The following is a 57671-nucleotide window of genomic DNA, read 5'->3' as shown; positions in this document are numbered from 1 at the left end:
GATATCAAACGTGTCTATCATATCCACAACAGGCCCATTGGGCTACATATGACAATGCATAACCGCTGCACGAGGCCGAGCTGCGGTACCAACATGCTGGTTGAAAATAGTTGGAAAATAGAGGTCTCGCGACTGTTCACAGCTGGCGTTTGGCGCGCGTTTGGGCGGCAAGCGCCCATGCCTCCTTATCCAGAATTCCGGCCTTGGGTTGCTGGGCGATGCCCTTTTCGGGCTTCAGCATCTCTACCGGCAAGGGCTTGTGATGGTCGTAACCGCGCGTGGCGAATTGCCATGGGAGGAGCCCCAGCATCACCACTGGGGGCAGAAGTCATTGACCGTTCTAGACGCCTTTGACGTCACTGTATTTGATTTTCAGGTTTTGGGCTGTGACTCTTTTTCCCTTGCGGCCCAGGTAGCGTTTTCGCAGGAAAAAGTAACCGCCGTTCTCATGCACAGGGGGAATGTCAGTGAATAGAGTTGAAGCGATCCAGTCCATTCAGGACAAACACCCCACTGCGGCCATCATATACAGTAATGGCCTGACCTCGCGCGAGGCCGCCCATTTCTGCCACCGCCCAGGAAATTATTATTTGCTGCATGGTATGGGCGAAGCCCTGAGCGTGGGAGTTGGCCTGAAACAGGCGCGCCCGGATATTGACGTTGTGGTAGTGGATGGAGACGGAAATGCCGCGATGGGCCTGGCCAGCAGTTGTATGCTGCCTTTGGAAGGCCTGACCTATTACGTCCTGGATAATCAGAGCTATGAAACGACAGGCGGACAACCCACTTTTTTCCTGGATGACAAAGTGCCCCAGGCAACCGTGATCAAAATCGCTACCGGCAAAGAAGACACTCCCAACCCACCCGCTCCAGAGCAAATTCAAGCAGAATTCAGCGCCTGGCTGGCCCGGAAATAGGCATGCCAGCTGCGCAACACCATTTGGAAAGAGCAAATCATGACCAATAAGATCTTTTCTATCGGCAACATTGACATGGGCGAAGGCCTGCCTTGCCATTTGATTGCGGAAATCGGGTTGAACCACAATGGCAGCGTTGATCTGGCCAAAAAGATGATTGACGCAGCCGTCTTGAGCGGCAGCTCGGTTGTAAAATTCCAGAAGCGCGAACCATCCGCGCTTGCCACCGCAGCCTTTCTTGATGCCCCTTTCCCCAAATGTCCTGCCTTTGGCAGAACGCAGCGGGATGTAAGGGAAAAACTGGAACTTGGGCTGGATGAATATATTGAGCTCAAGCGGTATGCCGAAAGTCTGGGCCAGATTTTCTGTTCCTCAGTATTTGACCTTGTCAGCCTGGAGTTCCTGCAAAAAGTCGACATCGACCTCATCAAGATTGCGTCTCACAGCCTGACGAATGCCCCACTTCTGGAAGCCATTGCCGATACCGGCAAACCGGTCATGCTTAGTCTTGGCGGCACTACCTGGCAGGAACGCGACAAGGCTGTTGAAATCCTGAAAGACAACCAACTGATGCTTTTCCACTGCGTCAGCGCCTACCCCACACCGGACAGCCAGGTAAAACTGGACACAATCCAAACCATCAAGGACCGCTATGGGCTGCCTGTCGGCTTTAGCGGCCACGAGGCTGGCACTGCCCTTTCCTTCGCGGCTGCAGCGCTTGGTGCTTGCGCAATCGAGCGCCATTTCACCCTGAACCGTGCCATGGTGGGGCTTGACCACACCATCAGCCTGCTACCGGATGAGTTTGCATCACTTGCCATGGACCTGAAGCGGTTGCATCAGGCGCGGGGAGTGGCTGAGCCGCTGCAAGCGGGCGAATTTGCTGCGCGGAACAACTATCATGTTTCCATCTGTTCCAGCCGGGCGCTAAAAAAAGGCCAGACAATCAGCGATGGCGACATTGTTTGCAAGCAACCCCTGACAGATGCAGCCGACTTTTTCACCGGCATGGAAGTTGACGCGATTCTGGGTCGTACGATGGTTGAAGACCTGCCGGCCGACACTCCGATCCCTCGCGCGCAGGTTAAATAAAAAGAAAGGTCGCGGAAACACCGCGACCTGTTGCATCAGCCTCTATATAGATAGGGGCGTGGCCTAATAAGTTGTTACGCGGTCATAGAGCTTCATTATGGAAGATGCTGGGATGCCGCGCGCAATGGCCAGCTCATAAATCTTTTCCTGCCCGCCATAACTGGATATCAACAGCCCCGTTTCAGCCCAGTCAAATTCTTCCAGACAATCAGGTGACCTTATTTCGATACCACGCCAAGTCCGTCCTTGTTTCATCTGATCTGAATCAACCGCTAGAAATTCAGCATCCCGAAAGCGTTCAAAGAAAGTAGTTCTTTGCAAAATATACTCGAGATGCATTCCCGCTCCCCAGATCGCGATCTGCGACATGGCCGGGAATTGCGAAATGCTTTTTTCCGCATCGATTAAAGCCTGGCTAAGGCTGGCCCTTACTGCATGAAGCCTGGAATAGTCTTCAAAATCCGCCGTAATCTCACCAACATGATCGTCCGGATAGGCAATGACACGATGCCCATTATAGTCCGCTGCATCCTGGCTTTCCGCGATACGCCAACCTGCCTGCATAAAGGTTTGACGAAGCGTATGCTTGCTGAAATGGGTCAGGTGCTGAGGCGAAAAGAACCCATGTATGTCGTTCGTAAATCCAAGTTCAAGCACAGGAACCTCGACAACAAGCGCAGTCTTTTCGTGGGAAAAATCCCTCAACACACGTAGAACGCCAACCGGATCTGGTAGATGCTCCAGAACATGGAACATTGTGAAAACATCCACCTGTTCATCCAAGCTGATCTCTTCAAAACGCCCCTGCAAAAACAGATATTCATCGCCAGGGTAATTCTTCTTCGCCCGTTCGATGGCCGGTCCGTCGAAATCAACCCCAATGAAGCGCCTGCCTACAGGAAGTTGTGCTAGGAACTGGCCTTCGTAACAACCGATATCCATATAGCTGAACGTCTCATTTTTCAGACCATTTTTGTCGAGCCACGCGATCTGTTCGTCATGACGGCCGCCACCGTCCCCGTACGATCTGCCGGCTTCTGAGAAAAGGACTTCAAACCCACGATCTGAATAGGCCGGGTTCATGAAAAGCGTAAGGCAATTGCGGCACTGAACCTGACAAACGTCAGCCTGCTTGGATACATCAGGATGATCTGTGAAAAACTGCAACCCAGGCAACGCTTCCACAGCGCGTGTCTGATCAGTGCTGCATACCGGGCAAGCACGTTCTGAAACATAGGTGCTGTCTTCCTTGCCCCAGCTGGCATGACTAAGTGCTGAAAACGACGCTTTCATGTCACGTCTCCCTTTTCTTTAAATATGCCTTCATGATGGACGTCACGGCTTCCCGGCCGCCATCATTCGTTAGCTTCCCGGTCGCGGTTTTGATCAGATGCTGACGCAAAGCGCTGTCGGAAATCAATTTCGATAGAACGGGGCCTATTTCTTCCAGGTCATCGACAGGCATTGCCACACCTGCCTCTTCCAAGGCCCGCCATTCGCCGTCGGACACCGTCCCCAAAGCATCATACACCACAGTCGGCAACCCGGCGTTTAGGCACTCGAAGAAACTGACACCATACGCCGCGACTGCCGCATCATAGGACGCGAGCTCACCGGCCAGATTTGGGGAGGCCTCCACAGGCTTCCAGTTTTGGTGGCCAAGCCCTTCAAGGGGATCAGCCGTACCGGGCCATATCACCCAGGAAACGGTGACGCTTCTGGGTAGTCCCGACATCAGTCCGGAAGCGAGCTGCTTCGCTCGTTCTCCGGCCAAGCCTGCGCCAGAAAGTACAATAACCCGCTTCACTTCACTCACCGTGTCTGGCCTCCGTACCACCCGCCTGAGCAGAAAATGATTCCACCCAAAGCTTGAAGGTTGAAAATCGGGTCGGCCGTTTACAAAGCTGGGCATCATGAGGAAATCTGGTTCAAGCCCAATGTCCGGATTGTCAATCGAGACAATGAAACAATCGCTATCGGCGTCTTTTTCTCTGTCTGCAAAATCGAAGTTGGCTCCCTTAAGGTCCTGAACCAAGATATCGGCGCCCTGAAGCTTGGAAAGCAATAGGCCCCTTACATCTGTGCCATCGGATATTCGAGCAACAGGAACACCCTGAAAATCCAGTTCCGGGAGTGCATCACATTTGACAAGGAATTCAAGCGATGCCGAATAGCAGTCCTGAAAAGCCCTTGCCAGAACAATCATGCGTGCCAGGTGACCAAGCCCTATGCCCTGCCCGGCTTCAACAACAAAGCAAACGGATGGCGGCTCTTCACCAACATGTTTTTGGTGCACATGGGCATTAATATCATGCCACCGCCCCTTCTGGAGCATGGAGATCACCCAAGATAAAGAGACAATCGTATCGCTGCTATGGCTTTCATACCAAGCATCATAAACAGCCTGCATAAACTGTAAATCTGAGTAGGTATCAATCGAAATGCGGTGCGTTACCGTCGCATATAAGGGATCTTCGGCAAAATAACAGATTCCGGTTGGGTCTACTTTGCCAGAATGATGGTAGGCGGACGCCAAATGTTCCTTTTCGTATGCTTCTGTCGAGGCCTGAGCAATCTTGTCCCAGAAACTCCGCCGATATACATCGAAGCCCTCATGAATATATCGGCCACCGTCGGGGGCGGGCGTCAATGTGACAAACTCGGCCCCAGGGTGCGCTAATAGTTCCTTGATCATACCGTCCAATGTCACAGGCTCAATCAGAGGGCAGTCTCCGCAGATATATACCAATAGATCCGGGTCATAGTCCCGCACAACGGCGTCTACCCGCCCCACGACATCATCAATGTCACCGCTATAAGAAAAGCAGTCGACACCCGCGCTTTCAGCCCACTCACGCAACTCGTCATTGAAAGTCTCGTCTGTGGTCGCAATCACAATTCCGGTGATATGGGGAACCGCTTGCAGCCGGCGGACGATATGACTGATCACCGGCTCTCCAAAGAGAGGACGAAGTTGCTTTTTCGGGAGCCTGCTGGAATTAAGCCTTGCACCGATAACAGCTAGGACTTGCTGGCCCATTGCGCCCTCACGCTCTTATTTGGCCTCAGGCCATCATCAGGGGACGCGCGCCAAGGTCGATCCTCGATCTCCGCAGCTGTAGGGGCCTTTTCCCCGCTGCCATCAATAAGTGTCCCCTGCCGATGGAACGCAATAACCGGGGCAATCTCCTCAGGCAGCCAGCAATGCCCTGTTTCATATTCTGCCCCTGCACCGTCGATATCCAAATGGAATTCAATGACACTGGCGCCCCATTTTTCAATCGCTCGAGATACAACAAGTGGATTGCGGCTGTGGTCTGACCACCCCACCTTACATCCAAATGCATCCCGCAGCGTGGCAATTGCAGACAGATTGCATTGTTCAAGGGGTGTTGGATAACCCGAAATGCAGTGTAACAGCGTCAGGTCACGGCCACCCGCTTGCTCAAAAACCTCAACTGCGTGTGCCACTTCCGCTAAATAAGCCATGCCGGTAGACATCACGAGAGGCTTGCCCGTTTGGGCACAGGCCCGGATCAGATCATCCCACGGCATTTCATAGGAAGCGATCTTGTAAAAGTCTACATAAGGCAACATTTCCTCGACCGCTTCCAAGTAGAAAGGCGTGCACGAAAACTGCATTCCCTTCTTGTGACTGCGCTCTGCCAACGGCTTTAGGAATTCAACAGGGAGTTCCCAATGTTTCCGGCGACGATGCTCTTCGCTGCATTTGAGGATTTCCGGAGCAAAAAGCTCATCGATCCGAAACAATTGGAATTTTACGGCATCGCAACCGATGTCAGCTGACACGTCGATAAAATCCATGCAGCGCTCAAGGCTCTGCGCATGGTTGCTGGACACCTCAGAGATAAATAATTCCTGGCTCAAAACGGCTATCCCAGGTTTCGACGAATGGTATCCGCCGCGAACTCTGCAACCTCCGCCCAAGAAACCCCACCTTGAGCGTCGATAAAGGTCGTGCCCGGCGCAAACGGAATCTTTTCCCGGTCACCAAAACACCACCATGGAGCAATCTGGGTCAACAAGACTGTTCTGGTTCCAATGGCTTGAGAAAAGATTGCCGGTGCACTTACCGCTGCAACAACAAAATCGCAATTGTTCATAATAGCCAGGTTAGCCTCAATATCCTTTTTCAAGTCCACGTCATCGAATTGAATAATGTCAACGCCGAACAACTCTTTTGCGCGCACCAATTCGTCAGCGCACTCCCCATACTGGAGATTTACGAAATCCACCTCATCTTTCAAAGCAAAGAGAGGACCCAACTCCTCAATACTGGCGTAGATTCCTGAGCGAAGGCCGGTCAGGTTACCACTTCGCCAGGCAATCCCAATCTTCGGTTTGCTGCCTGCTGCTGCCAATTTATCCTTGAATTTTTCATCCAGTTCAGGATCTGGTACCAGATACCCAGCCGGATGAGGTTTGATATTTGCAGTTTTAGTCCATTCAAAACGCGGGCAACTGGCGACCTCAATCGCATAGTCGATGGAAATTTCGCCTTTAGCCATATCCGATTCAATTTTTGGGAAAGACCGATAACGATAGTTGTGCGCAAAGGCATCCCGGTAGGCCTCGACAGTCGCGTTTGGAAAACGCCGCTGATAAATGGATACGAGCCTGTAGTCGCAACCAATATAAAGTTTTTCTACCTGCTCATAGAGGAAGGTCATATAGGTCCCGAACATAACTTCATCGCCAATACCCTGTTCCCCCAATATAAAGAGAGATTTTCCGGCCAGGTCCTGGCCTTTCCACTTCGGCACTTTATGCGTAAAGATTTGCGTTTGGTTCAGGCGGCGAGTGTGATCGAGCCTTCTGGTGTAATTATCCCAGGCTTTGTCAAGTTTACCAAAGTAAAACTGTAACTGTGCTGCACCAAGAAACGGTTCGGGATTTGAAGGATTAGCCCTCATGGCCCGTGCGTCCATTTTCAGCGCCTCCTCCAAACGCAGGTCAAAGGTCAATGACTGCGCGTAGTTGCTGAGGGCTTTATAATTGGTTGGGTCAACCCGCAGCGCCTCATCCAGAAACACGTAACTTGGCCCAATCCCGTCGCGAAAACGCACCATCGTAGCCAGGACATTCCATAAGTCGCCATGCTTTGGAAACCGCGGCAAAACAGCCTGCAACAGTTCTATACCCTCGTCATACCGTTCTGCGCCCGAATAGGCCGATGCGAGGTTGACGAAATGGGATGGGGTATCAGCATCCATCGCAATCAACTGGTGCCCGACTTTGATGGCAATGTCGTAAAATTCCATTTTTACCGCCAGCTCAAGCATGATGGCACAGATGTCAGGCGTAGGCTCATGATATTTGAGCGCCCGCTCTAACACTGCAATCGCCTTCTCGCGCACGCCCAGCTGTACCAGTGAGTGAGCCAGCAAAGTCAGGAGTCCCAAGTCGTTCGGTACCGCATCCCAGGCAATCAACAAATGCTTGGCTACGTTTCCCCAGTCCATCTTTTTAGCCGCCTTCTCGGCGGCCTTAAACGCCTTGATCGCCTCCGGCTTGGAAACAGTCTGAGGAGATTTCTGAATATTGAAATCCATCCCGAGTTGCTGCAGGTCTTCGTCATCCAGTTCAAGCCCGATATCGCTTGTATCAATTACAGGTAGCCCCTCCAATAGAGCGTCCTCTTCGGATTTCGTATTAGCTGGCACCGGCAAACTCCTTCTGTCTTTCCAATAGTCTGGCGATTGGCGTATTGATTATGCACCATCAAGTGGCGGATGCAAGCCAGGTGCCAATCAATTATTTTATGGCGTATTAAGATTAATGCCTTATGATATAGGCAGAAACTGTCCCTCTGGGTGACAAATAGAATACGACCATTGGGGAGGAATGAATGGCGTTAAAGCTTTCTTTAAAGCCTGATGAGAAACTGGTGATTAATGGCGCGGTAATTGCAAATGCCGACAGGAGGACGACGTTGATCGTCCACAACAAGGCCTCGATCTTACGAGAAAAGGATATTTTGCAGGAAGAAGACATTACGACACCAGCTCGGCGCATCTATTTCCCAATCATGCTGATGTATATGGATCAGGGACAAGTCGACAAATACTATGAAGAGTTTGTCGTACGCATGACGGAATTCATGAATGCTATCAGCACACCTGACGCTGTAGAACTTTGCGTTTCAATCAGCCGGGACGTAATGGAAAAGAACTATTATCGAGCACTAATGAACTGCAAAAAGCTGATCACTTTCGAGAAGACGAGACTTGGGGGAACGTGAGACAAGGTAGTAGAAGGTAGTAACGGAAAAGTAGATGTCATACCAAGCTTACCAGAAAGCTCAGCATTCGGCCGAAAACCCCAGCCAGGTGGAATATAGGCTTTTCGCTGAGGTCACCAACGCCCTTATCAAGGCTAAAGACCGAAACATCCGCGACAAGGAAATGGTAGAGGCGCTGGATTGGAACAGACGGATGTGGTCCGTACTATCGTCAGACTGCGGCACCGAAGGCAATGGCCTCCCCCCGCAGCTCCGCGCCGGTATCATCTCGCTGTCTATTTGGGTATCCAAGCATTCCTCCGCTGTTGTGCGCGGTGAAGAATCCATAGACGACCTGATCAACATCAATCGCACGATTATGGAAGGTCTTGCAGACCAGGCCAGGCTGCAACAACGCGCTCAAGAAGAAAACAATGATGCGCAACAGCAACCACAAGACCAAAAGCCAATCAACTCCCTCCTCTAGGCAACTTCTGCCCCATTCGGCAATTTTTGCCGAATTTTCATGACACTTTTTTCCTAGCCGGCATTTTTTGCCGCCCCACCCCAACAAGCCAGCCCGATACTTATCCGCACCGAGAAAGCTAAAAAGATAAGTATTTTCAATACTGTGGGCATTATTTTCCGAGCAATGGGAAAAATTGGCACACCCCATGCAATGTTGAATTTCGAAAGCAAAAGGCTTTCATGAGCAAAAGGCTCAAACGACATCTCAGAATGGAGAAACAACATGTCTTTTTCTGTTAACACCAATGCTGGTGCATTTGCAGCTCTGCAAAACCTCAACTCCACCACTAACATGCTCAACAAAACTCAGACCCAGATTAACACGGGCCTGAAGGTAGCGTCTGCCAAGGACAATGCGGCCGTATTCTCGATCGCGCAAAAACTGCGTGGCGACGTTTCCGGTTTGAATGCTGTGAAGTCCTCCCTGGACCGCGCGCTTTCTACCATTGACGTGGCCGTGGCGGCAGGTGAAGCAGTTTCCGACCTTCTCATTGAAATGAAAGAGAAGGCTGTGGCTGCAAAAGACGCTGGCCTTGACACTGCTAGCCGTACTGCCCTGAACGACGAGTTCACTGAGCTTCGCAGCCAGATCACATCGATCGTATCGAACGCTGAATTCAACGGCACCAACGCGGTTGACGGATCCAACGCAATTGTTGCGATCACTAACGACGATGGCTCCAACACGATCTCCATCCCTGCACAGGATCTGGCCCTCAGCGGCACCACTGTGACAGTATCTTCTGCAACGGCAATCGACACGTCCGCTAATGCATCCGCTGCAGTTGACCTCATCGAGGCCTCCATCTCCAACGTGAACACTTCGCTGTCCGCTCTTGGTGCTGGCGCAAAACGCCTGGAACTGCAGAAAGAGTTCGTAGGCAAGCTGTCTGACACCATCGAAGTTGGTATCGGTAACCTCGTTGACGCCGACCTGGCCAAGACAAGTGCGCAGCTGCAATCGCTGCAGGTTAAACAGCAGCTTGGTCTGCAAGCATTGTCGATCGCCAACCAGGCACCATCGACGGTACTCGGACTGTTCCGTTAAGCAGTTCCTCGAAATCACATTCTTTAAGGGGCCTCAGGGCCCCTTTTTTTATGCACACTTTTTGCCCTGAAACGGCAATCTTTGCCTGCAACTTCTGCCGCACCCCCTCCATCCGCGACTGAGAAATGCAAATTCTCCATAACTTTCAATGCATTAAAACTGGCACGCCCCTTGCGCTATCCAGAGCCAAGAGCAAAAGGCTCAGTTATTACTCTCAGAAAGGAGACCAGAGATGGCTTTTTCAGTTAACACCAATGCATCCGCCCTGTCCGCACTTCAAAACTTGAACAGCACAGATCGGATGCTCGGAAAAGTACAAACGCAGATTAACACGGGGCTTAAAGTGGCTTCATCGAAAGACAACGCAGCAGTATTCTCTATTGCACAGAGCCTTCGGGCAGATGTGTCAGGCTTGAATGCTGTGAAATCCTCTTTGGACCGCGCGATGTCGACAATCGATGTTGCTGTTGCCGCCGGCGAAGCCGTTTCCGACCTTCTCATCGAAATGAAAGAAAAGGCAGTGGCCGCAAAAGACGCAGGTCTTGACACTGCCAGCCGCACCGCACTGAATGACGAGTTCACAGAACTACGCAACCAAATCACATCCATTGTCGACAATGCGGAATTCAACGGAACAAATGCCGTTAATGGTAGCGCCGCTATCGTGGCCATTACCAACGACGACGGTTCCAATACAATTTCCATTCCTGCGCAGGACCTGGCCCTCAGCGGTACCACCGTGACGGTTTCCAGCGCCACTGCGATTGACACTGCAGCCAACGCGTCTGCAGCCGTGGATCTGATTGAAGCGTCGATCACAAATGTGAACCAGTCACTCTCTGAATTGGGCGCTGGCGCAAAACGTCTCGAACTGCAGCAGTCGTTTGCCAACAAGCTTTCAGATACGATCGAGGTCGGTATCGGCAACCTCGTTGACGCAGACATGGCAAAAGCATCTGCACAGCTGCAAGCGATGCAAGTGAAGCAGCAGCTGGGCCTGCAGGCGCTTTCAATTGCCAACCAAGCACCTCAAGCTGCCGTAAGTCTTTTCCAATAAAGCCATATCAGACATCCGGGCCGGCCTTTGGGCCGACCCGGCATTTTTTTCCCCTCCACTAGGCAAAAAGTCACCCCACTTCTCAAATGTGGAAAATTTTGCCTACCTATAAATTATACCTAAAATTGACCAAATCCAATATTTTCCATTGTTTACAAATAGTTAAATAAGTTTCCATTTTCCACCTAAGTGGCACTAATATTGCAAGTTAAGCGCTAGGACAAAAGGTCCTTAGGGCAAAATGCCCGTTAAATAACTCCAAAAAGGAGAAGCAAAATGGCTTTTTCGGTAAACACTAATGCGGGCGCGTTTGCTGCCCTGCAAAACCTTAATTCTACGAGTAGTAACCTCAATACGGTGCAAAGCCGTATTAATACGGGTTTGAAAGTAGCTTCTGCAAAAGACAATGCTGCCGTATTCTCGATCGCGCAAAAACTGCGTGGCGACGTTTCCGGTTTGAACGCTGTGAAGTCCTCCCTGGACCGCGCGCTTTCTACCATTGACGTGGCTGTGGCTGCAGGTGAAGCAGTTTCCGACCTTCTCATTGAAATGAAAGAGAAGGCTGTGGCTGCAAAAGACGCAGGCCTTGATACTGCCAGCCGTACCGCCCTGAATGACGAGTTCACTCAGCTTCGTGCCCAGATCACATCGATCGTATCGAACGCCGAATTCAACGGTACCAACGCGGTTGACGGCTCGAGCTCAATCGTTGCAATCACTAACGACGACGGCTCCAACACGATCTCCATTCCTGCACAGGACCTGGCCCTCAGCGGCACCACTGTGACCGTTTCCTCTGCTACGGCAATCGACACGGCTGCTAACGCATCCGCTGCGGTTGACCTCATTGAGGCATCCATTGGTAACGTGAACACGTCACTGTCTTCACTTGGCGCTGGTGCGAAACGTCTTGAGCTGCAGAAAGACTTCGTTGGCAAACTGTCTGATACCATCGAAGTTGGTATCGGTAACCTCGTTGACGCGGATCTGGCCAAAGAATCTGCAAGCTTGCAAGCACTGCAAGTGAAGCAGCAGCTTGGCCTGCAGGCACTGTCGATCGCCAACCAGGCGCCTTCGACCGTACTTGGGCTCTTCCGTTAATTTGAGCTGATCGGTGGGCCGCCATCCGGCACCCAAGGCGGCCCACCCTTCGCCCAGGCAAGAGCATGAACGTTAACGAAACAATGAAAACATCCATTGTTTCAGGAGTGGACCGATGACTGAGATTGGAAAAGTAGGCGGCAGCGCTCAGGTCCTAGACCTGCAAGGCGCAAAATCTGCCAAGCCAGCCTCGAATGACGTCGACCGCTATACAGGCATCAAGCCCCAAAGCGGGCCAACGTCAGGAGTTGAACCTCTTTCCGCTGTTGAGAAAAAGGTTCAGAATGCCAATGCTACACCGCTGGAGCGGGCGGCTGAGGCACTGCAAGGCTTCCTTCCGGAAGAGGAGCAGGCTCCGAATACGCGGCTGCGTATCGATAAAGACGACGAAACAGGACGGTTTGTTTACAAGAATATCGACACCGAAACCGGTGACGTAATCAAACAGTTCCCACCAGAATCGATCCTGGAGTTTCTGTCTTACTATCGGCATGTCGCTGGACTGGCAGTAGACGATAAAGCCTAGGCTTGAGTTAACCCATTTTAAACGGTTGATGCGCTAGCATTACTCAAGCCTAAGCTGAAGATGAATAGTTCTCCTGTATCTGCCCCAATGGGTGCGGAACAGGCTTTTTGCGTTTTCTCAAAGCTTGTCGTCCCCTCCCCCTTCTTCAAAAGCTTGGGCTGGACATCGAGAGCATATGCGCTACGTAAGTAGCAATTCGATTTGTCTGTTTCAGGAGTAGAAAAAATGAAATTTGCTGGCACCGAAAATTACGTCGCCACCGATGACCTCAAGGTTGCCGTGAATGCGGCTGCGACGCTAAGGCGCCCTCTCCTTATCAAAGGTGAACCAGGAACCGGAAAAACCGTTTTGGCTAACGAAGTGGCGGAAGCCTTTGGCTGTCGGCTTATTGAATGGCACATCAAATCCACCACAAAGGCGCAGCAGGGCCTTTATGAATATGATGCCGTTTCCCGCTTGCGAGACAGCCAGCTCGGCGACGAAAAAGTCAAGGATATCAATAACTACATCAAGAAGGGAAAGCTCTGGGAAGCCTTTACCTGCGATGAGACACCTGTCCTTCTCATTGATGAGATTGACAAAGCGGATATCGAATTTCCAAATGACCTCCTTCTGGAACTCGACCGAATGGAGTTTCATGTCTATGAAACCGGCGAGACTGTGAAGGCGAAAAATCGCCCCATCGTGATCATCACGTCCAACAACGAGAAAGAGCTACCAGATGCCTTCCTGCGTCGCTGCTTCTTCCATTTCATCAAATTTCCTGATGCGGAAACCATGAAAGATATCATCGCGGTTCACTATCCGGACATCCAGCAAAGTCTGGTCAAGGAAGCCCTGAATGTCTTCTTCGAGCTCCGGGAAGTCCCGGGCCTGAAGAAAAAACCATCAACCAGTGAGCTCCTGGACTGGCTCAAGCTCCTGATGGCCGAAGACCTGCCGCTGGATGTGCTAAAATCGAAAGACCCGAAAACCATTATCCCGCCGCTTCATGGTGCACTTCTCAAGAACGAGCAGGACGTGCATCTGTTTGAGCGACTTGCCTTCATGAACAGGCGCCAAGGGGCTTGACGGCCATGTTCAACAGCTTCTTTTACGATCTGAAAAACGGCGGTGTCCCGGTCAGCATCAAGGAGTATCTGACGCTTCTTGAAGCCATGAAGGCCGGCTGTGCAAACTACAGCGTGGAGGATTTCTACTATCTCGCCCGTTCAGCCTTCGTGAAGGATGAAAAGAACCTGGACAAGTTCGACCGTATCTTCGGCAAGACATTCGAAGGGATCGAGTTTATCGGCGATGAAGCTATGGAAATCCCTGAAGAATGGCTGGAAAAACTTGCTGAGCTCTATCTTTCGAAAGAAGAAATGGAGGAGATCAAGTCCCTCGGCAGCTGGGACGAGATCATGGAAACGCTGAAAAAGCGCCTTGAAGAGCAACAGGAGCGCCACCAAGGCGGCAACAAATGGATTGGTACTGCCGGCAGAAGCCCTTTCGGCGCCTATGGTTACAATCCCGAAGGCGTTCGGATCGGCCAGGACAAAGGCCGCCACGGTCGTGCTATCAAGGTCTGGGACAAGCGCGAATACAAGAACCTTGACGACAGCGTCGAACTTGGCACCCGCAATATCAAAGTAGCTCTCAGGAAACTTCGGCAGTTTGCCCGCGAAGGCGAAGCAAGCGAGCTGGACCTGGACGGCACCATCCGTGCGACAGCGCACCAGGGCTACCTGGACATCAAGATGGTTCCTGAACGGCACAACTCGGTAAAAGTGCTGCTGTTCTTTGACGTTGGCGGATCAATGGATCCGCATATCAAAGTGTGTGAGGAACTGTTTTCTGCCGCCAAGGCCGAATTCAAGCATATGGAATTCTTCTACTTCCACAATTGTCTTTACGAAAAGGTTTGGAAGGAAAACAGCCGCCGCTTCAACGACTTCATCTCCACTTTGGATGTCCTGCACACTTATCCGCACGACTATAAGGTCATTTTCGTTGGTGACGCTTCCATGAGCCCCTATGAGATCACCTATCCAGGGGGCTCGGTTGAGCATTGGAACGAAGAGTCCGGCGAGGTCTGGATGAACCGCCTTACACAGGTTTATCAACGGGCCGTATGGCTGAATCCCATCCCGGAAACGCACTGGGATTATTCACAATCTATCCAGATCATGAAAACGCTGATGGAAGACCGAATGTTCCCTCTGACCGTAAGCGGTATCGACCGCGCAATGCGCGAATTGCGCCGCTAACGCCCCTATCCCTCAAAAATAGCTTTAAACTTTAGATTGCGCTTATTAAATCTAAAGTATTATTTTGCAGATAACATATACTTTAGTGTATATGTGACGCAATTGGTATTTGATTTGCTTTGATTTCAACTAGAAGAAATCAAAGGAGCTACCAAATGCAATCTACGCAAACGCTGTTGAACAAGCTTCAACAGATGGAAAGTGCGGCGAATGGCGACATCGCATATATCCACGACCTGGAAAACCTCTATGAGCAACTGGCTGGCCAAGGCCTTGAACTAAGTCAGGATTTTCTCAGGGCCCGAAATATTTTCCGGGTAAAAAATGCACACTTGATGCAGCAACCCCGCCCTAAAATACTTCTGGGCTTGATCAATTCAGAACATTTTCCAAACTTTCACACTGTGCCATTGATGCGCGTCGCTGACGTTGTGTCCATCACTACAACAGTGCCAAAGAGCAATGAAGTCGACCGCCTCCACCTCACAATAGGAAACACGTCACTAAGTGACGCTATTGATCGGCTTCCCAGCGGATTTGGCCCGGACCTCTATTGGGACCCCCAGATATGTGGCGCGAGTGTGCTTCCAATTGGCCTCGAAAAGCTGCCTTTTCCAACTGTCGGCGGGCTGTGCCATCAACACCTGACGCTATCAATTGAAAACTTTTCCCACTTCTATGATTTTCTTTGCCCGCTTTCCGCGCGTTATGTTGAGCTCGTCGGAAACGCCTTTCCAGATAAGATAATCTTGGACCTGCCTTTCGGTGGCAATTGGGGGTCATTTAAAGACATTATCCCCCCACTCGACGACACAGAACGAGACATCGATCTTTTGCTTAGCTTCAGCAACAGTTCTGAAGGGGCGTATGGGGCCTTTCGCAAAAAGACCCATACATTGTTCGAGGCGTTCAAGAAAAAATATGGGAGCCGCTATAACCTCGTGGCGATTTCCGGACTGACGAGGACAGAATATATTCAACACCTGAGACGCAGTAAAATTGCTCTCAACTCTGTTGGACAGCATGGCCCCTATAATTACCGCACCTGTGAGATCATGAACGCGGGTGCCGCCATGATGCAATATGATGCAGTGTTTCCAATCGGTGACTTGAAGCTGGACCAATATTTTAGAGACGGTACTGAGGCCGTCTTGTTTGATGAAGGAAACTTTGAACACAAGCTGCTGGATTTGTTGGAAAATCCTGAGAAAGCCAAAGCTATTGCGCAGGCCGGACAGCACAGAATGAACACTGAATACAGCTACGAGAGCATCTATCGCATGCTCATTCAACAGGTTCAGGACAAGGCAGCGTCCACAAAGCCCAGGACCTTGACACGCGAGCAAGCAGTAAATCACAGGATTGCGGGCCTGTTCCACGCTCCGCAATCACACAAAAAGCCATATGCGCTATATCATGCAATGCTTCACTCGCTGCAGACACAAACTTCGATGGAGCATGCGCTCCTGGCTCAGTTTGACCTTTTGCGGGCAGACATTTTCACACCTCTGCTAATGAAAATCGTCAGGGATGACGCTCTGACCACAATGATCCAGCAACAAACGCTTTCCGGCTTGGACGGCCTCTATCAACGCATAGCCGAACCCACTATAGTCGACCGATGGAACGTAGTAATGCATCGTTTGCGACTGGGTGTATGTGATAATGACATGCTGGCACAAATCAGGGATGACCTGAAAGGCAGCGACCAGGCAGAACATCTGCTGAATGCCACCTCGCTGATATACATTCCCAAGGTTCCACAACTCGACACAGAAGCAGCAGCAAAAGCCGAACTAAACCATCTTTCGACCCAGTATTTGCTTGCAGGAAACGATGCCTCGCAGAAAGACAAAATCCTAAAGGCTTACATGTGTGAGATTGCCGACCTCGCACTTGCATACACGGGCCAGCGGCCCAAACCTATCGAGGGGCTTCGCCTGGCCTAAACAAAAAAAGGGGCTGACCAGCCCCTTTTTCTTGCCTTTTAGATCACCTGAGTCTCGCCCAACCCATCAATCCGCACTTGCCGTTCTTTCGAACGATATGCTGGCGGTCAGAGGACCGCGATTGCCAGCAATCTCGCGACCGGTAACGCGGCCTTCTCGCATCAGATTGCGCTGTTCCATCGCAGACCCGGCCAGGGCGTAATTCAGCTGAAGTGAGAATGTCAGCTCCTTGCCATCAAAGTCTGCCGGTAGCGCCGGAAAGTCGGCACGTTCCACAACGCGCCTGGCCGCGGAATTCAAAAGTGGACTGTCTGTGCGCTGCAGCAGGTCGGACGCCACCACATCCCCTGCCCGGTTGACTGTAACACGGAAGCTGGCGTACCCCTGATCACCTTTGCGGGCTGCAAAAACCGGATATGTCATCACCTTGTCAACGCTGCTTCCTGCGCTTTCAGCCCAGGCGTTAAGCCCACTGTCATGGCCTGCCTGCGCCGCCCCGCTAAACATGGTCGCGGCGGAAACTGCAGCAGCGATAGCGGTCTTTTTCATGAAACGGATAGTCATTGTATTCTCCTCGCTTTGGATTGTGTGTCGCTTGTGTTTCAAGTCCGGCTTTCTCTCACGCTGTTTTTGCTTTGCGCCGGTAAGGAGAGATTGGCAGATCAGAGGCGGAACGCGATGCCTACACGACGAGCGGAGGAGAAAATGCGATCTTCCGATAAACTCTGAGACAGAAGTTTATATCCATTTCACCTGGCCGTGACAGATCACAGTCTTACTGTCACAATAAGTCTAAATTTGCCTTTTATAGCTGTCGTCGAGTTTGCTAAAAGAAGGGCGATGTGCGCCCACATATCATTTCGAGTTCCGGGAAGGACTTTATGAAAAACATTGGATTGAAATCTGTGGCAATCGCGACAACCGCCTTGGCCACCACATTGTTCACTGCAAGCGCGCAGGCTGAAGACACCGGCACAGCTGAAACGTGGCTCGAAGAAGGCGCACGGGTCGTCGCGGAAAAGGCCGCCGAGCCGGTAAACACAAAACGGGCCAAGAATGTCATCCTCTTTGTTGGTGACGGAATGGGTATTTCAACGCTGACGGCTGGGCGCATTCTGGAAGGCCAGATGCAAGGCAAGTCTGGCGAGGAAAACTATCTCAGCTTCGAACGCTTCCCATATACGGCCCTTGTCAAAACCTACAATGTCGACGCACAGGTGCCAGACTCTGCCGGCACAGCATCTGCACTCAATACCGGCTCGAAAACGCGTATTGGCGTTATCAACACAGCACCAACCCAGCCAAACGGCCAGTGTGCCGGGGCAATGGAAACTGCGCTGACGCCGCTCGCCCACTATGCTGAGAAAATCGGCATGGCGACCGGAATTGTCAGCACCGCGCGCCTGACACACGCGACACCTGCCGCGGTCTATGCTCACAGCCCAAGTCGTGGCTGGGAAAATGATGGCGAACTTCCGGAAGAAGCTGTGGCAAACGGCTGTAGGGACATCGCACAACAAATACTAAACCCGATCGGCGGGAACGGCCTAGAAGTGGCGTTGGGCGGCGGGCGTCGCAACTTCCAACCCTTGGGCACAGGGGAAGGTCGCCGCAAGGACGGACGCGACCTGACCCAGGAATGGATGGCAAGCGATAGCAGTGCCGCCTATGTGGAAAACGAGCAAAGTCTGGCGCAGGTCGATATAGCCAACACATCGCGCCTCTTGGGCCTGTTCGACAACTCCCACATGCAGTTCGAAGCCCAGCGCGGTGACGAGCAACCAGACCTCGCCGAAATGACCGAAGTCGCCATCAAGATGCTGCAGAAAAATGACGGCGGCTATTATCTCATGGTTGAGGCCGGGCGGATTGATCACGGCCATCACGGGGGCAGCGCCAAAGCCGCGCTCTATGACACGGTTGCTCTGTCCAAGGCTGTACGCAAAGCCATGGAAATGGTGGATCTGGACGAGACGATGATCCTTGTAACCGCTGACCACAGCCATGTTTTCACCATGGCTGGCTACCCCAAGCGTGGTAACCCGATTTTCGGCCTTGTAACCGGGCCTGGTGAAACGGAGCCGACGTTGGCAAAAGATGGCAAGCCATACACCACACTGGCCTACCAGAACGGTCCTGGCGCCGTGCAGGGTGAGCGTAAGCATCTGACGGAAGAAGACATCGCGGCTCCAGACTTCCGCCCGCAAGCCCTGGTACCAACCCGCAGCGAAACCCACGGCGGCGAAGACGTTGGGCTGTTCGCCATCGGCCCGAGGGCCCATATCGTGCGCGGCACCATCGAGCAGAATGTTATCTTCCACATTATGGATTACGCCCTGGATCTCAGGAAGCGAGCTTCGGAATAGTCCCAGTCATAGGAAAACAAAAAAAGGGACCGACTACCGGTCCCTTTTTTAATGCCTGGCCGAAAGGCCTATTTGTCATATTTGGCGATTGCCTGGTTAAGGCCATCAATCAGCTTCTCGCCGATCTCACCACCGCTTCCGCTGACGCGCCCACGGATCACAGCCCGCATGGCGTCCAGGTGCGCCTTGATCAACTCCACCTGGTTATCCGTAATCTCATCCCTGGAATAGGAAAACCCATACAGGGAATCTGCGATGGTCGTAATCAGTGGATAGCCAAAGGTGCCGCCCTGCCCCTTCATATCGTGTGCGATATGGTTGATGGCTTCCAGGCTTTCCCGGCGTTTTTCCGGGCTGTCCACACAGCGTCCGTGCTGTTCCTGCAGCTTCACAATCAGGCCGGACACCCAGTCGGGATAATCCTCTGCCATCTTCTCAAGCGCGGCCTCAGCAGCTTCAAGCGCTTCGGCGGAAATAGAAACCTTGCCCGGCGCGAGGCCCGCTGTCTTTTCCTTCAGCCGGTTCTTGAACCGGTAAAAGCGTACGATGACCTTCTTTTTATCCACGGATAATCTCCACGCCTTCGCTCTTGTCGGTCAGGACACGGCGTTCAGGGCCCTCAAATTCCAGCTTCTGGCGGCGCCGATCCGGGCCAAAGAAGTCTTTTGTGTGCACGAACTGGCGTGGCCGTTCGATAATCGAAATCAGCTTGTCGCCAATGTTCTTGATGGTGAAGGGTTTGGCCAGCATGTCCGTAACGCCCATTTCCCGCGCCTGCAGGACGCGTTCAGGCTCGGAATAGCTGGTGATCATCACGAAAGGCACGAAACGGTCCGGGCTATCCTTATGGCGTCGCACCCAGCGCAGGAACATCATGCCGTCAATCGGGTGCATGTCCCAGTTGGAAATAACAATATCAATCTGCTGTACCCCTACCTTCATGGGCTCGTTCTTTACACGCTGAAGGAAATGGATCGCGTCACCGCCGTGCTCTACGGCGAACACATTGCCGACGCCAAGAACTTTCAGGGAATTTACCAGCAAGGAGCGGATGAACGGGCTATCTTCCGCCAACAATACATTTACCCGGTCAAAATCATAATCGCTCATACATGTGCCTTATTTGTCCTGCCTATTACAGGTTGCTAAACTTTTTTACCGCTAGTTTTGGCGCCCGGTCAATCTTTCGGTCAATCTTTTCGCTTACAGATCACAAGTTTATCCGGAATTGATAGCTGCTGCCAATTCCCCCAATCGTTCTCTCAGAACTCCCAGAATCTTTGGCCGCCGAGGGTCATCCGCGGCTGGTTCTCCCATCATCTCCGCGCGCTCTGCGGCTCGCGCCATACGCCAGGCGCCGATACCCCGCGCAGCTCCCTTAAGCTTATGGGCTGACGAACGCCAGCCCTCCCCTTCCGCAGCTTCCAGCGTGTCCAGATATAGCGGTGCATTTTCCAGAAATATTTTCAAAACGTCGCGGGCGAGATATTCGTCGCCACCAGTGTACCCAACCAAGTGCTTTCGGTCGAGCACGACAGATTCGTCCCAGTCTGACTCGGCCATCTAGCGCTTTTCCTTGCCAAGAACAGCGCGCCCGGCGCTCGTCAGCTTGCACACAAGCCAGTCTGGCTTGATCGGGTTGCGGTACCACGGCTCGCACCAGCCCTTTGAGAGGCAAGACCTAATGGTCTTGTCCTTGATCCGTTGGCCGTCCTGATCGAAAAGGGGCAGCTTGCCGCCCGGCTCGGAAAGTCCGCGTTCAAGGTATCTGCGCTGAGCGCTGCTTGGCTTCGCCTTGGTAGCAGACTGATGTTCCATTAGATCGCTCATAAATCCCCTTCCCCGTCATGAAAACGATCACGAACCGTCATATTGCCATAATCTTCGTTAAAATTCTGCTTTTCCGTCAAGGAACAAGCTGGCACGTGTTGACGTTCTGGTGTTATTCATGAACTGTAACAATAGAGTAAGTTATTTCAATGGGTGGCGGTAACGCCGGGGGCGGCATGTCGAAAGCGGAAATGGATTTCCCTGAAACAACGGATCAGGAACCTGAGGGTGGCACTGGTGAAACGCCTGTCGCCGACAGCGAAAAAGCAAAGAAAGCCATTCGGTCGCGCAACACCCGCCGTCTGATGCCTTTCATGCTGGCCAGCGTTTCCTCGCTGGGCTGGCTCGGGGCCGGGGCTTATTATCTTTCCAATGCGGGTACAAACCTTGCCGCGATGGCGCCCGAAGGTGCGGCGGCCATTATTGGTGGCCTCACGACCCCTGTGGCCATTTTCTGGCTGATTGCGCTTGCCTTCCAGCGCACAGACCCGCTTCTAGAGCGCCGTCTGGCCATGGCGCAAAGCCTTCACAAGGCCGTGGCGCCTGTCGAGCTGGCAGAACAGCGCCTGGGACAGCTGAACAAAGCGCTCAAGAAAGAACTGACCAACATTGAGGCCGTGGCCGATCTGGCCTCCGACCGCATCGACAACCTGGAAAAACGCTTCCAGGAACAGATCAGCAATCTCTTTTCCGCAACAGCTGACACAGAAGCCCGCACCAGCAGTATTCGGGAGATTCTGGAACGCGAACGCAGCAGCATGTCTGAGCTAACAACGGAAATTGAAGGCCGCTTCAATAACCTTGAAGCGATAGTCAAGGCCATGGCAGCAGACCTTTCCGGCGCTGGGGAAAATGCCGCAGGCACCGCCATCTCCGCCAAGGAGAAGATTGATGAAAGCCTGACAGCTCTTCACGGCGCGACGGATAACATGGAAGCCCGGCTCGACAGTGCCAGCAGTCATATCTCCAAGAAGGCCAGCGAAGTGCAGGAATTGACGGTAGATGTGGAGCTCAGGCTGCAGTCGGTCACCGACAATGTTCTCTCCGGCATGGACCGCTTCCGCCACGATGTGGAAGGCCTTGAAGGCCGGTCAGCTGAACTGTCTGAGCACATGAAAACACAGGCTAATGTTCTTAATGAACTGGCACAGTTGGCAGCAGCCGAATCTGCCAAGATTGAAGAGGCGCTCCGGTCGCACGTGGGCGAAGTGCGCACAGCCGCCACCGATGCCCTCGCCCACACCGAAGAAGTATCCACAATCGTTTCCGAACGCGCCCAGACCATGTCCGAGAAGATGACCGAGGCCGTCAGCCAGGCCAAGGCGATGCTGGATGAGGCCGGCAAATCACTTGAAGAACACTGCGAGGCCGCCCTTTCAACCAGCAAGTCGGTGAACGAGAAAACGCTCGCAACCACCGAGGAAACAGGCAAGGCCGTGCTTGAGCATGCCCGGCAGGTAGACCGCGTGTTGGATGACGGGCTTGAGCGCGCGCGCCGGGCACTGGATGAAACGATGGCCTCCATCACCAGCCATAGCGACACCGCAGCCGCCCAGGCCGAAGAAGTGGCATCACGGACACTGCAACATATCCGCCAGCTGCGCGCTGGTGTTGAAGAACAGCTTGAGGAGCTTGCCAAAGCTGGCGAAGCTGCAGGCACCCAACTTGGGGCCTCTGCTGACCAGATCGGCGCCAAAGCGGATGAGCTGACCGAAAAAGCTGGCGCCACCAGCCAGGAACTTGCGGGCGTACAGGATCAAATGAGCGCCCAGAGCCAGCAGATTGCAGAAGTGCTGAACGATACCCGCATGAAGCTGGCACGCTTGGAAGAGGATCTTTCGGCGCAGCGGGATGCGCTGAACAGTGCCTCGAACGATGCTGCCGAACGTGTGATTGAAGCAGCAGAACGGTTTGCAGCCCAGGGCAAGGAGCTTCAGGAAGCCGCAGAACGGGTTGGTGAAGACCTTGAAGGCAAGTCAGGCAACCTGGTGTCGATGGTTGAACATATGCGCGAAACGGGCAGCCAGACGGCTGAGAGCCTGTCGGCAGCATCAGACACGCTCAAGGAGCGTAACACAGACCTGCGGGCCGAACTGAAGGAATCAAGCGAAGCGCTTGGCACAGCCGCAGAGGCCTTCTCGGGCGAGCGGGCGCGCATCAAGGACGAAACCGAAGGTGTGGTGAAAAACCTCAACGAAGCCACGGATACCATGAGCAAAGAGGTAGATCGCTTCGCCATGAGCTCCATGGAAGCAGCGGCGCGGCTTGATGCCGCAAGCCAGTCACTGATGGACCAGACGGAACGGGCACAGACGGAAATGAAATCGTCCGTGGACGAAACGCGCACCGAACTGGCTGCCAGCATGGATGAAATCTCAAACAAGGCTGCCGAACGTATTACCTACCTGCGCGAAGAGATGCAGGCCACCCTCGCCCGCGTGCTGGAGGAATATCAGGACACTGCCGAACAGGCAGAAAAGGAAAGCGCGCTGCTTGCCATGCGCATCGGCACAGAGGCCGACAAGATCGCCAAACAGGCCAACCAGTTCATGGACCATACGGCAGAGATCGAAAAACGCATCGCCAGCGCAACCAAAAACGACTTCGCCCGCACATCCACGCTGCTGATGGAAAGCCTTCAGTCGACATCAATCGATATCAACAAGGCCATTTCCACCGACCTGCCGGACGATGTCTGGGAGGCCTATCTGGCCGGTGACCGGTCTGTCTTCATGCGACGCTCGCTCAAGATTGCGGACCGCAGCACACGCAAGACCATCGCCGACAAATTCAAGACAGACCCTGAGTTCCGAGAGGCCGTGACGCGATACTGTCGCGATTTCGAAGGCATGATGGAACGCGCCATGCTCGGGGACCGCGGCAGTGCCATGTCTGTCACGCTGATTTCATCTGATATGGGCAAGCTCTATATCCTCTTGGGCCAAGCGCTCAAGAAATTCAGCTAAACCCTTATAATTAAAGCGAGTACGGGAGGGGAGCCTATGCGCGCGCACATCATTGCGGCACTTGCCAGCTGCAGCCTTTTGGCAGGTTGTAGTACTGAAGAAGCCAAGGAAACAACCGCCGCTGAGCCACTTGAGAAAATCGAATGGCGGATGACCAGCACCTACCCAAGCACCCTTATTCAGCTTGGCACCATGGGCAAAAGGCTGGAACGGGAGCTGCATGAGATATCGGGCGGCAACATTACGCTCAAATTCTATGAGCCCGGTGTTATTGCTCCTCCCTTCGAGACCTTCGATGCCATCAGTTATGGCGCCATTGAAGCTGGCTGGTCCACCCCCGGCTACTGGGCAGGCAAGGACAGCGCCCTGCAGCTGTTCTCAAGCGTTCCCTTCGGCCCCTCGGCCCCGGAATATCTGGCCTGGATCGATTATGGCGGCGGACGTGAGCTGTTTGAAGAGGTCTATCACAAGCATAACATCCACAGCATCCTGTGCGGCATGACGCCGCCAGAAGCGTCCGGCTGGTTCAAGAAAGAGATCACCAGCATGGAGGATTTCAAGGGCCTCAAGATTCGCTTCTTTGGCCTTGGCGCCAAAGTGCTGGAAGAGATAGGCGCTTCCCCGCAACTGATCGCAGGCGGCGAGATTTACCAAGCGCTGGAACTGGGCACCATCGACGCCACTGAGTATGCCATGCCGGCCGTTGACTACCGCATGGGCTTTTACCAGGTGGCCAAGCATTACTATTTCCCCGGCTGGCACCAGCAATCCACCTTCTTTGAGCTGATGATCAACCTGGATGCATGGAACAGCCTCTCGCCGCTGCATCAGCGGCAAATCGAAGCCACTTGTTCCTCGAACATCCGCTACGGCATTTCGGAAGGCGAAGCCCTGCAGGCGGACGCCATGACCGCGCTGGAAGCGGAAGGTGTGCAGATCCACACCTGGCCGCCGGAAATCCTGGCTGAACTTGAAAACGCCTGGAACAAGGTGGCTGCCAACATGGCGCAAGAAGACCCTGAGTTCGCTCGTGTGTGGGAAAGCCTTCAATCCTTCCGCAAAAAATACAAAGCCTGGTCCGACCGCGGCTACCTGAAGGATTGAGGTTTATGGAACGCCTTTTATCCTTCTCTGCAAAGCTGGAGCGCGTCAGCAGTGCCATAGGCCGATTGTCGGCCTGGGCCATCATCGCGCTCATTCTCGTGATCATGTCTGATGTGGTCCTCAGGCGCTGGTTCGTCATCGGCTCGACGAAACTGCAGGAACTTGAATGGCACCTTCATGGTTTCCTGTTCCTGATGAGCCTTGGCTGGGCCTATACGAGAAACGCGCATGTGCGGATTGAGCTCGTCAGCGAACGGCTGCAGGCTCGCACGCGCGCATGGATCGAACTTTTCGGCTGCCTTCTGTTCCTTTTGCCCTATGTAGGTGCCGTGCTTTGGTTCGGGTATGACTATGTCAGCTACAGCTGGGCCTATAATGAAGCCTCGGCATCCCCCACCGGCCTGCCCGACCGCTGGATCATCAAGTCCGCGATTGTTGTGGGCTTCGGCGTTCTCGGCATCGCTGCCTTGGCACGACTTGCGCAGGCAATTGTCTTTCTGTTCGGTCGCGCAGATCAGTCCGAACGAACGCCTTTCTCCCATGTTGAACCACATTTGGGAGACAGCTGATGGATATGCTGATCGAATTCCTACCGTTCCTGATGTTCCTGGTGCTGACGCCGCTCCTGTTCTCCGGCTACCCTGTGGCATTCGTTCTGGGTGGCGTCGGCCTTGCTTTCTGGCTTCTGGCCGTGGCCCTGGGGCTTGAAAATGAAAACAGCTTCTTCCTGATCATCGGCCGCATCTTTGGCGGCGTGGTGAACAAGCAGGTTCTGGTGGCGATCCCCATGTTCATCTTCATGGGAACGATGCTGGAGAAAAGCGGTGTGGCCCGGTCCCTGCTTTACACGCTGCAACTGATGACCCATCGCATTCCTGGCGGGCTGGCGCTATCCGTTACGCTTCTGGGCGTGATCCTTGCGGCGACCACGGGCATTATTGGTGCAAGTGTGGTGATGATGACCCTTCTGGCGCTACCGGTAATGATCGAGCGCGGCTACGACAAATCACTCGCGTCAGGCACAATCGCAGCTTCCGGCACGCTGGGCATCCTGCTGCCGCCATCCATCATGCTTGTGGTGATGGCGGACCTTTTGTCCACATCTGCGGGTGGCCTGTTTATGGCGGCAATCGGCCCGAGCCTCCTGCTCGCCCTCCTTTACATGGGCTATATCCTGATCCGCACCAGCCTGAACCCCGCGCTGGCACCGCCGCTAGGTGCAGAAGCAGCTAAGGGCCAGCTTACATTTGGGCTTGTCGCCAGAAGCTTCGTGCCGCCGATCCTGCTGATCATCGCGGTGCTAGGCTCCATCTTCGGCGGCTTTGCAACACCAACAGAAGCTAGCGGCGTCGGGGCTGCGGGCGCCCTGTTGCTGGCTGCCTTCAACCGCAAGCTCACGCTGGGCACGCTCAGGGACGTAGTTGAGCAGTCGGCCCTCACTTCAACTATGCTGTTTGGCCTGTTTGTCGGCGCGACAGCCTTTTCATTCGTTTTCGCGCTTCTGGGTGGCCACGACCTGATCCTGCACCTGATGGAAGCCTCGGGCGCTGGCCCATGGCTCATCCTTGGCATATTGATGCTGGCGGTGTTCGTCCTTGGTTTCTTCTTCGACTGGATCGAGATCACGCTCATCATCCTGCCGGTTTTCGCACCTGTGATCAGCCAGCTAGATTTCGGCAGCCATTTGGCCGACCCAACCCAGGTATTGCCCTGGTTCGCGGTGCTGATGGCGGTAAACCTGCAGACCAGCTTCCTGACGCCGCCCTTCGGCTTTGCGCTTTTCTACATGAAAGGCGCTGCACCGGCGTCCGTAAAGCTGACAGATATTTATCGCGGCATTGTACCCTTCGTCCTGCTGCAGCTTCTGGGCCTCGTGATGCTGTTGATCTGGCCGGAAATAGCGCTCTGGCTACCGTCAGAGCTTGGGAAATAGCAACGAAAAAGGGACGCCTCCTAGCGTCCCTTAGGTCTGTATCCAGAGTGCAAAACGAATCACTTTGAATCAGATTCTATCGATTCGGAATCATCTACCCGTTGAAGCTTGCCGATCAGATAATCCAGGTTTTCGGTATCCACATCATTCTCAACGGCCGTCAGAACCCTTTCGATCATCAGTTGGCGATACATCTCTCTGTTATCGCCGCCCGTTTCCAGCATCTCGTCTGCAACTTCAAGGGCCGCGCGTGCCATGGGCAGGAACTGGGGCGGCATCTTGGCCACCTCGAACAAACGCTTCAGCCCCAGCTCGCCTTTGTCATGAACAAGCTGATAGGCGTTGCTCACGGGGATGCCAACCTTCTTGGCCAGCGCGACCTCAAAGAAAGTCGTGTCGCCCATGCAGAGCGCCCGCAGCATCAATGTGGGTGTCAGGCGGCCATGTTCCGCCAGCTGATCCACAAGTTCCTGAACAGTCGCTGATTTCTGACCGCCTTCAAGCAGCGATACAGTTGCCTTCTCTCTGCTTTCCAGCAAAAGGTCCGCCGCCATGCCGGGCGAAACCTCATGGTGGGTCATGATATGGTCGCGAATCTTTTCGGAAACCATGGCAACAAGCCGTTCTGCCACGCCAATGGGCAGCTCACCGCGCAGCGCCATCGGCGTCTTGACCGCGTCGCTATCGGCATATTTCTCAAGCACCTTGTCGTAGGTCTTTTCTGCGATCTGGGCAGTTTCATTGCTCACCAGGGTCGCGACGACCTCTTCGTTGCCGGTGTCCGCCAGTGCGTCTGCCACATCTTCCGACACGTCCTTGCGGCCAGCCACAGCTTTCTGGACTGATGCACCCTTCGTGCGGACGATCTCAATCAGGTCCTGATCCGTCAGAACACTGGAAAATTCAACGACAGGCAGCGCGACCTCATCAACGTCCTTCGCAAGCGACGTCGCAACATCATGCGGCACATCGGGGTTTTCCTTAAGGCTTTCAGCCAAAGCGTGCCGAACCCGGACCGACGCATCCTTCAGCATGACGCGGAAAATGTCCTCCGCGATCTTGCGTTCCCCTTCCGTAAGCTGAGCGTCACCAAAAGTTGTCGCGACCTTGGCGGCGGCTGCAGCCCGGTTCTCAACATTTGGATCCTGCAGCAGTTTCGCGACATCGGCGCTGGAAAGCTTGGTACTGTCTGACAAGGCCTTATCCCCACACAAGTAATTTCATATGCACGCTACGGTAAACAAGTTAAGCGCCCGTTAAAAGGCTGTCTCCTGTCAAATCACCCAAAACCACGGTCCTCCCCTATTTTTGACCATAGTTTCCTTGAGCCCATGCCGTTTAGCGGCTAGCATGCGCAGCAATTTTAACCGGACGACCATACCGTCCCAAGAATATTTTGTCTGGGCAAGAAAATAATAACACGCCCGTCAACAGGGGAAGCTTTGAGTTATGTACAAACGATTACTGGGAGCCCTGGCTGCAGTATTCGCCGTTAGCGGCACAGTCTATGCGGCGGCTGAAAAATCATCCTTTCAACAGTTTCTGGATGATTTCTCCATGATGGTAAACGATGCCATATCGCCTTTCACAACGAAATTTTCTGAAGTCATTTTCTATCCAATTCCCATGGATTGGCTAGCGGAAGGCGCTCCTGGGTTGCCTGTCATTGTACTTTGGCTTTTTTCTTTTGCGCTGTTCTTCACCATCTATATGGGGTTCATCAACCTACGTGGATTCACGCAGGCCATTCGTATCGTAAAAGGTACTTATGACAATCCTGACGACCCGGGCGAAGTGACCCACTTCCAGGCCCTGACAGCCGCCCTTTCGGCAACGGTAGGCCTTGGAAATATTGCGGGTGTCGCAATCGCTATCTCTGTTGGTGGTCCTGGTGCCACTTTCTGGATGATCCTGGTGGGTCTTTTCGGCATGACCAGCAAATTCTGTGAGGTCGCGCTGGGCCACAAGTACCGAGATATTGACGAGCACGGCGTGGTGTCTGGCGGCCCGATGAAATATCTATCCAAGGGCCTCGCAGGCCTTGGTATGCCCAAGTTTGGTAAAGGACTGTCTGTCCTATTTGCCATGATCTGTATCCTTGGCGCCTTCGGCGCGGGCAATATGTTCCAGGCAAACCAGGCAACTTTCCAGCTGGCGGCCATCGCTGCTGAACTGACTGGCGGCGCCGACAGTTTCTTTGCCGGCAAAGCCTGGATCTTCGGCATCATCTATGCGGGTTTGCTCTCCTTCGTAATCGTGGGCGGCATTCGCGGCATCACACATGTGACAGAGTTTCTGGTGCCAATCATGGCCGCGATTTACGTCATCGCAGCCCTGGCCATCATAGGCGCGCACATCACAGAAGTTCCTGCAGCATTCGGACTGATCCTCAAAGGGGCCTTTACAGGTGAAGGCGTTGTCGGTGGCATCCTTGGGGTGCTTATCATGGGCCTGCGCCGTGCGACCTTCTCGAACGAAGCTGGCCTCGGCACAGCCTCAATCGCTCACGCCGCAGCCAAAACCAACGAACCCGTTGCTGAAGGCCTTGTTGCCCTGATCGAGCCATTCATCGATACGGTCGTAATCTGCACCATGACGGCGCTGGTGATAATCCTCACAGGTGCTTATCTGGAAGCAGGCGAGTTTGACGGTATCGGCCTGACATCCATGGCGTTCGACAGCTTCTTTGATGGCTTCCGCTATGTACTGACATTGGCGGTGCCGATGTTCGCCTTCTCTACGACCATCACATACTATTATTATGGCGAGCGGGCGCTGGATTACCTGACCAAAGGTGGTCACAGGCAAGCAACCAACATCTACAAGATGTGCTACCTGCTTGCCATCATCGTGGGGTCTGCGATGCAGCTGACCGCTGTGATGGACTTTGCCGATGCAGCACTGCTGGCGCTCGGGTTCCCGAACCTGATCGGTGTGTTCCTGCTGCGTAAGGAAGTGAAGGCCCTGCTGAACGATTACTGGGGCCGCCTGAAGGCAGGCAAAATCAAACCTTATGTTCCAGGCGCAGACAAGGGCGGCAAACTGCCACAGGAGACTTGATCTCCGTTCATGTGCTATTAAGTAAGGAACTGAAATATGTGGCGGGGGGTTCCCCGCCACAACGCTATTTGGAGCTTGTGTAATGAATAAGACTTTTGCCACCCTTGCGCTGGTTGCTGCGCTCACCTCCTTCACCGGCCCTGCGACGCTTGCCGATGACGACCCGACGTCGACTGCGATTTCGGCTGGTGGCGACGCGACCAAAGGCAAACGGCTCTTCAACCGCTGCAAAGCCTGCCATAACCTGACGGCCTCCGAACGGTCCAAACTGGGCCCCAACCTGGATAATCTGTTCGGTCGCCAGGCAGGTTCTTCCGAAGGCTTTACGCGCTACTCGAAAGCGCTTTCCGAAGCAGGGTTCGTCTGGACTGAAGAAAAACTGGATGCGTGGCTGACAAGCCCGAAAACATTCTTGCCCGGTAACAAAATGACATTTGCCGGCCTGAGGAAAGAACAGGACCGCAAAGACCTTATGGCCTATCTGCGGGACGCGACAACAGGCGCAGAATAAGATATATCGGACCATCTGCGGCCGACATGTGAGGACAAATTATAATGAAACGCCTACTTGCAACATTATCCCTGCTACTGGTGATTGTTGCCCCGACATATGCACAGGATGATCGGGCTGTTGACGATGCCCGAGGGGCCATCGACTTCATCCAGCGAATTTCTGACGAAACCATTGCTGTGTGGAGTGATGCAAAAATGACGGAAGTGGAGCGCTACAACGCTTTCCGCGCCATTTTCGAGGAAGCAACCGATATTGAACTTCTCGCCCGCGGCATGCTTGGGCGCCACTACCGTACTGCAAGCAGCGCACAGCGTGATGCTTACATGACGGCCATGGGTGACTATATCATTTCAGAATTCGACAAACGCATGGCCCAGATCGGCTTCAAGACACTGGTTGTCACAGGTACCAAAGCCGCTTCCGGCAAACATGGCCACCTGTTCGTGCGCACTGAAGTAGAGCGTGAAGAAGGAGAACCAATCCTGGCCGATTGGCGCGTCCGCAAGAAAGATGGCCGTTTCCAGATCGTGAACCTGGAATTTGAAGGCATCAACCTGATGATTACTAACCGCGATGTGTTTGCGTCCAAGGTAAAGGATGAAGGCATGGACGGATTGATCGATTGGCTGAAAGCCCAGAACACGGCTCCCGAGGCAACTTCGGGCGGCCAGAGCGCAAGCTCCGAGTAAGAAACCTAGCTTACCGCCTCGAGGCTGCACTCGAGGCGGAGGCTCCCTGCAGTGTTATACAGCGCTGCCTCAAGTGCCCCTTCCCTGCCCTTTGGTACATTCACAGCAAAGCGTGTGCGATAGTCATACGACCCATCGTCAAGTGGCACGCGGCGGCTGCTCATCCGGACAATATTTGCGTCATAGTCTACCAGCACTTCACTGATACGTGCCACAAGGCCAGGACGATCCCCGCCCTTGATTTCGACAAGATGCGTGATCTCGCCACTGTCGCTGCGCTCAAGGTCATAGCCAAAGGCTGAAACGGTGATTCTGGCACCCGCGAGCAATTCAAGGGCTGCTAGACCCTTCTCCAGCTCGCCTTGGTCGGCCTCTGCATCAAAGGTGGCAACGCATGAAAATTCAAAGGCTTCCCCTAAAACAGCGAACGAGCTGTCTGCCAAATTTGCCCCAATTTCAAAGAGATAGCCCGTTACTTCAGACACAAGCCCAGTTTGATCACGACCGATGATTGAAATGAGGAAGGAAGTCGGGTTTTGAGCCGTCACGGTGGTACTCCTAGAAAAAGGTGGTGTTTTGCTGCGAGTTTGCTAAATAAACGCCGCGCGCACAATCAATGTTTTCACATTGCTGACTGCAGAAAAATTTTGCAACGAGTACGGCAGGATCGTTGCCCGAGCAAACGCAACAGGATGGTAACTTATGGCTGAACAACAACTTCTCCACCTTGTCTTCGGCGGACAGGTGACCGACCCTCAAAAACTCGAGTTTGCGGACCTCAATAAGGTCGACATCGTGGGTATTTACCCAAGTTACACGGAAGCAGAAGCCGCATGGCGCAGTGTCAGCCAGGCCAATGTTGACGATGCGATGACCAAATATGTGGTCGTGCACCTGCACAAGCTGTTGCAGCCCGAAGAGTAAACTCCGGGCTTATATCAGCAGATTTTCTGTAAATCTTGGGCCCTGCATGAAAGTGGGGCCCTTGAAGGTTGAAGGCATTGGGATCGCCTGTGGCGATCAACCGGCCTAAAGCGCGGCTGCCGCGCCGTCGAAATAGGCGCGAACGCCTGCTTCAATCACATCGCCCTGGCGGTCATAGACCCCCAAACGGCCGATCATTTTGTCGTACGCTTCCTGGCGGGACGTGGGATGCATCCGCTTCAGTTCATGTGCGACCAGCCTGTGAAGGCCTTCATTATTGATGGTATTATTCATTCTATCTTCCATTCATTCACTCGCTTTCAATTCTTTCTATTGTGCTCTCCTGTATATCGCAGCTTGAAGGCAGTTTTTTGACAGCCGCCTTACAGCTCCGTGACGTGACACTTATAGAAACGGCGGCACCACAGACGTGGCACCGCCGCAAGAGATAGTCCCTATATGGGGACTAATTTCAGGATTTCAATGACTTAATCCAGGCGTCCACATTCTCCTCAAGGATCGAAAGTGGAACCGCACCATTTTCAAGCACCACCTGGTGGAAGCCAGCAAAGCTGAACTTGTCGCCCAGCTCATCCATGGCCTTCTGGCGGAGCTCCATGATTTTGAGCTTGCCAACCATATAGGCAGTCGCCTGCCCCGGCATCACGATATAGCGCTCGATTGCCGCTACGGCGTCGCCCCGTGGGTTTGGCGTGTTCTCAACAAGATAATCAATCGCCTGTTCACGGGTCCATTTCTTTGAGTGAATACCTGTGTCCACAACCAGACGGCAGGCACGCCATAGTTCCATTGCCAAACGACCAAAGTCAGAATATGGATCTTCGTAGAAGCCCATGTCCTTGCCCAGTTCCTCAGTATAGAGGCCCCAGCCTTCGGAGAAAGCCGTGAAACGCGCAACACGCTGGAACAGCGGCACGCCTTCAAGTTCCTGACTGATGGTGATCTGGAAATGGTGTCCTGGAATGCCCTCGTGGTAGGCAAGCGCTTCAAGCTGGTAGATCGGCATGAAGCTCATGTCTCGCAGGTTGGCATAGAAGATACCCGGGCGGGAACCATCCGGCGCGCCGCGATTATAGAAAGCCTTGCCGGCAGATTCCTCGCGGAACTTTTCAACCGCCCGCACTTCCATCGGGCCTCTTGGTGTCAGGCTGAAATACTCAGGCACCTTGGCGCGCATGCCGTCGATAATATCGCGGGCCTGCTGCAGATACTGCGCCTTGCCTTCTTCTGTGTTCGGATAGAAGAACTGCTCGTCAGTACGCGTGAATTCAAAGAATTCCTGCAGCGTACCTTCAAAGCCAACCTTGTCCATGATCTCGCGCATGGCCGTATGGATCCGCTCCACATTCTCAAGACCCACATTGTGAATCTCGTCGGCGGTCATGTCGGTGGTTGTCATATTCTTCAGTGCCTGCGCGTAGAAGGCATCGCCGTCAGGGAACTTCCAGGCACCATCATCGGTCGTGGCTGTTTCCTGAAGCTTTTTGAGCTCCATGACCAGCGCCTCATAGCCAGGCTTCACACCCGCCAACAGGGCGGCTGATGCTTCATCAACCAGTGCGGCCTGCTCGGCTTCTGAAATCTCAAGGTCTGCCACCTTCTTGCGGAAATCGGCCAGCAGCACGCTGTCTTCGCCGCTGTCATCAAAAGGCGTTCCTTTGAGCAGGTTTTCAGACGCTTCAATCACATAAGGATAAACAAACTGCGGCGCCTGAATGCCCATGCCTGCCCGTTTTTCAAGTGATGTAACAAGCTGGCTCATCAGCGTGTTCACACCATTGAGGCGCGCGATGTAGGCCTTGGCGTCATCCACATTTGTGATGCGGTGCACAGTCATCAGGTGGCTTGGGATGCCTGTCTGCCAACCGAACATCTGGTTGACGGGGTAGCCATAGTCACGCCAGCGGTCGTTTTCGATCGAACGCTCGGCCGTGATCTCGAAAATCCGGTAGCTGAGCTGGTTTTTCTCGTTCAGGCTGTCGAAATTGAAGGTCCTCAGCGTGGCCAGTTGATCCTTGATCAGTTGCAGCTGTTCGTCTTCAGCCGCGTCGGTCAGTTCCGGCCATTTATCGTTGTTGCTGCGATCGCCCAGACGTTCAGCCATCAGTGGGTTGAGCGCCAGACGAGCCTTCATGGCTTCGTCAAAGAAAGCTGTGATCTGCGCATTGACGTCCTGGACCTGTTCAGTGGCCTGACCTTCCTGCGCGGTTTTAGTGTCATTCGCGGGTTCGCAGGCCGTCAGCGCCAGCAGAAGTGCGAAAGATGAAACGGTATTACGAAGCATGATACCTCCCTATTGTTATGTTCACGCTGCCCCAATAAAAAACGTAAATTTCTTAGGGCTTGGTAAGCTTTTGCCAACTTCTGTGCGCTAGAGTGACCCCCGCGTGCGATAAATTGCAAGCTTTGTTGACAAAGATGCTTGAGATGCCTATCTGACGCTTCAGTAAAGGAGTCGTAAGCTAAAATGCAGCATGATCCAAAAGTAACGAAAAACCCTCTGTTTACGATCGGCCAGGTGGTTCGGCACCGCTATTTCCCGTTCCGTGGCGTGGTTTTCGATGTGGATGCAGAATTTTCCAATTCCGAGGAATGGTGGGAATCCATTCCAGCGGAGATCCGCCCGGCCAAGGAACAGCCCTTCTATCACCTGTTCGCGGAAAATGAGGATTCGAGCTATGAGGCATATGTCTCGCAGCAGAACCTGGTCGCAGACGATTCAGATGAGCCTGTCAATCACCCGGATGTTGGCGAGCTGTTCGGCCACCTTGAAAAGGGGCAGTATGAGCTGAAGGCTATTCCTCGCCACTAAGGAGGCCATCAAGGCCAGGCATAAAAAAAAGCGGCCATCTGGCCGCTTTTTTATTGGGTATGGCTCACGCCTTAGGCAACGAAGGCCGCCAGAAAGATCATCAGCACAACGACAGCAGCAGTACCCCGTACCATTGCTTTCATGAAACCATCGAAGGTGCGTTCCTGTTCGTTGATATCCATCATTGTATCTCGCTCCAATTGACTGGCACTGTCCCGGTGCCCTTAACAAACCATCTCGACCGCTCTATAGCGCAACCAGCGCCCGAGGCCAAGCCCTATCCGCGACCTTATGTCACGCTTCTTTCAAGACACGCCTGAAGCTGAGCTGGTTCGATATTACCACCACTAATCACCACCACCGTGGTCTTGTCTTTGGCCTCAAACTTGCCAGACAGAAGTGCCCCAAGCGACGCAACGCCGCCCGGCTCGCCCACCAGCTTCATGCGAATGGCTGCATAGGCCACAGCGTCCAGCGCCTCATCGTCCGACACGGTAATTCCCTTCAGCCCGAGGTCTTTCATGATCGGGAACGTCAAGTCGCCCGCACTTGGCGTCAACAAGGCGTCGCACACGGACCGCGCACCAAAATCCACCTGTTCGATCGTGCCGCTTTCAAGCGACCGTGTGACGTCATCGAAGGCTTCGGGTTCAACCACATAACCGTTCAGTTCAGGAAAATGCTTATAGAGCGCCATATAGGCCCCTGAGCACAAACCACCACCACCGCAGTTGATGACCGCCTGGTCCGGCGTCACGCCCATGGCCTCAAGGTCCTGGGCAATTTCCAGCCCCACAGTGCCCTGGCCGGCCATGATGAAAGGGTCGTTATAGGGGGGCACAACGGTCGCGCCGCTGTCGCCCACCACACGCCCGGCAACCGCTTCCCGGTCTTCGTTATAGCGGTCATAAAGCACTACTTCAGCGCCAAAGCCGCGCGTGTTGGCAAGCTTCAGCTCGGGTGCATCCTTAGGCATGACAATCGTTGCTTTAATGCCCAGCAGCTCTGCCGCGTGCGCTATCCCTTGCGCGTGGTTCCCACTTGAAAAAGCCACAACACCACAGGCTTTTTCTGCATCCGTCAGGCGTGAGAGGCGATTGTAGGCACCACGAAACTTGAAGGCCCCTACGCGCTGGAGGTTCTCCGGCTTGATGAACACTCTGCCGCCTACACGGTCGTTGAGCGCAGGGCTCTCTATCAGGGGCGTTCGCACCGCCACACCAGCTATCTGGTTGGCAGCACTTAGAATATCGTCATAGCTGATCGCATATGTCATTCAGGTGTCTCCTCGCTTTTCTTTTTTTGCCTTTTCTTGTGGTTGGCCTTGCGCGTTTGCCACCAACGCCCGAGTCTAACTTCCTGGTTCCGCCGAAACCGGCGAACCGCCGGGAAATCAACCGAAAGCACGAGGAAACCAAGCGGGATCATCCAGAAGCCAAGAACAGGCAAAAAGCCCAGCACGCCGCCGATAATAAGAAGAATGCCCACCACAATGCGTCCGATGCGCGTGGCGGGCATTACCCTTTTGACATGTTTTCTGACCATGAAATCTCGCGATACTAACCAACCTCGTTGATGGTTTTCCGCATGATTTCACCGATCTTGTCAATATCTGATTTGGATATATTGAGCGGCGGTGCGATCGCGATATGGTCGCCGCTCATCCGAACCTTCAGGCCATTTTCATAAGAACGCTGGAAAATCTCGCCAGCCCGCTTCATCGGCGTACCGTCCTTATGGGCGAATGTAATCGCGCTCATGAAGCCCAGGTTGCGGGCATCCGTGACCGTATCGGCAGAGGCAAGATCATGGACCATGTCCTCGAAATAGCCGCTGAGCGCACGGACGTTTTCATAGACGCCCTCTTCCTTAAAGGCCTTCTGCGTGGCAATAGCCGCCGCCACCGCAAGCGGGTGGGCAGAATAGGTATAGCCGTGGAACAGCTCCACACCGGCTTTGGTCTCGTCCATAAAGGTATCGTAGATTTCCTTTTGCACGGCCACTGCCCCCATCGGCACAGCGCCGTTGTTGATGGCCTTCGCTGTGGTCATCAGATCAGGCTCAATCCCGAAACGCTCGGATGCAGAAGCATAACCAAGACGCCCAAATGCAGTGATCACCTCATCAAAGATCAAGAGGATGCCGTGCTTCTTAGTGATCTCACGCAGCCGCTCAAGGTAACCCTTCGGTGGGATATAGACGCCACAGGAACCAGCAGCCGGCTCAACGATCACGGCCGCAATGGTGCTGGGGTCATGAAGGCCGATGATATTCTCAAGCTCGTCCGCCAGATGCATGCCGCCTTCAGGCTGGCCCCGGCTCATGGACATGGTATCCGGATTATATGGGAACGGCAGATGGTCCACGCCCGGCAACAGCGAGCCGAAGAATTTGCGGTTATTCACCATGCCGCCAACGGAAATGCCGCCGAAGCCCACACCGTGATAGCCGCCCACCCGGCCGATCAGCCGCGTGCGCTGGCCTTCACCACGCAAGCGGTGGTAGCCAATTGCGATCTTGAGCGCGGTATCCACCGATTCAGAGCCCGAGTTGGTGAAAAAGAAATGATCCAGGCTGCCCGGCATGGTGTCCCGAAGCATGTTGGCAAGTTCGAACGCACCCTTGTGCCCGAACGCGAAGGCCGTGGAATAATCCAGCACCCCGGCCTGTTCCCTGATGGCTTCCACTACCTTCGGGTGGTTGTGGCCAAGCGCACAGCACCAAAGGCCGGATGATCCGTCGATCACCTGGCGCCCGTCGCTGGTTTTATAATATAGCCCATCCGCGCTTTCCAGAATGCGCGGGTTGGCCTTGAAATCCTTGTTTGGCGTAAATGGCATCCAATAGGCGGCCAAGTCGTCATTCACTCGTTTACTTTGGTCATTCATGACACACCTCATCTGAAAGGAGAGGCCCGCAGGCCTCTCCAACAAAATGATACTCTTTTAATTACAACCAGTTAGGCGTCAGTCCTAGCTGCCGAAGCGATAGGTAAACCGGGCGCCGAACGTCCGCGGACGGCTGATACCGAAACCATGACCAGGGAAGAAATCCCCGCCTTCGGCGGTGCCGTCATAATACATGCGGTTAAAGATGTTCTCTACATAGGCCACAACTTGCCAGCCGCTGTTGCTTTCGTAGCCCACGCGAGCCGAGAAGTCAGACCAACCTTCTTGGGCATAGAGGTCGATGTTATCGAGACCGCCATAGGTCTTGGTCTGGGTCCGCCAGTCGATGGACGCGTTGATCTCACCATCGTCACCAATCGGCTGGTGGTAAGACAACAGGCCTGCGAAGGTGAACTTCGGCGTGCCCGGCAGCGTATTGCCGTCGACACCTTCAGCAACAACCGGATCAACATTGCTGATCTCATTATCGTTGTAGGACGTTGACAGGAACAGGTCGAAGTTCTCGCTCAGGATCGCCTGAACAGTACCCTCGATACCGGTCGCCTTCACTTTACCCACGTTGGTTACCCGCGTGCCCTTGTCGAAATAGTTCAACTGCAGGTCTTTGTAGCGATAGTGGTAAACGCTCATGTCCATGCGGATACGGCGGTCGAACATGTCGCCTTTCACGCCTACCTCATAGGACCAAACGGTTTCCGGATCGAACTGGTTCAGCGTCGCGTTTTCGGCCACCAGATCATCATTTACATCGTCATCGTCCGCTTCAACGGCGAAGCTGCCGAAACCGCCTGCCTTAAAGCCACGCGTGGCACTGGCATAGATCATCCAGTCGTCATTCGGGCGATAGCGCGCTACGAAGCGTGGGGTGAAATCATCCCAGGAATGCTTGCCAGTCACGAAGCCGTCAGTGGTAACACCGAATGCCCAGAACGGTCCGAGCTCACTTTCCACTGGCAGGATGTTGTTGCCAAATTCCTTGGTGTCCTTGCTGTAGCGCAGGCCCATACCTACTTCGAACTTGTCGCTAACAGCATAGGTCAGGTCAAGGTATGCGCCCCAACCTTCATAGCTGCCGGTAACATCGTTCGATTCCAGAAGGCCAACAGCGTTTGGCGTGAACTCGCCCCACTCATAGTAGGCAAACACTTCAGAACAGCTGTAGTAATAGTAAACAAGGCACATGACTTCTTCGTCAGCACGCTGATCGAAGTGCGCATCGATGTTTTCCTTATAGTAAGAAACACCGGCATACCAGCTCAGCGGGCCGTCACCATTCGATACGAGACGCAGCTCCTGCTCGAAATAGTCACCGCTCTGGATCTGGCCATAGTCGTTGAAGCCAATCGGCATGCCGTCGAAATCTTCGGCATACTCATAGTCGTGGTCCTTGTATCCCGTCATGGATGTCAGGGTGGCAAACTCAAGGTCCACGTTGATCTCCGCGCTCAGCGACAGGACTTCACCGCGGTCATAGTTGCCAAGCTTTTGGTCGGCCCCCACATCGCGTTTGTTGCCGCCCGGCAGCACATTCTCTTCACCCAGTACATTTTTCAGGTGCTGGACGATGGAGAAACCGTCATTCTCCGGCACGTCATCGCGGATAAGACGGTAGATGGAACCAGATTGGTCACGGTCCTCATATTCCGCCATGACAGTGGCATCCCAGCTCTCACCGCGCATAGCAGCCGTCGCCCGGAAGGCAGACTTGTCATGGGCTACAAGCTTGTCGTCATTTGGCCTGGCCGTGTTATCGACATAGCCGTTCTCTTCGCTGTGGTAAGCCGCGAGACGAAGGGCAAAATTGTCTGACATTGGCAGGTTAATAGCGCCTTCAGCTTCAAAGATGCCACGCTCGCCAAGCCCAACTTCTACATAACCGTCATTATCGTCGAAATTCGGCTTTTGCGTATGCAGGCTGACAGCGCCACTGATGGCGTTACGGCCGAACAGGAAGCCCTGCGGACCGCGCAACACTTCCGCGCGCTCCATATCGAACATGGAGGTTACAACCACACCGTTCCGACCTTGATAGAGACCGTTCTTGAAGAAGCCAACGGATGGATCGCCGCCAACGCCGAAGTCGTTCGTGGAGATACCGCGAATGTTGATATAGTCGATGAAGCTGTCTTTACTGTCGCCGGAAAAACCAGGCGCAAACTTCACCAGATCCTTCACATCATCCAAATTCACACGCTTTGTGAAGTTGGCATCAAAGGCCGTGATGGAAACAGGTACATCCTGCGTGGACTGGGCACGTTTTTGCGCCGTTACCACAATCTCCTCAAGCGACAATGTATTGCTATCGGAATCCTGTGCAAATGCGGCACCGCTGGCAAGCAGGATTGCGCCAAGTGACGCACCTGTGGCCAAGGCCCGATTGCGGGTTCGATGGACAGTTTTCATTTTCTGCTCCTCCCCTAAGGAATTGCCCGACGGGGGTCGGGGTGTGTTAAGCAACATGTTCCGTCTCCAAACCTGTTGCTCTCATGTTTAACCTAAGGTGCGCTTGCGGCCCCATTGCCGCGCTGCCACCCAGTTTCAAATGGGCTCCACTTCAAGCCCGGCGTTCTTGAGCTCATTCATCATTGGGCTCAGATTCTTTTCAAATTTCCTCCACCGGCCAACAGACCGGGTATGGGCCTTTTCGCGCACCTGCGCGGCACTTGCGGTCGTCACCGCAGCATCCTGTTCGTGGAAATCCACACAGGCGTCTTGCCAATCAAGGCCCAGAAAATCGATGATGCGGCGAGCGTTCGGCTCCAGGTCCTGCACCACGTCCTCATAGCGCACATCCAGGATGCGCTCACCAAGCAGGTCGCGCCAGCGGTCCATCAGCCTGCGGTATCGCACATGGTGGCGCGCCATCTCTGCCTGGTCATAGGAATGATAGTAGGCCTCGGCAAACAGCTGCTTGTAGCTTGCAAAACAGCTGTCCATCGGGTCGCGCACAATATGAATGATTTTTGCGTTCGGTAGTGCCGCGGCAATCAGCGGCAAATACATATAGTTGACAGGCATCTTGTCGATGAACCGCTTGGTATCTGGCTGCACAGATTTGGTCGTCTCCAGATACAGCTCTCCAAGGGCCTTTGCGTCCAGCTTCGGTGTTTCCCTGATGATGTCGGCCGTCATCGGCTTGGGCGAGCTCATCTCAAGCTGGCGCTTGATCCCCATGGCAAACTGTTGCAGCTCACCCGCTGAATCTACATCGCTGTGCGCTGTGATGATCCGCTCCACAAGCGTGGTTCCGGTCCGTGGCTGGCCAACAATGAAAATTGGGGCATCAGTTGACGCCCCCTCACCCACACTGCTGAGCCATTCTTCATCAAGGGTCTGCTCCAGGGCTTCAAAAAGCTCAATCTCAGCCTGTTCATCGTATGGAACAGACGCGCGGCGCGCCCGGGCTCCTGCATCGTAAGCCGCGAACGCTTCGTCCCAGGCTTCCAGGTCTTCATATTCCTTGCCGATGGCATAGTTCAGGAACGCGTGGCTCGGGTGTCCGGTAGGCAGGCGATCTGCTATTTCTTTCATGGTCCTGGCGTGGCTGTCGTCAGCCGCCTTGTCCAGACGCGCCAGCATCCAGTGCGCCATACCATCATCAGGCTTTTCTGCCAGCACTTTACCAAGAGATTCTGCCGCTTCCTCAAGCCGCCCAAGGAATGTCAGGGCTTTCGCGCGGCTCAACTCAAAGAAGGCGGAACCGGCACCCGCCAGTGCCTTGTCGAACCACTCCAGCGCCGTTTTCTGATCGCCAAGAATACTGTGAACATTGCCGATGACGTCCAACACCAGTGGGTCCTTGGGGGCGTTCTCTTCAGCGTGGCGGACAGCCTTTTCCGCCATGGTAAACTGGCCCATCTTTGCACAGCAGCGCGCAAACTGGGCCCAACCAGCGGCGTGTTTGTCATTCAGCGAAACAACATTCTTGAAGGCCCGGCGCGCGGTTATCCAGTCACCGCTTTCAATCCCAACAAGTCCAACCAGGAAATGGGCTTCTAAAAGCTTGGGATGGTATTTCAGAACCAGATTGCAGCAACCACCGGCTTCCTTGAAATCCCGGCGCATCAACGCCTGATACCCCCGGCGCAGGAATTTAGCCACATCCGCCTGCCCCATCTCGCGAGGGGCAGCGCCTGTTGGTTTCATTCCAATGGTGCCGGTGTTTGAAGCCATGACTTTATCCCAATGCGTCCTTCATGCGGTAATAGGCCATACCAATAGCCTGCAGGGGCTGGGCAAACATTTGCCCCCCAGGGAATGGAGGATGCTTGATTTTTTCCATGATATCAAAGCGTTCGAACTGTCCTGCAATCGCCTCGGCGATCAATTTTGCCGACATGTGCGTTGCTGCCACACCATGGCCGGAATAGGCCTGGGCAAAATAAACATTCGGATTCAACCTGCCAACCTGCGGGATACGGTTCAGGCCGATGCCCATATAACCGCCCCAGCTATAGTCGACCTTCACGTCTTCCAGCTGCGGGAACACCTTCAGCATATTGGGCTTCACGGCTGCAACGATGTCACGCGGGTGGCGCCCCGAATATGTCGCAAGGCCACCAAACAGCAGTCGCTTGTCGGCCGAAAGGCGGAAATAATCCAGCGCCCAGCGCTGGTCGCACACAGCGTAATCTGATGGCAAAATGCTTGCCACCTGTTCATCGCTGAGCGGCTCCGTTGCGACAATATAGCTGCCGGCCGGCAGCACGCGTGACGCCAGCTTTGGCACCAAACGACCCAGGTAGGCATTGCCGCCCAGCACCACGATATCAGCGGTGATGCGGCAAGTACCCATGTCAATGATGGTGTGGCCTTCCTGAAAGTCCATATTGGCGACACGCGCGTCCTCAAAAACCTTTACGCCGAGCTTTTCGGCAGCCCGAGCTTCACCACGCACTAGATTAAGCGGGTGGCAATGCCCCCATCCCATGTTGGTGACACCGCCGATATAGCGGTCAGAGCCTACGATGTTCTTTACTTCGTCGGCACCGATCACCTTTTGCTCCGGCTCATAACCAAAGCCGACCAGCGTATCCATGGCCTCCTTCAGTTCGTCCATTTCGCGCTCTTTCATCGCAGCGTCGAAATAGCCCCACTTCAGGTCGCAGTCGATATCGTATTTGGCAACCCAATCCTTGATGATGTCGACACATTCAACACCCATTTCCCAGGCTGCGCGCGCGTTATCCTTGCCAAAAACCTTCTCGATCTTGGACAGGTTAGACAGCTCCGGCCCATAGCCGCCGATAACCTGGCCACCATTGCGGCCAGAGGCGCCCCAGCCAATGCGGTTCTGTTCCACGAGCGCAACCTCGAAGCCCCGCTCGGCAAGGTGGAGCGCTGCGGCAACGCCAGTGAAACCGCCCCCGACAACACACACATTAACCTTCATATTGCCTTCTAGGCGGCTAAAAGGCTCAAGGTCATTGCAGGTCGCCGTATAATAAGATGGCGGCAATTGGTCACTATGGATGGAATCGCGAATACGCATAAGGCCTCTAGATAATTCTCAAATACTGTTCATAATCGGCGGTGCTGATCTGACGGTGGAATTCCTCCTCCTCCGACCGGCGCACCTGCAGGTACAAATCTACGAAGTCATCGCCCAGATAGCGGCGCATGATCTTGCTTTTCTCCAGCACATCCAGCGCAATGCGCCAGCGTGGCGGCAGAACCCCGTCAAAATCTACCAGATCAAACTCGCCAAGAGGCTCTCCTGGGTCGGTTTCGTCCCGAAGTCCGTGGAAAGCACCCGCAAGGATTGCTGCCACCACCAGATGCGGGCACACATCTGCGCCGCAAACACGGTGTTCAAACCGGCGATTTGCTTCATCGGAAAGCGGCAGTCGCACGCTCAGGCGGCGGTTGTTTTCACCCCAGTTTGGCACCACCGGCGCAAACCAGTCTGGGTCGAATCTGCGGTAGCTATTGGCGTTTGGCGCAAAGAAAGCAGTTGCCTGCGGCATGGTGCGAAGAAGCCCCCCCACCGCATGCTTCAACAGTTCCTCACCATCTTCGCCCGCGAAGATATTGTTACCGTCCTCGTCCAGCACGCTTACATGCGCATGAAGGCCGTTACCAACTTCGTCAAAAATCGGCTTGGCCATGAAGCTTGCCAACAGACCGTGCTTCAGCGCCACCGCCTTAACAGCTCGCTTCAAAAGAAGCGCATCATCACAGGCCTTCTCTACATTTGACGTGTGCTGCAGGTTCACCTCGAACTGGCCATTGCCGTATTCGCAAACCAAACCAATGACATCCAGACCCTGGGCACGGCAATCATTCTCGATTTCCTGCATCAGGCCTTCGAAGTCATAATAGACGTCCATATTGTAGCAATTGGCGCCGCTTGCGGCCGCCATACCGTTCGGCGGCGACACTGGCACCGGCGGAATGGAACCCCGATCGAACAGGAAGAACTCATATTCAAGCGCAATAACCGGGCGAAGGCCCTTTTCGGCATAGCGCGCCAGCACCCGCTGCAGAACGGCACGCGGGTCCATAAAGAAAGGCGTACCGTCACTGTTCTGCATGGTGACCTGGATTTGAGCGGTCGGACGCGAAGCCCAGGGAACGCGTTTCAGCGTACCCGGCACCGGCATACAGATGCGGTCAGGGTCACTGCCGTATTCATCAAGCGTATATTCCGCATTCGAGCCGTTCGTAGTCAGGAACGTGGTGGTGATTGGAAACGGAACACCATTTTTTGCCAGTTTCTTGAGACCGGAGGCAGGCATCTGCTTGCCGCGGAAGATACCATTGATATCTGCAATCAGCACTTCCACTACTTCAATATCCGGATTGTCCTTCATGAAGGACTTTATTTCCTCACTAACTGGCATACTTACACTACTCACATTAAATTCCCGCCATGCAGAGATACTTCACTTCAACATAATCCTCGATCCCGTAGCGCGAACCTTCGCGCCCCAGGCCGGACTGTTTAACGCCGCCAAACGGCGCCACTTCTGTTGACAGGATGCCAGTATTGATACCGACCATGCCGTACTCAAGCGCCTCAGCCACCCGCCATACCCGCGACAGGTCGCGAGCATAGAAATAGGAGGCAAGGCCAAATTCCGTGTCATTGGCCTGGGCCACGACATCGGCTTCGTCATCAAATTTGAACACAGGCGCTACAGGGCCAAATGTTTCCTCGCGCGCGACTTTCATCTCGCGCGTGACGTCCCGCAGGATAGTCGGCTCAAAGAAGCTGCCGCCGAGCGCATGGCGTGAACCACCCGTCACCAGCGCAGCCCCTTTGCCGAGTGCATCCGAAATATGTTCTTCGACCTTTTCAATGGCCGCCTCGTTAATAAGCGGCCCTTGCACCACACCTTCTTCGGTGCCGTCGCCAACCTTCATGGCCGTGACTTTTTCAGCCAGCTTTTCAACAAATTCGTCATAGACACCGGCCTGCACATACAGGCGGTTGGCACACACGCAGGTCTGGCCGGAATTGCGGTATTTGGACGCCATGGCGCCCTCAACAGCGGCATCAATGTCCGCATCATCAAACACAATGAACGGTGCGTTGCCGCCAAGCTCCAGCGACACCTTCTTGATATCGTCCGCACACTGGCGCATCAGCACCCGACCAACTTCGGTGGAGCCAGTGAAGGTCAGCTTGCGCACCGTCTCGTTGGCACACATCTCACCACCAATATCGCGGGATTTCTTGCCCACAATGATATTCAACAAACCTTTTGGCAGGCCTGCGCGTTCTGCAAGCTCAGCGAGCGCAAGTGCAGACAGCGGCGTCTCCGCCGCAGGCTTCACCACAACCGGGCAGCCAACAGCTAGCGCCGGCGCAACTTTACGAGTAATCATCGCATTCGGGAAATTCCAGGGCGTAATAGCCGCCACAACGCCAATTGGCTGCTTCAGCACAATGATGCGCTTGTCGGCCTGGTGCTGCGGAATCACATCGCCGTATACGCGCTTGCCCTCTTCTGCAAACCATTCAATGAAACTGGCGCCGTAAGCGATTTCGCCACGCGCTTCCGCGAGTGACTTACCCATTTCGGCCGTCAGGATCTGCGCCAGGTCTTCCTGCGCATCCATAATGAGCTGATACCATTTTTTCAGAATACGGGAGCGCTCTGCAGCCACTCGGCCACGCCAATCTGCAAAGGCAGCCTCAGCAGCCTCGATTGCCGCGCGCGTCTCAACCGCTCCCATATTGGGAAGCGTTGCAATCACTTCACCCGTCGCCGGGTTTTTCACGTCGAATGTTTCACCACACTGCGCGTCCACCCAGGAACCGTCAATATAGCCCTTATCCTTCAATAAGGAATGATCACTCAGTTTCATTTCAAAATCCCACTTTTCTATACCCAGAGGAAGCGCCGCTGCCCGGCAACCTGAACGAATTACTCGGAACATTTTGTCCACGGTACCAGCAGCGGCAACTCTCTAGGCACGAGACAATGTGATCACAAAATGAGATTAGTGTCAACACGGCTGGGCCATTTTTACTCAATCAGCCACATTGAATCATGGCCATATCGGCTAAAAACCCCTTTATCCTGCTGTTTAAACGGGATTTTAAAAGTTCACTTGACCCATTTTCAAAAATGTGATCACTTTATTCGCAAGTTATCGGCCTAAGGGCCCAGTCACCCCTCTATGCTAACAGGTGTATTTGTGCAGCAACATACTGAACATACCGGCTCGTATTATGCCGCGACCGCTAATGATACGAAGAACCGCCCCGCCCTTGAAGGCGACATCGAAGCGGATGTCTGCATCGTTGGCGGCGGCTTTACAGGCATGGTTACAGGCCTGACGCTCGCTGAACTCGGTTATGACGTTGTGATTCTTGAGGGCGCCAAGGTTGGCTGGGGTGCCTCGGGCCGAAACGGCGGACAGATCATCAACGGCTTCAGCCGTGAAATCGAATATATTGAAAACACCGTTGGCCCAGAAGGCGCGACAGCACTTGCATCCCTGGCGCTTGAAGGCGGCAACGTGATCCGCGAGCTTGTCAGCCGTTACGGTATCAAGTGTGACCTTAAATACGGTTCCGTGCTTGCTGCATGTTCCACAAAGCAGTTGCGCGGCATGACCGAAGTGAGGGACATGTGGGCGTCACGCGGCAGGAACGGCATTGAAATTCTGAACAGCCACGCGATCCGCGATCATGTGGGTACCGATAAATATGTCGGTGGCTGGATTGATCACAAGGGCGGCCATATCCACCCCCTTAATCTGGTACAGGGCGAAGCCAAGGCTGCTGAAGGCTTGGGCACCCGCATCTTTGAACAAACACGCGTAACAGAAGTGGACCACCAGTCCGCTACTCCTGTTGTGCACACGGAAAGCGGCTCGGTCACCAGCCGATATGTCGTGCTTGCAGGTAATGCTTATCTCGGAAAAACCGTGAAACAGCTCTACCCCAAAATCCTGCCTGCCAGCACGCAAATCATTGTGACCGAGCCGCTTTCCGATAAAATGGCAAATGACATTCTGCCGACTGATATGTGCGTCGAGGATGCCAACTATGTGTTGGATTATTTTCGCCTGACAGCCGACAAGCGCCTGTTGTTTGGTGGCGGCACAGTTTATGGCGGCGAAGATGTCGCCGACGTTGAAAAAGCATTGCGCCCGAACATGGAACGCCTGTTCCCGGCGACAAAGGATTTGAAGGTGGACTTTGGCTGGCAGGGCAATATCGCACTAACTTGGTCGCGCCTGCCGCATGTTGGCCGGCTTGGCAGCGGGACGTATTTCGCCCATGGTTACAGTGGTCACGGCGTCACCAGCTCCCATATGATGGGACGTCTTGTCGCCCATGCACTGCACGGCGATGCGACACATTTCGATGTGTTTGCAAGCATGCCCGCAAGAAGCTTCCCCGGAGGACAGCTTCTTAGTGTACCGTTAAGCACCCTTGGCTGCTGGTGGTATTCGATGCGGGACAAACTCGGTATATAGAAAAGGCTTAGGTGGGAAGTGGGGAATTTATCAATGACCGCAGAGCGACGGATATTGGGGTTGAAGCCAGAAACGCTGTTTCAGGTGTTCAAATATACCATCTACACGCTCATTTTTATCAATCTCGTTTATTTCATGCGCGAAGAGTATATCGCCGCTGCCGTTCGCTTCCCTGATGGGGTTGGTATTGGCATCCTGGTCGATGCCTTCTCCCAGTCCACGGACAGTTTCGCCTGGCTGGTACTGCTGCTGACCTTCGAGCTTGAGACCTATATCATCCCCGATGAAAAGCTGAAGGGCCCTGTAAAATGGGGCCTCAATTTAGTCGCCGGCGTCTGTTATGTGCTGATTACACAGGCCCTTCTTGGGTACATAAACCATATGAATGAGGTCATGAACTTCATGCCATATGCAGCTGGAACCGCCTGTCAGGCGGTTGGCACTGTATCGTCGCTGGCGCTTGATCTTTATGAGTTTGTCGAACTGACAGCGCAAAACTGCGGCAGCATCGATTCATCCACACTCTTTTTCCACGCCGACTATAACGCGCTGACAGATAAAGAAAACCTCCTGTACCTTGAAGAACTGGCCGTTACTGACGTGATAAACGCGTCAACCTGGCTTTTGATTGTGCTTGTGCTTTGGGTGGATATCTTCCTGCAGCTTCGCGGCGAACTGACGGAAAAGCTCTATAAATGGAACGGTATCCTGAAGGCTGTTCTTTATCTGACGCTGATTGCCTGCTGTACCTATTGGGCATTCCTTGGTGATTTCATGGGCTTTTGGGACGCCTTCCTTTGGATCCTGGCCTTCTTCTTCATCGAGCTGAACCTCTTCAAATGGCATGAAGCCCATCCTGCAGATGAAGATGAAGAAGCGCATAATAAAGGAGAAGCAGCATGAAGCCGGTTGTTGCCATCGTTTGCGATACCAGCCAGCAAGGCCCGCATGTCTACCACCAGGTGGGGGACAAATACATCCAGGCCCTGGTGCGCTGCGCTGACGTCACCCCTGTGCTGATCCCGGCACTTGAAGACCCGATCGCTGCGGCAGACATCTTTGCCATCGCGGACGGTATTCTGTTCACCGGAGGCTACAGCAATATCCAGCGCCACCATTATGGTGAATCAGCAGCGCCTGACGGCGAACATGAAGACCCACGGCGCGACAAGAACACGCTTGCCCTTGTTGGCGAGGTGCTGAAGGCTGGTGTGCCCATGCTGGGCATCTGCCGCGGTTTGCAGGAACTGAATGTGGCGTTGGGTGGCACGCTTTACCCGCGCGTCCACGAGATTGAAGGCCGCATGGATCACCGGGAAGACAAGAACGCCCCAGTGGAAGTCCAGTATGGCCACGCGCACTCTGTCTCAACCACCGAAGGTGGCCTGCTGGCCCGTGTTACCGGCGAAAGCCAATTCATGGTCAACACAGTGCACGGCCAGGCAATCCGCGACCTGGCACCTGGCCTGAGCGTCGAAGCCCTGGCCGATGACGAAACAATCGAAGCCGTCTCCGTTGACGGCGCAAAAGCTTTTGCCCTGGCAGTCCAGTGGCACCCGGAATGGAAGGCCTGGGAAGATGCGCCTTCCACCAAAATCTTTAACGCGTTCGGCAATGCCGTTCGCGAGCATAAGACCAACAGAACCTTATAGAGAAGGACACGGCCCAGTAATGGGCCCTGCATAGGTGATCTATGTATGATGCAAAGCGCATCGAAGAGCTGGACAACTGGCTCAAAGCCGAAAATATCGACGATATCGAATGTATGGTGGCAGATAACGCGGGTATTGCCCGCGGTAAATCCATGCCGCGCGTCAAATTCATCGAGGGCCTCAAGTCCCGTGGTTTGAAGCTGCCAGAAACTGTGTTCGGCATGACCATCACAGGCGACTATGCCTTGAATGATCATTTGTCTGAGACCGAGCGGGATGTGATCCTGATGCCGGACCTGGACACACTGTGCATGACACCGTGGCAACCTGAACCCACTGCCGCCGTTATCTGCGATGCAGAGCTTGAAAACGGCGACCCTTGCGTGTTCTCGCCGCGCCAATTGCTGAAGCGCGTCCTCAAGCTTTATGAGGACGAAGGCTGGCAGCCAATCGTCGCTCCAGAGTTCGAGTTTTACTTGATCGATCGCCAGGAAGACGTTGAATCACTTCCGATTTCTCCGGTTGGCGCTTCAGGGCGTCGCGATGTGGGCTCCGCCCCATATTCGATCGACAGCCTGGATGAATATGCGGCCTATTTCGATGACGTGTATGACGCTTGTGAAGCTCAGCGCATTGATGTGGACGAACTGATCCACGAGGCTGGGCCAGCCCAGTTCGAGTTCAACGTGACCCATGGGCCTGCCCTTCAGGTTGCTGACCAGTCGTTCCTGTTCAAGCGCATCCTCAGGGCCATCGCCATCCGTCACAACATGTTCTGCACTTTCATGGCAAGCCCCTACCCTGACAGCTATGGCAGCGCCATGCATATCCACCAATCTGTGGTAGACATCAAGACAGGCAAGAACATCTTCGCCAATGAAGATGGCAGCCATTCCGACCTGTTCCTGAGCCACATTGCTGGCCTGCAGAAATACCTGCATGAAACCATGCCGCTGTTCGCACCATTCGTGAATAGTTATCGCCGTTTCTCCATGGCCTGGTCGGCACCAACGAACACGCACTGGAGCCGTGAGAACCGCTCAGTGGGTCTTCGTGTGCCGGGTGGCCCGAAGGAAGGTCGCCGCGTCGAAAACCGCATCGCCGGTTCTGACGCCAACCCTTATTTCGCCATCGCGACATCGCTGGCCTGTGGTTATCTGGGCATGAAAGAAGGCCTGGAGCCATCGGCGGAATTCAAAGGCTCTGCCTATGAAGCGCGCGGCAAGGCCCTGCCAAGGCACTTCCTTGAAGGCATGAAAAACATGCGCCGGAGCAAGGCCATCCGCGACATCTTCGGCGAAGGTTTTGTGGAAACCTATCTCGACGCCAAGGAAATGGAATACGACAGCTATTCATCGGTTCTGAGCCCTTGGGAAACGAAATACCTCCTACTGACGGTGTAAGTTATGACTGAATTAAGCAATCGTACCAAGTTCTGGCAAAGCCAGGACGCGGAACACCACCTGCATCCCTTCACCGCCCACCCGGGCCTGCGTGAACGCGGTGTGCGCATGATCACAGGTGCCAAGGGCGTGTATCTGGAAGACAGCGAAGGCCAGAAAATCCTGGACGGCATGGCTGGCCTTTGGTGCGCCCAGATCGGTTACGGTAATGAAGAAATGGTTCAGGCTGCAGCAGAAGCCATGCGCGGTCTGAGCTACTATAACCTCTTCTTCATGACGTCGAACCCATACGCGACCGAGCTTGCGGCCAAGATCGCCGAAAAGACGCCGGGCCATATCAATCAGGTTCTGTTCGCCTGCTCCGGCTCCGAAGCGGTTGATAGCGCATACAAGCTGGTGAAATACTATTGGAACCTGAAGGGCCAACCAAACCGGAAGCAGTTCATTGCACGTGAGCGGGCCTACCATGGCTCCACCACTGTTGCGGCATCGCTTTCAGGCCTGACGGGCATGCACCCGCAGTTCGACCTGCCGATCGAGGGCATCCACCATGTGGGCCCGACACCGCACCACTATAAGTTCGGCGGCGATCTGAGCGAAGAAGAGTTCTGCGACCAGTGCGTCCAAGCCGTTGAGGACAAAATCCTTGAGATTGGCCCTGAAAATGTGGCCGCCTTCGTTGGCGAACCAGTAATGGGCGCAGGCGGCATGATGCCGCCACCGGAAGGCTACTGGCCGCGCATTGAAGCCCTGTGCCGCAAGTATGGCATCCTCCTGTGGTGCGACGAAGTCATCACCGGCTGGGGCCGCACAGGCGAATGGTTCGGCTCCACTTACTATGGCATCCAGCCAGACATCATCACCATGGCCAAGGGCCTTTCTTCCGGCTATCAGCCGATTTCAGCTGTGGCGATGGGCGGCGACATTGCCCATGAAATCGCCAAAAGCGATGAAGAAATGGTGCATGGTTTCACCTACTCCGGCCATCCTGTGGCCTGTGCCGTGGCGCTCAAGAACATCGAGATCATGGAACGCGAGGGCCTTGTTGGCACAGACGAAGCCAAAGCCCGCATCGCATATTTCCGTGAAAAGCTGGAGACACTGTCTGACCATCCGCTTGTCGGCCAGATACGTACTGTGGGCCTCTTGGGCGGCATAGAACTGGTGAAAAACAAGGAAACCAAGGAACTGTTCCCTGATGAACTGGATGTTGGTTTCAAGTGCCGTGAACACTGTTTCAATAACGGCCTTGTCATGCGCCATGTGGGCAATTCGATGATCCTGTGCCCACCTTTGATCATCACCAATGATGAGATTGATGAATTGGTTGAAAAGGCGCGCCTTGCGCTGGACCTGACAGCCAAAGAAATCGGCGTAATGTAAGGAGTTTTACCATGACAGATAAAACACTCGGATACTGGCAGGCGAAAGCCAAGGACGCCAGGATCCACACCCAGGCCTATATCGACGGCAAGCGCGTAGACGCGGCCTCAGGCGAGACGTTCGAGACCATCAACCCTGCAACAGGCAAGGTCCTGGCCAATGTCGCTTCATGCGATATGGCAGACGTGGACATGGCTGTAGCCGCTGCCCGCAAGGCATTCAAAAGTGGCATTTGGGCGGATCTGCACCCCACAGAGCGCGGCAAAGTAATGATCCGCTGGGCGGACCTGATTGAAAAGCATGCGGATGAACTGGCGGTTCTTGAAACACTGGATATGGGCAAGCCCATCTCTGACGCGACGAGCATCGACATTCCGGCCTCTGCCAATTCGATCCGCTGGTACGGCGAAGCCGCCAACAAGGTTCTGGATGAAATCGCCCCAACCGATCCTGGCGCCCTTGCCATGATCACGCGGGAGCCAATCGGGGTCGTCGCGGCCGTGGTGCCTTGGAACTTCCCGCTTCTGATGGCCTGCTGGAAACTGGGCCCAGCGCTCGCGACCGGTAACTCAGTAGTACTGAAGCCAGCCGAACAGTCCCCCCTGACAGCGCTTCGGATCGCAGACCTTGCTGAAGAGGCTGGCATCCCGGCTGGCGTCTTCAACGTGGTGCCAGGCCTTGGCCACACCGCAGGCAAGGCGCTTGGCCTTCATATGGATGTGGACGGGTTGGCCTTCACCGGCTCGACCCAGGTTGGCAAATATTTCATGGAATATTCCGGCCAGTCGAACCTTAAGCGTATTGCGCTTGAGTGCGGTGGCAAAAGCCCGCACATAATCATGGACGATTGCCCTGATCTGGACGCTGCGGCACAAGCCGCTGCAGGCGCGATCTTCTTCAACCAGGGCGAGGTCTGCACTGCAGGCTCCCGCTTGCTCGTTGACAGGAAGATCAAGGACGAGTTCATGGCCAAGGTGCTTGAAGCCGCCAAAGGCTGGGTGCCGGGCGATCCGCTTGACCCCAAGACCAACCTGGGCGCCATCGTGGACGACAGCCAGTACAGTCGTGTCCTCAGCTATATCGAGACCGCAGGCAAGGATGGCGGCAAGCTCGCGACCGGTGGCGCGGCTGCCCGTACTGAGACCGGCGGCTACTTCATTCAGCCAACCATCTTTGACGGCGTGACGCCAGAAATGACCATCGCCAAGGAAGAGATTTTTGGCCCGGTTCTGGCTGTGATCGAGTTCGACGGCGAAGAAGAAGCCATCGAGATCGCCAACAACACCATCTATGGCCTCGCTGCCGCCGTGTGGAGCAAGGATATCAGCCGCGCTCACCGCATGGCTCGCGCCCTACAGGCCGGCACCATCTGGGTGAACTGCTGGGATCCGACCGGGGACCTGTCAATCCCGTTCGGCGGCTATAAACAAAGTGGTTTCGGGCGCGATAAATCGTTGCATGCGCTTGATAAATACACCAACCTGAAAACAACCTGGGTGCAGCTATAAGCAAACCATAGTGGGCGTAGCCAACAGGCTGCGCCCTACTTTTTTGGAGAGACGATTAAATGGAAACAGCGGCAGACCTGAGCCATCACGGCATACTCACGCTGATCCCCACACTTGTGGTTCTTGTTCTGGCAGTTACCATCAAGCGTCCGATTGAAGCGCTGATCATTGGGGCTGTCGTTGGCATCATCATGCTGAACGGTGGCGATTTCGTCACTGTCACCGCCGAAACAACCATGCGCGTACTTGCAGACGATGACCTGATCTGGGTTATCCTGGTATGCGGGGCCATGGGCAGTCTGATTGGTCTCTTCATCCGAACCGGTGCACTAGCTGCCTTTGTCGACATCGTCACCAAACGGGTCACCAGCCGTTTCACGGCCATCATGGCAACCTGGGCGCTGGGTGTGGCGCTGTTTGTCGATGACTATCTCAATTCCATTACCGCAGGCGCCGCCATGCGCAAGATCACGGACAAATACCGCGTCAGCCGCGAGATGCTGGCCTATGTGATCGACAGTACAGCCGCCCCGGTAAGCGTGCTCATCCCCCTTTCCACGTGGGGAGTGTTCTTCTCTGCTCTCCTGGTTGATACAGGGTTGGCAGCCGAAGGCGAAGGCATCTGGACCTATATTTCAGGCATTCCTTACATGCTTTATGCATGGATTGCGCTTCTGATCGTGCCGCTGGTGGCTGCGGGCAAGTTCCCGCTGATCGGCCCCATGAAAAAGGCTGAATACCGGGCGCAGGAGTTTGGTCAGTGCGTGCCGCCAGGCGCGGAACATATTCAGGCATCAAACGAATCCATTGTGGAAAAGGAAGGCGTAATCCGAAATGTGTGGCTATTCATCATGCCGCTCGCCGGGCTTGTGGGCTTCACCATCTATTATGATATGGAATTCCTGCCCGCCACCTATGCCACACTGGCGCTTCTGACGCTGGCGATAATCGGGCTCCGCATTCTGGATCACCACGACACCTTCAACACCATCATCGACGGCTTCAAAACGATGATCGAGGCACTGGCGATCATTTTCGCGGCTTATATGCTGAAGGATATCAACGACCAGCTTGGCCTCACTGACTATATCCTTGAGCTGACAACGCCCTTCATGACGGCATCAACCCTGCCGTTCATTGTGTTTGGCGTGATGGGGCTGATTGCCTTCGCGACCGGGTCCAGCTGGGGCATGTTTGTGATCGCGCTGCCGGTTATCGCCGAACTGACTCTGGCGACAGGCGCCCATGTGCCGCTCGTGATCGGGGCAACGCTTTCTGCCAGCACTTTCGGCAGCCACGCCTGCCTCTATGCGGACGCAACGGTCCTGACAGCCCAAAGCTGTGGCACCACGCCCATCCAGCACGCCCTGTCGCAATTGCCGTTTGCAGTGGTCGGTGCGCTATTATCCTTGATTGGCTTTGCCATTCTTGCGTAAGAAGGAGCCTATGAGCAAAGACGACTTCAATTTCGACTGGCTGGACCGCGTAGATAACGAAACAGCGCAGGAATGGGTTTATCGCGCGCTTCGGTTCGCTGTGATGTCCGGCCAGGTGCAGCCTGGCCGTGCCCTGACCATCCGCGGCATCGCCCAGATGCTAGATGTATCAGCCATGCCGGTTCGCGAAGCCCTAAGGCGGCTCACGAGCGAAGGCGCGCTGGAATTGAAGTCAAATCGCCGCATCACCGTGCCTGACCTGACGCCAGCCAAGCTGGCGGAATTGCTGGAGCTTCGGATCATGCTTGAAGTGCATGCGGCCGAGCGTGCGCTCCCATATGTGACAGACGAGCGGCTTGAGCTTCTCAAGGAGCTCAATGAAGAGCAGAACCAGGCGTTCGAAGGCCCGGACCCACAAGGCATCATCCTTGGCAACCAGGCCTTCCACCGGGCGCTATATCTCGCGCACCCGCACCCCGTGACCATGCCGATGATCGAGCGTGTCTGGCTGCAACTTGGGCCCCTTCACCGGCTGGCGCTCGCCAACCTTGAAAAACATTATGTGACCGACCGTCATGTCGAAATCATGAAGGCGATCGAAACCCGCAACCCGTTTGGCCTGAAGGCCGCGATTGAGGCGGATATCCGCGACGGTGCAGGCTATATGACCCAAACGGAACTTCTGGAACGCTATACCCGCGACGAGGCCGAAAACCTTGCCATGCCCGGTAAGGCATACATGCGCCAGCTTGCCAAAACCGTTTAGTCAGTCAGCTGACGCGTTCCCTGGTGGAACAGCACCTTCCAGACACCCTCTTCCATGCGCCAGATACTGCTTCTGAGCGACGCGGGTTTCTGTTTGCCCGCCACCCAGCGCGGCGGGATGCGGTAAGTCGCAAGTGCTGTGTCTGGCCCAAGCCTTGTCACTTCTAGTTCTTCAACAAAATAGCTATCCCCATCTGGCTCATCCGCCAGAAGGCCAAGGATCGTTTTCTTGTCGAAAACGCGCCCGGATGCGCCGAACTCACGAAAATCGTCAGACAAAAGCGAAGCCATCGCATACCGTGACGCCCGCACCTCCGGGTCTGCCAGCGCTTCTTCAAGAAGCTGCAATTGTCGTTTCAATTTGTCATCTGACATAAAAACCTCACTTCACGGGAGCGGCGAAATAAGTATCTGGAGATCAAAAGCCCCTGTAAAGGCGCAGGAAGGCCACAAGGGCGCCATTTCCACAGAACACTGTCGGGCTGCAATAGTCATCAAGATACGCACCCTGCCCCCTTTAAAACCGACCTCTGCCTGCCGAACCGAGCCTGAAGGCACAGAACCCGCGCCAAAATACAAAAAAGCAGCGGTGTTATGTGTCAAGCGCGGCTGCATAGTGATCCCTCATTTTTGCGTTTGCGCGAATGAGGATTTTTCTAGTGACTGCAATGAGAGCGACTTTACCGGGCTTCCCGTTTTCCCTGAGGCGTTGATAGAAAGCTTTCATTTCCGGATCGAAGCGAATGGCGGGGAGTGTCGCCACATATAAAGCATCGCGCACATGTTTCCGTCCTCCTGTAATTGTCCGCCTGCCGCGCATTAGACCACTATCCCGGTTGATTGGGGCTAGACCAACGAGCTTGGCGATTTGTCCTTTGTCGAGATGACCCAGTTCCGGCAGGCCTGCCAGCAGGAAGCAGGCGGTCCGCAATCCAATGCCCTTTATTGAAGTCAACACTTTGGCCCTGGCCTTGAGTGCTGCATCCTGTTCCAGGCATTCCTCCATCGCTTCCACAACGGCTTGACGCTGTTCCAGCAGGAAATTCAGAGCCTCTTCGATCCAGTCTCTTGCCTTGTTCAGCAGCTTTTCCCGGCGGTTCTTTTCCTGGACAATCATGTGGGACAGCTGTTTGTATCGGACTACGAGGTCTGAGAGTTCCTGCTGCTGTTCAGAAGGTTGTTCAAGAAGGCGTGTTTCCATGCGCCTGCCATAGTCGGCTAGCACAAAGGCATCCACCTTGTCGGTTTTGGCCAATTGCCCACTGGCCCGGGCAAACTGACGGATATATCGGGCATTAACTTTGGCAACCGGCAACCCGGCTGCAAGCAAGGCATCTGTGACCATGCGTTCATAGCCACCTGTAGGCTCCAGGATCAGCCGTTCAATGTCTTCCCTGTCAGCAACCCACGAAAGGAATTTGGCAATGCCGGATGTATTATTGGTAAATGTGTCTGCTTCGCCTTCTGGCAGCAGGCAAACGTCAAAGGATGATTTTGATATGTCGATCCCAATGGATCGCGTGGTATAAGTCATTGGCTTTGTCTTTCTTATACACGAGCGTAAAAGCTCACTCAGCGGTTCGACGAAGCCTCTGTGGTGCGGAAGGGTTATGCTTTTTTACGACCGTAAAAGGTCTTGCCCCGAGTGGGCTCAACCACATTCCGCACCTTGAACAGGGGGTGGCCACCCCCTGTTCAAAATCAAAGAGGCACGAAGATCATAACAAATCTTCGTGCCTCTCAATGTATAAG

56 protein-coding genes (1 of these 56 running past the window's edge) are annotated in these 57671 nt (G+C 54.2%); 29 read left to right on the top strand and 27 right to left on the bottom strand.

The annotated features are described in order from the left end of the window. Together KORM41_RS04050 and KORM41_RS21690 are read right to left on the bottom strand one after the other, a co-directional pair. Positions 1–27, bottom strand: the start of a protein-coding gene (locus KORM41_RS04050) for a hypothetical protein (protein WP_156431888.1). It extends 522 nt beyond the left edge of the window; 27 of the gene's 549 nt are visible here — the first part of the coding sequence; the start codon lies at positions 25–27; the stop codon falls past the left edge of the window. A 109-nt stretch (positions 28–136) separates the two neighbouring features. Further along, positions 137–310: a hypothetical protein gene (locus KORM41_RS21690; protein ID WP_156431887.1), complete on the bottom strand. Its 174-nt coding sequence runs from the start codon at positions 308–310 to the stop codon at positions 137–139. Positions 311–461: 151 nt separating this feature from the next. Between KORM41_RS21690 and KORM41_RS04040 the strand changes: the two genes are divergently transcribed. Continuing rightward, positions 462–917 carry a thiamine pyrophosphate-dependent enzyme gene (locus KORM41_RS04040; protein WP_082719733.1) on the top strand — a complete coding sequence of 152 codons (456 nt, stop codon included), beginning with the start codon at positions 462–464 and terminating at the stop codon, positions 915–917. A 39-nt stretch (positions 918–956) separates the two neighbouring features. Beyond that, complete coding sequence (locus KORM41_RS04035) at positions 957–2009, top strand: N-acetylneuraminate synthase family protein (protein ID WP_068144911.1); 1053 nt, start codon at positions 957–959, stop codon at positions 2007–2009. Between the two features lie 63 nt (positions 2010–2072). On the opposite strand, the gene KORM41_RS04030 is transcribed toward KORM41_RS04035, so the two are convergent. Genes KORM41_RS04030 through KORM41_RS04015 form a run of 4 tightly spaced genes read right to left on the bottom strand, consistent with a single transcriptional unit; the run spans position 2073 to position 7693 of the window. Continuing rightward, positions 2073–3302: a class I SAM-dependent methyltransferase gene (locus KORM41_RS04030; RefSeq protein WP_068144908.1), complete on the bottom strand. Its 1230-nt coding sequence runs from the start codon at positions 3300–3302 to the stop codon at positions 2073–2075. Position 3303: 1 nt separating this feature from the next. After that, entirely contained in the window at positions 3304–5049 is a 1746-nt protein-coding gene (locus KORM41_RS04025; RefSeq protein WP_082719732.1) for a cytidylyltransferase domain-containing protein, read from the bottom strand. Further along, positions 5031–5897, bottom strand: coding sequence for an N-acetylneuraminate synthase family protein (locus KORM41_RS04020; RefSeq protein WP_068144901.1), 867 nt, complete (start codon positions 5895–5897; stop codon positions 5031–5033). Before KORM41_RS04020 ends, KORM41_RS04025 begins: the two co-directional genes overlap by 19 nt. A 5-nt stretch (positions 5898–5902) precedes the next feature. Continuing rightward, on the bottom strand, positions 5903–7693 hold the full coding sequence (locus KORM41_RS04015; protein ID WP_068144899.1) for a tetratricopeptide repeat protein: 1791 nt from the start codon (positions 7691–7693) through the stop codon (positions 5903–5905). A 185-nt stretch (positions 7694–7878) separates the two neighbouring features. Between KORM41_RS04015 and flbT the strand changes: the two genes are divergently transcribed. Then, a complete protein-coding gene (gene flbT, locus KORM41_RS04010; protein WP_068144896.1) occupies positions 7879–8271 on the top strand; it encodes a flagellar biosynthesis repressor FlbT in 393 nt (130 codons plus the stop codon). 34 nt (positions 8272–8305) lie between these two features. Beyond that, on the top strand, positions 8306–8737 hold the full coding sequence (gene flaF, locus KORM41_RS04005; protein WP_082719731.1) for a flagellar biosynthesis regulator FlaF: 432 nt from the start codon (positions 8306–8308) through the stop codon (positions 8735–8737). Positions 8738–8790: 53 nt separating this feature from the next. Here flaF and KORM41_RS22150 read toward each other — a convergent pair whose 3' ends face one another. Then, a complete protein-coding gene (locus KORM41_RS22150; protein ID WP_231727129.1) occupies positions 8791–8982 on the bottom strand; it encodes a hypothetical protein in 192 nt (63 codons plus the stop codon). Between the two features lie 19 nt (positions 8983–9001). On the opposite strand from KORM41_RS22150, the gene KORM41_RS03995 reads away from it, so the two are divergent. The 7 genes from KORM41_RS03995 to KORM41_RS03965 all read left to right on the top strand — a co-directional run bounded on the left by KORM41_RS03995 (position 9002) and on the right by KORM41_RS03965 (position 16708). After that, complete coding sequence (locus KORM41_RS03995) at positions 9002–9826, top strand: flagellin (RefSeq protein WP_068144888.1); 825 nt, start codon at positions 9002–9004, stop codon at positions 9824–9826. Between the two features lie 232 nt (positions 9827–10058). Then, the gene (locus KORM41_RS03990) at positions 10059–10883 is read left to right on the top strand and encodes a flagellin (RefSeq protein WP_068144886.1); all 825 of its coding nucleotides are present in this window, start codon (positions 10059–10061) and stop codon (positions 10881–10883) included. A 276-nt stretch (positions 10884–11159) separates the two neighbouring features. Then, a complete protein-coding gene (locus KORM41_RS03985; RefSeq protein ID WP_068144883.1) occupies positions 11160–11984 on the top strand; it encodes a flagellin in 825 nt (274 codons plus the stop codon). A gap of 115 nt (positions 11985–12099) precedes the next feature. Further along, complete coding sequence (locus KORM41_RS03980; RefSeq protein ID WP_068144880.1) at positions 12100–12510, top strand: flagellar protein FlaG; 411 nt, start codon at positions 12100–12102, stop codon at positions 12508–12510. A 225-nt stretch (positions 12511–12735) separates the two neighbouring features. Continuing rightward, positions 12736–13581 carry an AAA family ATPase gene (locus KORM41_RS03975; RefSeq protein WP_068144876.1) on the top strand — a complete coding sequence of 282 codons (846 nt, stop codon included), beginning with the start codon at positions 12736–12738 and terminating at the stop codon, positions 13579–13581. Between the two features lie 5 nt (positions 13582–13586). Next, entirely contained in the window at positions 13587–14759 is a 1173-nt protein-coding gene (locus tag KORM41_RS03970) for a vWA domain-containing protein (protein ID WP_068144873.1), read from the top strand. A 155-nt stretch (positions 14760–14914) separates the two neighbouring features. Beyond that, positions 14915–16708 (top strand): glycosyltransferase family protein, encoded by a 1794-nt coding sequence (locus KORM41_RS03965; RefSeq protein WP_068144870.1) that lies wholly within the window; start codon positions 14915–14917, stop codon positions 16706–16708. 66 nt (positions 16709–16774) lie between these two features. Here KORM41_RS03965 and KORM41_RS03960 read toward each other — a convergent pair whose 3' ends face one another. Beyond that, a complete protein-coding gene (locus KORM41_RS03960; RefSeq protein WP_068144865.1) occupies positions 16775–17272 on the bottom strand; it encodes an energy transducer TonB in 498 nt (165 codons plus the stop codon). Positions 17273–17589: 317 nt separating this feature from the next. Between KORM41_RS03960 and KORM41_RS03955 the strand changes: the two genes are divergently transcribed. After that, complete coding sequence (locus KORM41_RS03955; RefSeq protein WP_068144862.1) at positions 17590–19074, top strand: alkaline phosphatase; 1485 nt, start codon at positions 17590–17592, stop codon at positions 19072–19074. A 68-nt stretch (positions 19075–19142) separates the two neighbouring features. On the opposite strand, the gene KORM41_RS03950 is transcribed toward KORM41_RS03955, so the two are convergent. The 4 genes from KORM41_RS03950 to KORM41_RS03935 form a co-directional block, all read right to left on the bottom strand. After that, entirely contained in the window at positions 19143–19640 is a 498-nt protein-coding gene (locus tag KORM41_RS03950; RefSeq protein WP_068144859.1) for an Hpt domain-containing protein, read from the bottom strand. Then, positions 19633–20184, bottom strand: a complete 552-nt coding sequence (locus tag KORM41_RS03945; protein WP_068144856.1) for a response regulator — start codon at positions 20182–20184, stop codon at positions 19633–19635. The genes KORM41_RS03950 and KORM41_RS03945 overlap by 8 nt, the downstream gene beginning before the upstream one ends. Before the next feature lie 108 nt (positions 20185–20292). Beyond that, complete coding sequence (locus KORM41_RS03940; protein WP_068144853.1) at positions 20293–20637, bottom strand: Hpt domain-containing protein; 345 nt, start codon at positions 20635–20637, stop codon at positions 20293–20295. After that, positions 20638–20904 carry a hypothetical protein gene (locus KORM41_RS03935; protein ID WP_068144850.1) on the bottom strand — a complete coding sequence of 89 codons (267 nt, stop codon included), beginning with the start codon at positions 20902–20904 and terminating at the stop codon, positions 20638–20640. It abuts the gene before it with no gap. A gap of 176 nt (positions 20905–21080) precedes the next feature. On the opposite strand from KORM41_RS03935, the gene KORM41_RS03930 reads away from it, so the two are divergent. From KORM41_RS03930 to KORM41_RS03915, 4 genes are read left to right on the top strand one after another with little or no spacing between them, the layout of a single operon-like run. Then, positions 21081–23870: a coiled-coil domain-containing protein gene (locus tag KORM41_RS03930; protein WP_156431885.1), complete on the top strand. Its 2790-nt coding sequence runs from the start codon at positions 21081–21083 to the stop codon at positions 23868–23870. Between the two features lie 36 nt (positions 23871–23906). After that, positions 23907–24974 carry a TRAP transporter substrate-binding protein gene (locus tag KORM41_RS03925; protein ID WP_068144845.1) on the top strand — a complete coding sequence of 356 codons (1068 nt, stop codon included), beginning with the start codon at positions 23907–23909 and terminating at the stop codon, positions 24972–24974. 5 nt (positions 24975–24979) lie between these two features. Next, a complete protein-coding gene (locus KORM41_RS03920) occupies positions 24980–25543 on the top strand; it encodes a TRAP transporter small permease subunit (protein WP_068144842.1) in 564 nt (187 codons plus the stop codon). Beyond that, a complete protein-coding gene (locus KORM41_RS03915) occupies positions 25543–26907 on the top strand; it encodes a TRAP transporter large permease (RefSeq protein ID WP_068144840.1) in 1365 nt (454 codons plus the stop codon). The genes KORM41_RS03920 and KORM41_RS03915 overlap by 1 nt, the downstream gene beginning before the upstream one ends. A 59-nt stretch (positions 26908–26966) precedes the next feature. Here the strand turns inward: KORM41_RS03915 and KORM41_RS03910 are convergent, their stop codons facing one another. Continuing rightward, the gene (locus KORM41_RS03910) at positions 26967–28103 is read right to left on the bottom strand and encodes a DUF2336 domain-containing protein (protein WP_068144837.1); all 1137 of its coding nucleotides are present in this window, start codon (positions 28101–28103) and stop codon (positions 26967–26969) included. A 253-nt stretch (positions 28104–28356) separates the two neighbouring features. Here KORM41_RS03910 and KORM41_RS03905 point away from each other — a divergent pair, with 253 nt between their 5' ends. From KORM41_RS03905 to KORM41_RS03895, 3 genes are all read left to right on the top strand, one after another. Beyond that, the gene (locus KORM41_RS03905) at positions 28357–29967 is read left to right on the top strand and encodes an alanine/glycine:cation symporter family protein (RefSeq protein WP_068144834.1); all 1611 of its coding nucleotides are present in this window, start codon (positions 28357–28359) and stop codon (positions 29965–29967) included. An 82-nt stretch (positions 29968–30049) separates the two neighbouring features. Further along, complete coding sequence (locus tag KORM41_RS03900) at positions 30050–30478, top strand: c-type cytochrome (RefSeq protein WP_068144833.1); 429 nt, start codon at positions 30050–30052, stop codon at positions 30476–30478. Between the two features lie 44 nt (positions 30479–30522). Continuing rightward, positions 30523–31170: an MlaC/ttg2D family ABC transporter substrate-binding protein gene (locus KORM41_RS03895; RefSeq protein WP_068144830.1), complete on the top strand. Its 648-nt coding sequence runs from the start codon at positions 30523–30525 to the stop codon at positions 31168–31170. A 5-nt stretch (positions 31171–31175) separates the two neighbouring features. Here KORM41_RS03895 and KORM41_RS03890 read toward each other — a convergent pair whose 3' ends face one another. Continuing rightward, positions 31176–31718, bottom strand: a complete 543-nt coding sequence (locus tag KORM41_RS03890; protein WP_068144827.1) for a glycine cleavage system protein R — start codon at positions 31716–31718, stop codon at positions 31176–31178. Positions 31719–31872: 154 nt separating this feature from the next. On the opposite strand from KORM41_RS03890, the gene KORM41_RS03885 reads away from it, so the two are divergent. Beyond that, positions 31873–32094 (top strand): DUF4170 domain-containing protein, encoded by a 222-nt coding sequence (locus tag KORM41_RS03885; RefSeq protein WP_068144825.1) that lies wholly within the window; start codon positions 31873–31875, stop codon positions 32092–32094. Between the two features lie 105 nt (positions 32095–32199). On the opposite strand, the gene KORM41_RS03880 is transcribed toward KORM41_RS03885, so the two are convergent. Together KORM41_RS03880 and KORM41_RS03875 are read right to left on the bottom strand one after the other, a co-directional pair. After that, the gene (locus KORM41_RS03880; RefSeq protein WP_068144821.1) at positions 32200–32388 is read right to left on the bottom strand and encodes a hypothetical protein; all 189 of its coding nucleotides are present in this window, start codon (positions 32386–32388) and stop codon (positions 32200–32202) included. 178 nt (positions 32389–32566) lie between these two features. After that, positions 32567–34399: a DUF885 domain-containing protein gene (locus KORM41_RS03875; RefSeq protein ID WP_068144818.1), complete on the bottom strand. Its 1833-nt coding sequence runs from the start codon at positions 34397–34399 to the stop codon at positions 32567–32569. Positions 34400–34582: 183 nt separating this feature from the next. Here KORM41_RS03875 and hspQ point away from each other — a divergent pair, with 183 nt between their 5' ends. After that, positions 34583–34927 (top strand): heat shock protein HspQ, encoded by a 345-nt coding sequence (gene hspQ, locus KORM41_RS03870; protein ID WP_068144815.1) that lies wholly within the window; start codon positions 34583–34585, stop codon positions 34925–34927. 71 nt (positions 34928–34998) lie between these two features. Here hspQ and KORM41_RS21490 read toward each other — a convergent pair whose 3' ends face one another. From KORM41_RS21490 to KORM41_RS03830, 9 genes are all read right to left on the bottom strand, one after another. After that, positions 34999–35112 carry an aa3-type cytochrome c oxidase subunit IV gene (locus KORM41_RS21490; protein ID WP_082719730.1) on the bottom strand — a complete coding sequence of 38 codons (114 nt, stop codon included), beginning with the start codon at positions 35110–35112 and terminating at the stop codon, positions 34999–35001. 104 nt (positions 35113–35216) lie between these two features. Then, positions 35217–36203: a threonine ammonia-lyase gene (locus KORM41_RS03865; RefSeq protein WP_068144812.1), complete on the bottom strand. Its 987-nt coding sequence runs from the start codon at positions 36201–36203 to the stop codon at positions 35217–35219. Continuing rightward, a complete protein-coding gene (locus KORM41_RS03860) occupies positions 36200–36445 on the bottom strand; it encodes a hypothetical protein (protein WP_068144809.1) in 246 nt (81 codons plus the stop codon). The genes KORM41_RS03865 and KORM41_RS03860 overlap by 4 nt, the downstream gene beginning before the upstream one ends. 41 nt (positions 36446–36486) lie before the next feature. Further along, complete coding sequence (locus KORM41_RS03855) at positions 36487–37815, bottom strand: aminotransferase class III-fold pyridoxal phosphate-dependent enzyme (RefSeq protein ID WP_068145159.1); 1329 nt, start codon at positions 37813–37815, stop codon at positions 36487–36489. An 84-nt stretch (positions 37816–37899) separates the two neighbouring features. Beyond that, the gene (locus KORM41_RS03850; RefSeq protein WP_068144806.1) at positions 37900–40239 is read right to left on the bottom strand and encodes a TonB-dependent receptor; all 2340 of its coding nucleotides are present in this window, start codon (positions 40237–40239) and stop codon (positions 37900–37902) included. Positions 40240–40374: 135 nt separating this feature from the next. Continuing rightward, positions 40375–42009 (bottom strand): tetratricopeptide repeat-containing sulfotransferase family protein, encoded by a 1635-nt coding sequence (locus KORM41_RS03845; RefSeq protein ID WP_068144803.1) that lies wholly within the window; start codon positions 42007–42009, stop codon positions 40375–40377. A gap of 4 nt (positions 42010–42013) precedes the next feature. Beyond that, on the bottom strand, positions 42014–43327 hold the full coding sequence (locus tag KORM41_RS03840; protein WP_068144800.1) for an NAD(P)/FAD-dependent oxidoreductase: 1314 nt from the start codon (positions 43325–43327) through the stop codon (positions 42014–42016). A gap of 7 nt (positions 43328–43334) precedes the next feature. Continuing rightward, the gene (locus KORM41_RS03835) at positions 43335–44678 is read right to left on the bottom strand and encodes a glutamine synthetase family protein (RefSeq protein WP_082719728.1); all 1344 of its coding nucleotides are present in this window, start codon (positions 44676–44678) and stop codon (positions 43335–43337) included. 16 nt (positions 44679–44694) lie between these two features. Further along, a complete protein-coding gene (locus KORM41_RS03830; protein ID WP_068144793.1) occupies positions 44695–46149 on the bottom strand; it encodes an NAD-dependent succinate-semialdehyde dehydrogenase in 1455 nt (484 codons plus the stop codon). Positions 46150–46482: 333 nt separating this feature from the next. On the opposite strand from KORM41_RS03830, the gene KORM41_RS03825 reads away from it, so the two are divergent. The 8 genes from KORM41_RS03825 to KORM41_RS03790 are packed head-to-tail and all read left to right on the top strand — an operon-like array spanning position 46483 to position 55920. Beyond that, positions 46483–47772, top strand: coding sequence for an NAD(P)/FAD-dependent oxidoreductase (locus KORM41_RS03825; RefSeq protein WP_231727127.1), 1290 nt, complete (start codon positions 46483–46485; stop codon positions 47770–47772). Between the two features lie 33 nt (positions 47773–47805). Next, positions 47806–48675 (top strand): hypothetical protein, encoded by an 870-nt coding sequence (locus tag KORM41_RS03820; protein ID WP_068144788.1) that lies wholly within the window; start codon positions 47806–47808, stop codon positions 48673–48675. Beyond that, positions 48672–49424: a gamma-glutamyl-gamma-aminobutyrate hydrolase family protein gene (locus KORM41_RS03815; RefSeq protein WP_068144785.1), complete on the top strand. Its 753-nt coding sequence runs from the start codon at positions 48672–48674 to the stop codon at positions 49422–49424. The genes KORM41_RS03820 and KORM41_RS03815 overlap by 4 nt, the downstream gene beginning before the upstream one ends. Positions 49425–49465: 41 nt before the next feature. Continuing rightward, complete coding sequence (locus KORM41_RS03810; RefSeq protein ID WP_068144783.1) at positions 49466–50827, top strand: glutamine synthetase family protein; 1362 nt, start codon at positions 49466–49468, stop codon at positions 50825–50827. A 3-nt stretch (positions 50828–50830) separates the two neighbouring features. Continuing rightward, a complete protein-coding gene (locus KORM41_RS03805) occupies positions 50831–52210 on the top strand; it encodes an aminotransferase (RefSeq protein ID WP_068144779.1) in 1380 nt (459 codons plus the stop codon). An 11-nt stretch (positions 52211–52221) separates the two neighbouring features. After that, entirely contained in the window at positions 52222–53718 is a 1497-nt protein-coding gene (locus KORM41_RS03800) for an aldehyde dehydrogenase (RefSeq protein WP_068144777.1), read from the top strand. 59 nt (positions 53719–53777) lie between these two features. Then, positions 53778–55154, top strand: coding sequence for a Na+/H+ antiporter NhaC family protein (locus KORM41_RS03795; RefSeq protein ID WP_068144774.1), 1377 nt, complete (start codon positions 53778–53780; stop codon positions 55152–55154). 10 nt (positions 55155–55164) lie between these two features. Next, on the top strand, positions 55165–55920 hold the full coding sequence (locus KORM41_RS03790; protein ID WP_068144771.1) for a GntR family transcriptional regulator: 756 nt from the start codon (positions 55165–55167) through the stop codon (positions 55918–55920). Here the strand turns inward: KORM41_RS03790 and KORM41_RS03785 are convergent. After that, positions 55917–56294 carry a nuclear transport factor 2 family protein gene (locus KORM41_RS03785; protein WP_068144768.1) on the bottom strand — a complete coding sequence of 126 codons (378 nt, stop codon included), beginning with the start codon at positions 56292–56294 and terminating at the stop codon, positions 55917–55919. The genes KORM41_RS03790 and KORM41_RS03785 overlap by 4 nt on opposite strands. Positions 56295–56511: 217 nt before the next feature. Beyond that, positions 56512–57453 (bottom strand): IS110 family RNA-guided transposase, encoded by a 942-nt coding sequence (locus tag KORM41_RS03780; RefSeq protein WP_082719706.1) that lies wholly within the window; start codon positions 57451–57453, stop codon positions 56512–56514. Positions 57454–57671: the final 218 nt, after the last annotated feature.

The organism is Kordiimonas lipolytica (assembly GCF_001550065.1).
Note: the sequence above shows the minus strand (reverse complement) of the source record. Positions and strands in the feature narration are given on the sequence as shown.

Bases quoted from the DNA above. Each gene is read 5' to 3' on its own strand.
- flbT (WP_068144896.1), top strand. From the start codon at position 7,879: ATGGCGTTAAAGCTTTCTTTAAAGCCTGATGAGAAACTGGTGATTAAT.
- KORM41_RS03990 (WP_068144886.1), top strand. From the start codon at position 10,059: ATGGCTTTTTCAGTTAACACCAATGCATCCGCCCTGTCCGCACTTCAA.
- KORM41_RS03785 (WP_068144768.1), bottom strand. From the start codon at position 56,294: ATGTCAGATGACAAATTGAAACGACAATTGCAGCTTCTTGAAGAAGCG.
- KORM41_RS04030 (WP_068144908.1), bottom strand. From the start codon at position 3,302: ATGAAAGCGTCGTTTTCAGCACTTAGTCATGCCAGCTGGGGCAAGGAA.
- KORM41_RS03830 (WP_068144793.1), bottom strand. From the start codon at position 46,149: ATGAAACTGAGTGATCATTCCTTATTGAAGGATAAGGGCTATATTGAC.
- KORM41_RS03860 (WP_068144809.1), bottom strand. From the start codon at position 36,445: ATGCCCGCCACGCGCATCGGACGCATTGTGGTGGGCATTCTTCTTATT.
- KORM41_RS04040 (WP_082719733.1), top strand. From the start codon at position 462: ATGTCAGTGAATAGAGTTGAAGCGATCCAGTCCATTCAGGACAAACAC.
- KORM41_RS21690 (WP_156431887.1), bottom strand. From the start codon at position 310: ATGCTGGGGCTCCTCCCATGGCAATTCGCCACGCGCGGTTACGACCAT.
- KORM41_RS03970 (WP_068144873.1), top strand. From the start codon at position 13,587: ATGTTCAACAGCTTCTTTTACGATCTGAAAAACGGCGGTGTCCCGGTC.
- KORM41_RS03915 (WP_068144840.1), top strand. From the start codon at position 25,543: ATGGATATGCTGATCGAATTCCTACCGTTCCTGATGTTCCTGGTGCTG.
- KORM41_RS03795 (WP_068144774.1), top strand. From the start codon at position 53,778: ATGGAAACAGCGGCAGACCTGAGCCATCACGGCATACTCACGCTGATC.
- flaF (WP_082719731.1), top strand. From the start codon at position 8,306: ATGTCATACCAAGCTTACCAGAAAGCTCAGCATTCGGCCGAAAACCCC.
- KORM41_RS04025 (WP_082719732.1), bottom strand. From the start codon at position 5,049: ATGGGCCAGCAAGTCCTAGCTGTTATCGGTGCAAGGCTTAATTCCAGC.
- KORM41_RS03880 (WP_068144821.1), bottom strand. From the start codon at position 32,388: ATGAATAATACCATCAATAATGAAGGCCTTCACAGGCTGGTCGCACAT.
- KORM41_RS03995 (WP_068144888.1), top strand. From the start codon at position 9,002: ATGTCTTTTTCTGTTAACACCAATGCTGGTGCATTTGCAGCTCTGCAA.
- KORM41_RS03905 (WP_068144834.1), top strand. From the start codon at position 28,357: ATGTACAAACGATTACTGGGAGCCCTGGCTGCAGTATTCGCCGTTAGC.
- KORM41_RS03955 (WP_068144862.1), top strand. From the start codon at position 17,590: ATGAAAAACATTGGATTGAAATCTGTGGCAATCGCGACAACCGCCTTG.
- KORM41_RS03945 (WP_068144856.1), bottom strand. From the start codon at position 20,184: ATGAGCGATTATGATTTTGACCGGGTAAATGTATTGTTGGCGGAAGAT.
- KORM41_RS03900 (WP_068144833.1), top strand. From the start codon at position 30,050: ATGAATAAGACTTTTGCCACCCTTGCGCTGGTTGCTGCGCTCACCTCC.
- KORM41_RS03895 (WP_068144830.1), top strand. From the start codon at position 30,523: ATGAAACGCCTACTTGCAACATTATCCCTGCTACTGGTGATTGTTGCC.
- KORM41_RS21490 (WP_082719730.1), bottom strand. From the start codon at position 35,112: ATGATGGATATCAACGAACAGGAACGCACCTTCGATGGTTTCATGAAA.
- KORM41_RS03930 (WP_156431885.1), top strand. From the start codon at position 21,081: ATGTCGAAAGCGGAAATGGATTTCCCTGAAACAACGGATCAGGAACCT.
- KORM41_RS03965 (WP_068144870.1), top strand. From the start codon at position 14,915: ATGCAATCTACGCAAACGCTGTTGAACAAGCTTCAACAGATGGAAAGT.
- KORM41_RS03840 (WP_068144800.1), bottom strand. From the start codon at position 43,327: ATGCGTATTCGCGATTCCATCCATAGTGACCAATTGCCGCCATCTTAT.
- KORM41_RS03925 (WP_068144845.1), top strand. From the start codon at position 23,907: ATGCGCGCGCACATCATTGCGGCACTTGCCAGCTGCAGCCTTTTGGCA.
- KORM41_RS22150 (WP_231727129.1), bottom strand. From the start codon at position 8,982: ATGTCGTTTGAGCCTTTTGCTCATGAAAGCCTTTTGCTTTCGAAATTC.
- hspQ (WP_068144815.1), top strand. From the start codon at position 34,583: ATGCAGCATGATCCAAAAGTAACGAAAAACCCTCTGTTTACGATCGGC.
- KORM41_RS04035 (WP_068144911.1), top strand. From the start codon at position 957: ATGACCAATAAGATCTTTTCTATCGGCAACATTGACATGGGCGAAGGC.
- KORM41_RS03855 (WP_068145159.1), bottom strand. From the start codon at position 37,815: ATGAATGACCAAAGTAAACGAGTGAATGACGACTTGGCCGCCTATTGG.
- KORM41_RS03935 (WP_068144850.1), bottom strand. From the start codon at position 20,904: ATGAGCGATCTAATGGAACATCAGTCTGCTACCAAGGCGAAGCCAAGC.
- KORM41_RS03805 (WP_068144779.1), top strand. From the start codon at position 50,831: ATGACTGAATTAAGCAATCGTACCAAGTTCTGGCAAAGCCAGGACGCG.
- KORM41_RS03865 (WP_068144812.1), bottom strand. From the start codon at position 36,203: ATGACATATGCGATCAGCTATGACGATATTCTAAGTGCTGCCAACCAG.
- KORM41_RS03975 (WP_068144876.1), top strand. From the start codon at position 12,736: ATGAAATTTGCTGGCACCGAAAATTACGTCGCCACCGATGACCTCAAG.
- KORM41_RS03885 (WP_068144825.1), top strand. From the start codon at position 31,873: ATGGCTGAACAACAACTTCTCCACCTTGTCTTCGGCGGACAGGTGACC.
- KORM41_RS03810 (WP_068144783.1), top strand. From the start codon at position 49,466: ATGTATGATGCAAAGCGCATCGAAGAGCTGGACAACTGGCTCAAAGCC.
- KORM41_RS03960 (WP_068144865.1), bottom strand. From the start codon at position 17,272: ATGACTATCCGTTTCATGAAAAAGACCGCTATCGCTGCTGCAGTTTCC.
- KORM41_RS03940 (WP_068144853.1), bottom strand. From the start codon at position 20,637: ATGGCCGAGTCAGACTGGGACGAATCTGTCGTGCTCGACCGAAAGCAC.
- KORM41_RS03875 (WP_068144818.1), bottom strand. From the start codon at position 34,399: ATGCTTCGTAATACCGTTTCATCTTTCGCACTTCTGCTGGCGCTGACG.
- KORM41_RS03780 (WP_082719706.1), bottom strand. From the start codon at position 57,453: ATGACTTATACCACGCGATCCATTGGGATCGACATATCAAAATCATCC.
- KORM41_RS03835 (WP_082719728.1), bottom strand. From the start codon at position 44,678: ATGCCAGTTAGTGAGGAAATAAAGTCCTTCATGAAGGACAATCCGGAT.
- KORM41_RS03985 (WP_068144883.1), top strand. From the start codon at position 11,160: ATGGCTTTTTCGGTAAACACTAATGCGGGCGCGTTTGCTGCCCTGCAA.
- KORM41_RS03920 (WP_068144842.1), top strand. From the start codon at position 24,980: ATGGAACGCCTTTTATCCTTCTCTGCAAAGCTGGAGCGCGTCAGCAGT.
- KORM41_RS03980 (WP_068144880.1), top strand. From the start codon at position 12,100: ATGACTGAGATTGGAAAAGTAGGCGGCAGCGCTCAGGTCCTAGACCTG.
- KORM41_RS03790 (WP_068144771.1), top strand. From the start codon at position 55,165: ATGAGCAAAGACGACTTCAATTTCGACTGGCTGGACCGCGTAGATAAC.
- KORM41_RS03845 (WP_068144803.1), bottom strand. From the start codon at position 42,009: ATGGCTTCAAACACCGGCACCATTGGAATGAAACCAACAGGCGCTGCC.
- KORM41_RS03815 (WP_068144785.1), top strand. From the start codon at position 48,672: ATGAAGCCGGTTGTTGCCATCGTTTGCGATACCAGCCAGCAAGGCCCG.
- KORM41_RS03820 (WP_068144788.1), top strand. From the start codon at position 47,806: ATGACCGCAGAGCGACGGATATTGGGGTTGAAGCCAGAAACGCTGTTT.
- KORM41_RS03800 (WP_068144777.1), top strand. From the start codon at position 52,222: ATGACAGATAAAACACTCGGATACTGGCAGGCGAAAGCCAAGGACGCC.
- KORM41_RS03850 (WP_068144806.1), bottom strand. From the start codon at position 40,239: ATGAAAACTGTCCATCGAACCCGCAATCGGGCCTTGGCCACAGGTGCG.